Source organism: Methylobacterium symbioticum, from assembly GCF_902141845.1.
Taxonomy (GTDB): Bacteria; Pseudomonadota; Alphaproteobacteria; order Rhizobiales; family Beijerinckiaceae; genus Methylobacterium; species Methylobacterium symbioticum.
In genome coordinates this window covers 1-55729 of record NZ_CABFPH010000013.1, presented here as the reverse complement: position 1 = coordinate 55729, position 55729 = coordinate 1, and the positions used below count along the sequence as shown (strand labels likewise).

Annotated in this window: 52 protein-coding genes, 1 pseudogene and 1 riboswitch (1 of these 54 cut by a window edge); of the genes and pseudogenes, 23 read left to right on the top strand and 30 right to left on the bottom strand. The window is 69.6% G+C overall.

Features of this window, described 5'->3' with window-relative positions:
- A protein-coding gene (locus MET9862_RS07030) for a flagellar protein (protein WP_142582394.1) crosses the window boundary here: on the bottom strand, nt 1–240 show its 5' portion. 12 nt of this gene lie to the left of the window's left edge; 240 of the gene's 252 nt are visible here — the first part of the coding sequence; it begins with the start codon at nt 238–240; its stop codon lies beyond the left edge, outside the window.
- 273 nt (nt 241–513) lie between these two features.
- Between MET9862_RS07030 and MET9862_RS07025 the strand changes: the two genes are divergently transcribed.
- From MET9862_RS07025 to MET9862_RS07015, 3 genes are all read left to right on the top strand, one after another.
- Nucleotides 514–783 carry a hypothetical protein gene (locus MET9862_RS07025; RefSeq protein WP_142582393.1) on the top strand — a complete coding sequence of 90 codons (270 nt, stop codon included), beginning with the start codon at nt 514–516 and terminating at the stop codon, nt 781–783.
- Nucleotides 784–1103: 320 nt separating this feature from the next.
- Nucleotides 1104–1212: riboswitch (TPP riboswitch) on the top strand.
- A gap of 74 nt (nt 1213–1286) precedes the next feature.
- On the top strand, nt 1287–3176 hold the full coding sequence (gene thiC / locus MET9862_RS07020) for a phosphomethylpyrimidine synthase ThiC (RefSeq protein ID WP_142582392.1): 1890 nt from the start codon (nt 1287–1289) through the stop codon (nt 3174–3176).
- Nucleotides 3177–3366: 190 nt separating this feature from the next.
- Nucleotides 3367–3765, top strand: a complete 399-nt coding sequence (locus MET9862_RS07015) for a hypothetical protein (RefSeq protein WP_142582391.1) — start codon at nt 3367–3369, stop codon at nt 3763–3765.
- A gap of 43 nt (nt 3766–3808) precedes the next feature.
- Here MET9862_RS07015 and MET9862_RS07010 read toward each other — a convergent pair whose 3' ends face one another.
- The 3 genes from MET9862_RS07010 to MET9862_RS07000 form a co-directional block, all read right to left on the bottom strand.
- Nucleotides 3809–5953: a tetratricopeptide repeat protein gene (locus MET9862_RS07010; protein WP_142582390.1), complete on the bottom strand. Its 2145-nt coding sequence runs from the start codon at nt 5951–5953 to the stop codon at nt 3809–3811.
- 111 nt (nt 5954–6064) lie between these two features.
- The gene (locus MET9862_RS07005) at nt 6065–7279 is read right to left on the bottom strand and encodes a flagellin N-terminal helical domain-containing protein (RefSeq protein ID WP_142582389.1); all 1215 of its coding nucleotides are present in this window, start codon (nt 7277–7279) and stop codon (nt 6065–6067) included.
- Nucleotides 7280–7498: 219 nt separating this feature from the next.
- Nucleotides 7499–8710 (bottom strand): flagellin N-terminal helical domain-containing protein, encoded by a 1212-nt coding sequence (locus MET9862_RS07000; RefSeq protein ID WP_142582388.1) that lies wholly within the window; start codon nt 8708–8710, stop codon nt 7499–7501.
- A gap of 208 nt (nt 8711–8918) precedes the next feature.
- On the opposite strand from MET9862_RS07000, the gene MET9862_RS06995 reads away from it, so the two are divergent.
- The gene (locus MET9862_RS06995; protein ID WP_142582387.1) at nt 8919–9308 is read left to right on the top strand and encodes a flagellar biosynthesis repressor FlbT; all 390 of its coding nucleotides are present in this window, start codon (nt 8919–8921) and stop codon (nt 9306–9308) included.
- A 320-nt stretch (nt 9309–9628) separates the two neighbouring features.
- On the opposite strand, the gene MET9862_RS06990 is transcribed toward MET9862_RS06995, so the two are convergent.
- The 7 genes from MET9862_RS06990 to rfbF all read right to left on the bottom strand — a co-directional run bounded on the left by MET9862_RS06990 (nt 9629) and on the right by rfbF (nt 18123).
- Nucleotides 9629–10816, bottom strand: a complete 1188-nt coding sequence (locus MET9862_RS06990) for a methyltransferase domain-containing protein (protein WP_185156778.1) — start codon at nt 10814–10816, stop codon at nt 9629–9631.
- A complete protein-coding gene (locus MET9862_RS06985; protein ID WP_142582385.1) occupies nt 10803–11639 on the bottom strand; it encodes a sulfotransferase family protein in 837 nt (278 codons plus the stop codon). The genes MET9862_RS06990 and MET9862_RS06985 overlap by 14 nt, the downstream gene beginning before the upstream one ends.
- 5 nt (nt 11640–11644) lie before the next feature.
- Nucleotides 11645–12529: an NAD-dependent epimerase/dehydratase family protein gene (locus MET9862_RS06980; RefSeq protein WP_185156777.1), complete on the bottom strand. Its 885-nt coding sequence runs from the start codon at nt 12527–12529 to the stop codon at nt 11645–11647.
- A gap of 97 nt (nt 12530–12626) precedes the next feature.
- Nucleotides 12627–14477, bottom strand: a complete 1851-nt coding sequence (locus tag MET9862_RS06975; protein ID WP_142582383.1) for a thiamine pyrophosphate-binding protein — start codon at nt 14475–14477, stop codon at nt 12627–12629.
- A gap of 31 nt (nt 14478–14508) precedes the next feature.
- A complete protein-coding gene (locus MET9862_RS06970) occupies nt 14509–16035 on the bottom strand; it encodes an N-acetylneuraminate synthase family protein (protein WP_185156776.1) in 1527 nt (508 codons plus the stop codon).
- Nucleotides 16036–16168: 133 nt separating this feature from the next.
- Entirely contained in the window at nt 16169–17359 is a 1191-nt protein-coding gene (gene rfbG, locus MET9862_RS06965; RefSeq protein ID WP_244612605.1) for a CDP-glucose 4,6-dehydratase, read from the bottom strand.
- Nucleotides 17356–18123, bottom strand: a complete 768-nt coding sequence (rfbF, locus tag MET9862_RS06960) for a glucose-1-phosphate cytidylyltransferase (protein WP_142582418.1) — start codon at nt 18121–18123, stop codon at nt 17356–17358. The genes rfbG and rfbF overlap by 4 nt, the downstream gene beginning before the upstream one ends.
- Before the next feature lie 196 nt (nt 18124–18319).
- Between rfbF and rfbH the strand changes: the two genes are divergently transcribed.
- Nucleotides 18320–19690 (top strand): lipopolysaccharide biosynthesis protein RfbH, encoded by a 1371-nt coding sequence (gene rfbH / locus MET9862_RS06955; RefSeq protein WP_142582382.1) that lies wholly within the window; start codon nt 18320–18322, stop codon nt 19688–19690.
- On the opposite strand, the gene flaF is transcribed toward rfbH, so the two are convergent.
- Nucleotides 19677–20039, bottom strand: a complete 363-nt coding sequence (flaF, locus tag MET9862_RS06950) for a flagellar biosynthesis regulator FlaF (protein ID WP_142582381.1) — start codon at nt 20037–20039, stop codon at nt 19677–19679. The two genes, rfbH and flaF, sit on opposite strands and share 14 nt — an antisense overlap.
- 168 nt (nt 20040–20207) lie before the next feature.
- Here flaF and MET9862_RS06945 point away from each other — a divergent pair, with 168 nt between their 5' ends.
- The gene (locus MET9862_RS06945; protein WP_142582380.1) at nt 20208–20459 is read left to right on the top strand and encodes a hypothetical protein; all 252 of its coding nucleotides are present in this window, start codon (nt 20208–20210) and stop codon (nt 20457–20459) included.
- A 30-nt stretch (nt 20460–20489) separates the two neighbouring features.
- On the opposite strand, the gene MET9862_RS06940 is transcribed toward MET9862_RS06945, so the two are convergent.
- Nucleotides 20490–20948, bottom strand: coding sequence for an Lrp/AsnC family transcriptional regulator (locus tag MET9862_RS06940; protein ID WP_142582379.1), 459 nt, complete (start codon nt 20946–20948; stop codon nt 20490–20492).
- A 132-nt stretch (nt 20949–21080) separates the two neighbouring features.
- On the opposite strand from MET9862_RS06940, the gene alr reads away from it, so the two are divergent.
- Both alr and MET9862_RS06930 read left to right on the top strand, forming a co-directional pair.
- Nucleotides 21081–22238: an alanine racemase gene (alr, locus tag MET9862_RS06935; RefSeq protein WP_142582378.1), complete on the top strand. Its 1158-nt coding sequence runs from the start codon at nt 21081–21083 to the stop codon at nt 22236–22238.
- Nucleotides 22239–22247: 9 nt separating this feature from the next.
- Complete coding sequence (locus tag MET9862_RS06930; protein WP_142582377.1) at nt 22248–23513, top strand: D-amino acid dehydrogenase; 1266 nt, start codon at nt 22248–22250, stop codon at nt 23511–23513.
- Between the two features lie 18 nt (nt 23514–23531).
- Here the strand turns inward: MET9862_RS06930 and MET9862_RS06925 are convergent, their stop codons facing one another.
- The 4 genes from MET9862_RS06925 to MET9862_RS06910 all read right to left on the bottom strand — a co-directional run bounded on the left by MET9862_RS06925 (nt 23532) and on the right by MET9862_RS06910 (nt 28543).
- Nucleotides 23532–24371 carry an EamA family transporter gene (locus tag MET9862_RS06925; protein WP_142582376.1) on the bottom strand — a complete coding sequence of 280 codons (840 nt, stop codon included), beginning with the start codon at nt 24369–24371 and terminating at the stop codon, nt 23532–23534.
- A complete protein-coding gene (locus MET9862_RS06920) occupies nt 24368–26788 on the bottom strand; it encodes a GcvT family protein (protein WP_142582375.1) in 2421 nt (806 codons plus the stop codon). Before MET9862_RS06920 ends, MET9862_RS06925 begins: the two co-directional genes overlap by 4 nt.
- Nucleotides 26789–26864: 76 nt before the next feature.
- On the bottom strand, nt 26865–27665 hold the full coding sequence (locus MET9862_RS06915) for a DeoR/GlpR family DNA-binding transcription regulator (protein ID WP_142582374.1): 801 nt from the start codon (nt 27663–27665) through the stop codon (nt 26865–26867).
- Complete coding sequence (locus MET9862_RS06910; RefSeq protein ID WP_142582373.1) at nt 27662–28543, bottom strand: LysR substrate-binding domain-containing protein; 882 nt, start codon at nt 28541–28543, stop codon at nt 27662–27664. Before MET9862_RS06910 ends, MET9862_RS06915 begins: the two co-directional genes overlap by 4 nt.
- Nucleotides 28544–28661: 118 nt before the next feature.
- Here MET9862_RS06910 and MET9862_RS06905 point away from each other — a divergent pair, with 118 nt between their 5' ends.
- The 7 genes from MET9862_RS06905 (at nt 28662) to MET9862_RS06875 (ending at nt 37803) form a co-directional block, all read left to right on the top strand.
- Nucleotides 28662–29771, top strand: a complete 1110-nt coding sequence (locus MET9862_RS06905; protein WP_142582372.1) for a 2-aminoethylphosphonate--pyruvate transaminase — start codon at nt 28662–28664, stop codon at nt 29769–29771.
- Between the two features lie 21 nt (nt 29772–29792).
- Entirely contained in the window at nt 29793–30620 is an 828-nt protein-coding gene (gene phnX / locus MET9862_RS06900) for a phosphonoacetaldehyde hydrolase (protein ID WP_142582371.1), read from the top strand.
- A 227-nt stretch (nt 30621–30847) separates the two neighbouring features.
- Entirely contained in the window at nt 30848–31864 is a 1017-nt protein-coding gene (locus MET9862_RS06895) for a putative 2-aminoethylphosphonate ABC transporter substrate-binding protein (protein WP_142582370.1), read from the top strand.
- A gap of 57 nt (nt 31865–31921) precedes the next feature.
- Nucleotides 31922–33019, top strand: a complete 1098-nt coding sequence (locus tag MET9862_RS06890) for a putative 2-aminoethylphosphonate ABC transporter ATP-binding protein (protein WP_142582369.1) — start codon at nt 31922–31924, stop codon at nt 33017–33019.
- Nucleotides 33020–33044: 25 nt separating this feature from the next.
- Nucleotides 33045–34775 (top strand): putative 2-aminoethylphosphonate ABC transporter permease subunit, encoded by a 1731-nt coding sequence (locus tag MET9862_RS06885; protein WP_142582368.1) that lies wholly within the window; start codon nt 33045–33047, stop codon nt 34773–34775.
- Entirely contained in the window at nt 34772–36145 is a 1374-nt protein-coding gene (gene pbfA, locus MET9862_RS06880) for a (R)-1-hydroxy-2-aminoethylphosphonate ammonia-lyase (protein WP_142582367.1), read from the top strand. The genes MET9862_RS06885 and pbfA overlap by 4 nt, the downstream gene beginning before the upstream one ends.
- On the top strand, nt 36142–37803 hold the full coding sequence (locus MET9862_RS06875; protein ID WP_142582366.1) for a Na/Pi cotransporter family protein: 1662 nt from the start codon (nt 36142–36144) through the stop codon (nt 37801–37803). Before pbfA ends, MET9862_RS06875 begins: the two co-directional genes overlap by 4 nt.
- 28 nt (nt 37804–37831) lie before the next feature.
- Here MET9862_RS06875 and ccoS read toward each other — a convergent pair whose 3' ends face one another.
- From ccoS to MET9862_RS06820, 11 genes are all read right to left on the bottom strand, one after another.
- Complete coding sequence (gene ccoS / locus MET9862_RS06870) at nt 37832–37969, bottom strand: cbb3-type cytochrome oxidase assembly protein CcoS (protein ID WP_142582365.1); 138 nt, start codon at nt 37967–37969, stop codon at nt 37832–37834.
- A complete protein-coding gene (locus MET9862_RS06865; protein ID WP_142582364.1) occupies nt 37966–40293 on the bottom strand; it encodes a heavy metal translocating P-type ATPase in 2328 nt (775 codons plus the stop codon). The genes ccoS and MET9862_RS06865 overlap by 4 nt, the downstream gene beginning before the upstream one ends.
- 11 nt (nt 40294–40304) lie before the next feature.
- Nucleotides 40305–40832, bottom strand: coding sequence for a FixH family protein (locus MET9862_RS06860; RefSeq protein ID WP_142582363.1), 528 nt, complete (start codon nt 40830–40832; stop codon nt 40305–40307).
- Between the two features lie 2 nt (nt 40833–40834).
- Nucleotides 40835–42298 (bottom strand): cytochrome c oxidase accessory protein CcoG, encoded by a 1464-nt coding sequence (gene ccoG, locus MET9862_RS06855; protein WP_142582417.1) that lies wholly within the window; start codon nt 42296–42298, stop codon nt 40835–40837.
- Nucleotides 42299–42468: 170 nt separating this feature from the next.
- Nucleotides 42469–43347, bottom strand: coding sequence for a cytochrome-c oxidase, cbb3-type subunit III (gene ccoP / locus MET9862_RS06850; protein WP_142582362.1), 879 nt, complete (start codon nt 43345–43347; stop codon nt 42469–42471).
- Between the two features lie 5 nt (nt 43348–43352).
- Nucleotides 43353–43511: a cbb3-type cytochrome c oxidase subunit 3 gene (locus MET9862_RS06845; RefSeq protein ID WP_438616602.1), complete on the bottom strand. Its 159-nt coding sequence runs from the start codon at nt 43509–43511 to the stop codon at nt 43353–43355.
- Complete coding sequence (gene ccoO / locus MET9862_RS06840) at nt 43508–44254, bottom strand: cytochrome-c oxidase, cbb3-type subunit II (RefSeq protein WP_142582361.1); 747 nt, start codon at nt 44252–44254, stop codon at nt 43508–43510. The genes MET9862_RS06845 and ccoO overlap by 4 nt, the downstream gene beginning before the upstream one ends.
- 69 nt (nt 44255–44323) lie before the next feature.
- The gene (ccoN, locus tag MET9862_RS06835; protein WP_142582360.1) at nt 44324–45997 is read right to left on the bottom strand and encodes a cytochrome-c oxidase, cbb3-type subunit I; all 1674 of its coding nucleotides are present in this window, start codon (nt 45995–45997) and stop codon (nt 44324–44326) included.
- A gap of 142 nt (nt 45998–46139) precedes the next feature.
- On the bottom strand, nt 46140–47369 hold the full coding sequence (locus MET9862_RS06830; RefSeq protein WP_244612604.1) for an HAD-IIIA family hydrolase: 1230 nt from the start codon (nt 47367–47369) through the stop codon (nt 46140–46142).
- A gap of 10 nt (nt 47370–47379) precedes the next feature.
- The gene (locus MET9862_RS06825) at nt 47380–47964 is read right to left on the bottom strand and encodes a D-sedoheptulose 7-phosphate isomerase (RefSeq protein WP_142582359.1); all 585 of its coding nucleotides are present in this window, start codon (nt 47962–47964) and stop codon (nt 47380–47382) included.
- A 75-nt stretch (nt 47965–48039) separates the two neighbouring features.
- A complete protein-coding gene (locus MET9862_RS06820; protein ID WP_244612603.1) occupies nt 48040–48942 on the bottom strand; it encodes a GHMP family kinase ATP-binding protein in 903 nt (300 codons plus the stop codon).
- Between the two features lie 619 nt (nt 48943–49561).
- Between MET9862_RS06820 and MET9862_RS29210 the strand changes: the two genes are divergently transcribed.
- The 6 genes from MET9862_RS29210 to MET9862_RS06795 all read left to right on the top strand — a co-directional run bounded on the left by MET9862_RS29210 (nt 49562) and on the right by MET9862_RS06795 (nt 53228).
- The gene (locus tag MET9862_RS29210; protein WP_185156775.1) at nt 49562–49708 is read left to right on the top strand and encodes a hypothetical protein; all 147 of its coding nucleotides are present in this window, start codon (nt 49562–49564) and stop codon (nt 49706–49708) included.
- A gap of 384 nt (nt 49709–50092) precedes the next feature.
- Complete coding sequence (ccmA, locus tag MET9862_RS06815; protein WP_142582357.1) at nt 50093–50770, top strand: heme ABC exporter ATP-binding protein CcmA; 678 nt, start codon at nt 50093–50095, stop codon at nt 50768–50770.
- Complete coding sequence (ccmB, locus tag MET9862_RS06810) at nt 50767–51435, top strand: heme exporter protein CcmB (RefSeq protein ID WP_142582356.1); 669 nt, start codon at nt 50767–50769, stop codon at nt 51433–51435. The genes ccmA and ccmB overlap by 4 nt, the downstream gene beginning before the upstream one ends.
- 244 nt (nt 51436–51679) lie before the next feature.
- Nucleotides 51680–52480, top strand: a complete 801-nt coding sequence (locus MET9862_RS06805; RefSeq protein ID WP_142582355.1) for a heme ABC transporter permease — start codon at nt 51680–51682, stop codon at nt 52478–52480.
- An 11-nt stretch (nt 52481–52491) separates the two neighbouring features.
- Entirely contained in the window at nt 52492–52635 is a 144-nt protein-coding gene (ccmD, locus tag MET9862_RS06800) for a heme exporter protein CcmD (RefSeq protein ID WP_142582354.1), read from the top strand.
- Nucleotides 52632–53228 (top strand): DsbE family thiol:disulfide interchange protein, encoded by a 597-nt coding sequence (locus MET9862_RS06795; protein ID WP_142582353.1) that lies wholly within the window; start codon nt 52632–52634, stop codon nt 53226–53228. Before ccmD ends, MET9862_RS06795 begins: the two co-directional genes overlap by 4 nt.
- A 10-nt stretch (nt 53229–53238) precedes the next feature.
- On the opposite strand, the gene MET9862_RS06790 is transcribed toward MET9862_RS06795, so the two are convergent.
- Nucleotides 53239–54231, bottom strand: coding sequence for an alpha/beta fold hydrolase (locus tag MET9862_RS06790; protein ID WP_142582352.1), 993 nt, complete (start codon nt 54229–54231; stop codon nt 53239–53241).
- Nucleotides 54232–54448: 217 nt separating this feature from the next.
- Here MET9862_RS06790 and MET9862_RS06785 point away from each other — a divergent pair, with 217 nt between their 5' ends.
- Entirely contained in the window at nt 54449–54844 is a 396-nt protein-coding gene (locus tag MET9862_RS06785) for a VOC family protein (protein ID WP_142582351.1), read from the top strand.
- A 53-nt stretch (nt 54845–54897) separates the two neighbouring features.
- The gene (locus MET9862_RS06780) at nt 54898–55476 is read left to right on the top strand and encodes a histidine phosphatase family protein (protein WP_142582350.1); all 579 of its coding nucleotides are present in this window, start codon (nt 54898–54900) and stop codon (nt 55474–55476) included.
- Nucleotides 55477–55479: 3 nt separating this feature from the next.
- Here the strand turns inward: MET9862_RS06780 and MET9862_RS06775 are convergent.
- Nucleotides 55480–55729, bottom strand: a pseudogene (locus MET9862_RS06775) (hypothetical protein); the annotation flags it as partial.

Below are 55729 nucleotides of genomic sequence, written 5' to 3'. Positions count from 1 at the left end.
GTCGAGGAGGCGGGTTGTCTCGTCGGCGGCACGCGCCACAATCGTATTCACTTCGCGGCCGGACCCGGCCTCGACCAGGCCGATTGCCGTCGGCGATAGGTCGAGGATCGTGGCCTCCGGCAGGCCGCGCTCGTCGGGAAGACCTGTTCCGCTCGGTCCCGCGTCGATCCGGGCGACCTGCTCCGAGGCGGCCGTCAGGCGGAGATTGGCGCCGGCCATGCCGCTGGCTGCGATCTGCATGGCAATGGACCTCATGATACCTCGGCCGCGTACCATCGTGCGTGACGCGCCTGAACGGCTCGTTCGTCCATTCGATTGCATTCGATCGAATGGACAGCTTTTGCGTGCAATTTGCCGGCGGCACGCGCGATCAGTGCGGCGGGCCTGTGCGATCCGTCACCCGACCCACGCCCGCGCCGCGTGATCGCCCCTATGACGCCACCGTTCGGGTCCAAGCGGCCGCCGTTCAGTCGCCCGATCCATCGGGCGTTCCAGGAACCGACAGGAGTTCTCATGACCCCGAGCAAGGCGGCGTTCCTCGCCCTCGGCATCTGCCTCGTCCCGGCTGCCGCCCTCGCGCAGCAATCTCCGGCGCGAGATGCCCTCAAGCGGGCCTGCACCGGCGATTACATGGAATATTGCAGCGAGCACGCTCCCGGCGGCCCGGAGGTCGAGGCCTGCTTCAAGACCAACCTGAAGAAGCTGTCGCCTGGCTGTACGGCCGCCATCATGGCCTACAAGCAAGAGCAACGCGCGACCCGTCGCGTCAGCGAGGCGCGCTGAGCGCGTCCCGGCTCGGGATCGTCGCGGGCCCGGCGATCCTGCCCAGACCCGGCAACATCGGTCGACTATGGTGCCGGGGGCGCCATGGGGAGCACCATGACCGATCAGATCGAACGCCGTTCCGAATGGGTGACTGATCTCGCACTCGGTATCGTCCTGAGTGCAGCCTTTCTGCTGGCGGTGACGCTCCTGCTCCTCGGCTACTGAGCCAGGAAGCCAGATCTCGGCGCTCTGGATCCAGCGCAGCCTCGAAGGCCGAGCGCTGTCAGGCACACGGACCGTGCGGCATTGACAACCCCGTGCAAAGTGTCGAGGCTCGCCGCCGTTCCGAGGGGGGCCCCAAGACAGGGGGCTGAGATTGGGCCTGATGCCCTGACCCTTGAACCTGATCCGGCTCGTACCGGCGGAGGGACGGGAACCTGCGGCCTGCGTGTCAGAGCCGGACTCTCATCACCCTTTCGTCCAGGGGTTCGGGTCGCTCCATGTACCGGGAGAGATCCACGATGAACGCACCCGTCCTGCCCAAAGACGTGAAAGGGGCGCCCGAAAGCGTCACCACCGGCCCGATCCACGGTTCGCGCAAGGTCTACGCGAGTGTTCCCGGCCGCACGGATATCCGGGTGCCGTTCCGCGAGATCGTCCTAACGGATCCGAAGGAAGCGCCTGTCCGCGTCTACGACCCGTCCGGCCCCTATACGGAGACAGATGCGCGCATCGATCTCGTCAATGGCCTCTCGCAGCTCCGCGAGCCCTGGATCGCGTCCCGGGGCTACGAGTCGGCCGTGCCGCGTGCGGTCAAGCCCGAGGACAACGGCTTTGCCTCCGCCGACAAGCTCGTCGCCCCCTGCCCAGCCGAGCGCACCCTGCGCAAGGCGGCCGCAGGGCAGATGGTGACGCAGTACGAGTTCGCCCGCGCTGGGATCGTCACCGAGGAGATGATCTACGTCGCTCACCGCGAGAATCTGTGTCGCGAGCAGGTGCTGGACCGGGCGGAAGCCGCCCTCGGCGACGGTGAGAGCTTCGGCGCCGCGGTCCCCGCCTTCATCACACCGGAATTCGTCCGCGACGAGGTGGCGCGCGGTCGGGCGATCATCCCGGCCAACATCAACCACACCGAACTAGAGCCGATGGCGATCGGCCGGAACTTCCTGGTCAAGATCAACGCCAATATCGGCAACTCTGCGGTGACCTCGTCGGCAGCCGAGGAGGTCGAGAAGCTGGTCTGGTCGATCCGCTGGGGCGCGGACACGGTGATGGACCTGTCGACGGGCCGCAACATCCACAACATCCGCTCGTGGATCCTGCGCAACTCCCCCGTGCCGATTGGCACCGTGCCGATCTACCAAGCCCTCGAGAAGGTCGGCGGCGATCCGCTGAAGCTCGACTGGGAGGTGTTCAAGGACACGCTGATCGAGCAGGCCGAGCAAGGCGTGGATTATTTCACGATCCATGCCGGCGTCCGTCTGGCCCATGTCCCGCTCACGGCGCGGCGTGTCACCGGCATCGTCTCGCGCGGCGGCTCAATCATGGCGCGCTGGTGCCTCGCCGGGCATCGTGAATCGTTCCTCTACGAGCGGTTCGACGAGATCTGCGACATCATGCGGGCCTACGATGTCTCGTTCTCGCTGGGCGACGGCCTGCGGCCCGGCTCGATCGCCGATGCCAACGACGCAGCGCAGTTCGCGGAGTTGGAGACGCTGGGCGAGCTTACCAAGATCGCCTGGGACAAGGGCTGCCAGGTGATGATCGAGGGCCCCGGCCATGTGCCGATGCACAAGATCAAGGTGAACATGGAGAAGCAGCTGCGCGAGTGCGGCGAGGCCCCGTTCTACACCCTCGGTCCGCTGACGACGGACATCGCACCGGGCTACGACCATATCACCTCCGGCATCGGCGCGGCGATGATCGGCTGGTTCGGCACGGCGATGCTCTGCTACGTCACGCCGAAAGAGCATCTCGGTCTGCCGAACCGCGACGACGTGAAGACCGGCGTCATCACCTACAAGATCGCCGCCCACGCTGCCGACCTCGCCAAGGGGCACCCCGCCGCGCAGTTGCGAGACGATGCGCTCTCCCGCGCCCGCTTCGATTTCCGTTGGGAGGATCAGTTCAACCTCTCGCTCGATCCCGACACGGCGCGCAGCTACCACGATGAGACCCTGCCGAAGGATGCTCACAAGGTCGCGCATTTCTGCTCGATGTGCGGGCCGAAGTTCTGCTCGATGAAGATCACGCAGGATCTGCGCGCGGAGGTGTTGGCCATGGAGGCGGCGGGCGAGGTGATCCACACCGCACCGGTGATGTCTGAGGCTCAGCGCGCGGAAGGCATGCGCGCGAAGTCCGAGGAGTTCCTGGCCGAGGGCGGCAAGCTCTACGTCGACGCCGCTGAGTAGCGGCGGAGCCTCCCGCGGCGGCCCGTCAAGCCGTTGCGGGAGGCCGCTCGAAAAGTCTAAAATTAGCGGGTAAATTCACGCCTCTGGTAACCGTATGTTCATGGTCGGCCGGCGTTTCGGTGTCGCTTTAAGGCCTGGGTAAGACTTCCGGCCTTTGATCCCCGCAGACCTCATGCGCGGGAGATCAGCGATGAGTGAGATCGCCGGGATTCGCCCGGTCGACCGTCCGGCGGGGGCGCCCTCCCCCGTCGAGGCCGCGCAGCAAGCGCAGAGCCCGCGCCCGAATGTGAACGCGGGCGACCGGGCGCAGGCTCGTCTTGATCCAGCGGTCACGGTCGATATCGGCCGCAACGATCCGGCAGATTCCGATCGGCAAGCACAGGCGGAGTATCGCGGGCGTTACATCAAGGAGCCCGACTCACATCAGATCGTGTTCCAGGTCATCGATCCCGGAACCGGCACTGTGATGGTGCAACTTCCGAGCCCGCAGGCGATTGAGGCGCGCACCTACGCCGAGGCGGCCGCTGCCCGTGCAGCGACGTCGGCCACGGTCGAAGCCCGCGGCCAACCTGTCGACCGTACGGCCTGATCGCACTTATGGACTGGACGGGTCGGCTTCTTTGAAAGGGCGTCTACCCGGCGAGCCAGCGATGCCACATGGCGCGGAACGCTTGCGCCATGTCCTCCGCCAGCAGGCGGTGGTCCATATGCGGGCTGCGGATCATCCGTCCGCGAAGATCATGCCGTAGCGCGAGCAGCCAGTCGCGATCCTCGGCCATGCGTACGGCGAGCGCGATATACTCCTCAACTGTGCGGACGCTGAGTTCGGGCAGCCCGACATTGTTCAGGATGGAATGCCCCATGCGTGAGGAGAAGCTGTCTCCTTCCAGCGCGATGAATGGGACACCCATGTAGAGTGTGTCGAGGCTCGTCGTACCGCCATTATACGGGAACGGGTCGAGCGCGACGTCCACGCGATTGTTGAGGACGAAGCGATTGCGCGGAAGGCGTGGCTCGATCATCACTCGGTCGAGCGGCAAGCCATTGTCGCTCAGCCGCTTCTCAACCTGCGCCCGGATGACGTCCGAATCGACACTCGCCACTTCGAGAAGGAGTCGGGCGTCGGGAATTTGGCGCAAGATCTCGGCCCAGGCCCGCAGCGTGCGGTCGCTGACCTTGGTGAAGCGGTTGAAACAGCCGAAGGTGATGTGGCCGTTATCAAGACACGGAGCCCGCTCTGCGACATCCGGCGTCCGGGGATTGGCCTGATAGCAGGCGCTGACGCGCGGCAGGCGCCACAAGGTTTCGACATACAGATCGTCGCCAACGCCATCCGGCTCCGAGAAACCCTCCGTGAAGCGGTAGTCGATGGCCTTCATGCCGGTGGACGCCACGTAGCCGATCCAGGTCGCCTGGATCGGAGCGGGCTTGCGGGCGAAGACGAGCAGGCGATTGCCCGCCGTGTGGCCGGATAGGTCGATGAGGATGTCGATCGCATCGGCCTCGATCAGGTCGGCCGCCTGATCGTCATCGAGGCAGCGGATGGAGCGCCAAACATCGAAGTGATCCTTCAGGCGTGCCGTTGCTGCATCCTCGGTCGGCGTGTTCGAGTAAGCGAAGAGTTCGAGCTGTGTCCTGTCGAAGTTTCGCAGTGCCGGCTCGAAGAAGTAATTGACCGCGTGCTCATAGAAGTCGCCTGAGACAATACCGATGCGCAGGCGCCGGTCAGGGTCGCGATCATTCACGAAGGGGCGATTGCGCAACAGCGGGTCGGCGAAAGTGGAGCCGAAGGCGCGCGCGTCTGTGATGTACTCGACAGGGTTGTAGTCGTTCGCGTAGAGCCGGCTGAATAGGCGGTTGCTGTGGCTGCTCACGAGAGTCGGGTCGATCGCGAGTGCATCTCCGTAACAGGCAATGGCTTCATCGATCCGGCCCATGTCATGATAGACGATGCCGAGGTTGTTGTGGCCGAGCGCATTCGCGGGATTGAGCGCGATGGAGGTTTCCAGATGCCGGATCGCCTCTTCGAAGCGCTGGGCCTTGTGCAGGACTAGACCGAGATTGTTATGCGCTAGGAAGTTGTCCTCGCCGAGTTCGATCGCCTTCTGGAGGCACTCGATCGCAGGCACAAATTCCCGCCGGTTGGTGAAGATGTTCGACAGATTGATGAAAAAGCGCCCCGTGTTGCCATCCTTGTAGATCGAAATGCTCATCAAGTCGTAGGCGAGCTCGGGGCGATCTGTTGCCGCTGCAATCAGGCCTGCGAAATGGATTGCCTCTGAATGATTCTCATCGAGCAGCACGATAATGTCGATGAGAGCCTCGGCCTCCGAGAACTTGCGCTCGGCGAACAAACCGTTCGCCTGCTCGAACAGGTTGCCGACCAACGCCGTCTGGGTCGCCAAGGTGAGGGGGTCGGAGAAAGCTTCGCGCTTGAAGCGTTCCAAGATAGCCCGGGCATCCGGAACGCGTCCGAGGCCCAGAAGCGTGGTAGCAAGCGACAGCCAGTAGCGAGGCTCCGCCGGATTGCTCTTTAGGGCTGTCGTGAAGTGGGCGATGGCATCGTTTCCGAATCCACCCTGCGCCCAGATCACGCCGAGCTTGTAATTGGCCTCGGCATGCGCGGCATTGCGCTCCAGCACGCGCTTCAGCTGCTGCACGGCGTCGCGCAGGCGGCCCGCTTCCTGATGCGCTGCCGCCTTGCGCAGGATCCGCTCCTCCAAAGGAAGCTGGACGGGCGTAGCTGACGGAGTCTGATTCCTGCCGCTGCGGACCATGCAAGTGCCTCTCGTCGCCGCGCCCTCGGCCACGGGGCGCCGATATGCCGAAGGCGGCGGTAGCCTGAGCCCCGCCGCCTGGAATGCGTATCCGTCGTGACTCGGCGGGGGTTAGCGGAGGAGCTGGAGGATGCTCTGCTGGGCCTGGTTGGCCAATGAGAGGGCCGAGATTCCAAGGGATTGCCGGGTCGACAGCGCCTGGGAATTGGCCGCTTCCTCGTTCAGATCCGCGTCGGTCAGCTTGGACGCGCCCGTATCGAGCACGTTCTGGAGATGCTTGGTGAAGTCCTGCCGGTTCTGCACCACCGACAGGTTCGAGCCGAAGGTCGAGGCGTTCGAGCGCAGCGTCGAGGCGGCGACGGTGAGCGAGCTGGAGGTGGTCTTGATGTCCTTGTCGAGCAGGAAGTTGCCGACATTGGCGTTGTTGCCCGAGGTGTTGGTGACCGCGCTCAAGCCGAGTCCGAGCGAGGTCGCGTCCACGCCCTGCACGTCGAGGTTGGAGGTGTCCTTCTCGTTGAAGGAGATGTGCAGCTTGTTGGTCGTGGCGCTGCTGGAGAGCAGGTTGACGCCGTTGTAGCTGGCATCGCGCGCGAGCTGGTCGATCTGGGTGAGCAGGTTGTTGTACTGGGCGGCGAGGCTCGCGCGCTCCTTCACGCCCGTCACCGTCAGCTCCTTGGCCTGCGGGACGCCCGTGACCGGGGCGCCCGAGGTGCCGTAGACGGCCGAGCTGCCCGAGCCGGCCGTGAAGCCCAGAGCCGTCTGGCTGGTCGTGTCGCCGAACTCGATGTCGGCATTGGCGCTGATCACGAGTTTCGTGCCGGCGGTGTCCTTCGAGAAGATGTTGCCCACGCCCGCGGAGACGGCGGCCGAGTTGAGCGCGATCAGCGCCTGATCGATGCTGGCGCTCTGGGCGATGGTGGCCGAGAAGGCAGTGCCGTTGGCGAACAGGTTGATCGTGGTGCCGCCGGAGGCGGACGGGGCCGAATAGGAGTTCGAGGCCGTGCCCGAGGTGTTGAGCTGGGTGGCCAGCGCCTGGTTGGCGGTGGACTTGGCCGAGTCGATCAGCTTCTGGATCGAGGTCAGGCCCTGGTTGGCCGCCTGGATGGTCTGGACGCCGTTCGAGATGTTGTCGAGCAGGGTGCCGAGATCCGAGGAGCGGTTCGACAGGGACTGGGCGGTGAAGAAGTTGACCGGGTTGTCGAGGGCCGAGGAGACCTTCTTGCCGGTGGAGAGGCGGTTCTGGGTGGTCGCGGTCAGCGCGGATGTATCCTGCAACGAGAGCAGGTTCTGGCGCGTCGCGGCGGACAGCGTGACTTCGGATGCCATGACGGGACCCTCGGTTGGAAGACGGCGTTAGGGTTAAGAAACCACCGTTTGGTTGCCATTCGGTTAAGCTTTCCAGAACCTTGCCGGCATCGTCCGCGCGAAGCGCCGGGGCGGGCCCCGAACGCGAAAAAACGGCCGGGCGACGAGCCCGGCCGTTTTCGTGAGCAGCGCCCCTGGAAGCGCGTCTGGAAGCGCCCCGGCGAACCGGGGCGGCTGGGCTCAGCGCAGGAGCTGCAGGATGCTCTGCTGGGCCTGGTTGGCCAGCGACAGCGCCGAGATGCTGAGCGACTGGCGGGTCGACAGGGCCTGCGAGTTCGCCGCCTCCTCGTTCAGGTCCGCATCGGTCAGCTTCGAGGCACCGGTATCGAGCACGTTCTGAAGCTGCTTGGTGAAGTCCTGCCGGTTCTGCACCGTCGACAGGTTCGAGCCGAAGGTCGAGGCGTTCGAGCGCAGCGTCGAGGCCGCCGAGGTCAGCGTCGTCGCCGTCGACTTGATGTCGGTGTCGAGCAGGAAGTTGCCGACATTGGCGTTGTTGCCCGAGGTGTTGTTGACCGAGCTCAGACCAAGGCCCTTCGAGGTCGCGTCCACGCCCTGCACGTCGAGGTTGGAGGTGTCCTTCTCGTTGAAGGAGATGTGCAGCTTGTTGGTCGTGGCGCTGTTCGAGATCAGGTTGACGCCGTTGTAGCTCGAGTCCTTGGCGAGCTGGTCGATCTGGGTGAGCAGGCTGTTGTACTGCGCAGCCAGGTTCGCGCGCTCCTTCACGCCCGTCACCGTCAGTTCCTTGGCCTGGGCGACGCCCGTCACGGCCGAGCCTGTGGTGCCGTAGGACACGGCCGAGCCCGAGCCGGCCGTGAAGCCGAGCGCCGTCTGGCTGGTCGTATCCGCGAACTCGATGTCGGCATTGGCGCTGATCACGATCTTCGTGCCGGCGGTGTCCTTCGAGAAGATGTTGCCCACGCCCGCCGAGGTGGCGGCCGAGTTGAGGGCGGTCAGCGCCTGATCGATACTGGCGCTCTGGGCGATGCTGGCCGAGAAGGCGGTGCCGTTGGCGAACAGGTTGATCGTGGTGCCGCCGGAGGCGGACGGAGCCGAATAGGCGCTCGAGGCGGTGCCGGTGGGGGTGATCTGGGTGGCCAGCGCCTGATTGGCGGTGGGCTTGGCCGAATCGACGAGCTTCTGGATCGAGGTCAGGCCCTGGTTGGCCGCCTGGATCGCCTGGATGCCGTTCGAGATGTTGTCGAGCAGGGTGCCGAGATCCGAGGAGCGGTTCGACAGGGACTGGGCGGTGAAGAAGTTGACCGGGCTGTCGAGGGCGGAGGAGACCTTCTTGCCGGTGGAGAGGCGGTTCTGGGTGGTCGCGGTCAGCGAGGCCGTGTCCTGCAGCGAGAGCAGGTTCTGGCGGACGGCAGCGGTCAGAGAGACGGAAGACATGGGGGGTGATCCATATTGATCATCGAACCATCATTTTGACGGCACGAGGACCACACCACGCCGCGCTCTGCCGAGTGGTTAAACGGACCGGCGCGCGGCGGGGCTTTCCCCAGATCCGCGCCTGTTTGCGGGCAATCCCCGCCTGTTCCTTCAATCGTCGTTAACGAGATGTGACCATGCTCCGGGGTGACCCGAGCCGGAGCTGCCCATGCCCCTCAAGATCGAGCTGAAGCCCTCGGAGCGCCTGATCATCAACGGCGCCCTCATCCGGAACCTCGACCGGAAGGCGACGCTCCTCGTCGAGGGACGCTGCAAGTTCCTGCGCGAGAGCGAGATCATCCGGGAGAGCGAGGCGGATACGCCCTGCAAGAAGCTCTGCGTGACGCTGCAGGTGCTCTACCTCGCCGACGATCCGAGCGCGCCGGAGAACCTGTTCGTGCAGCAATCGACGGCGCTGCTGGGGCTCATGCCGAGCGCGGGTCCGTATCTGCTGGCGATCCACGACGCGATCGCGGCGCAGGAATACCACCGGGCGATCAAGCTCGGTAAGCAGCTCGTGGCCCACGAGGCCGCGTCGCGCCTGCCCGGCGCGGCCTGAGGGCCCGCCCGATCCCCCTCGAACGGGCTCTCATCCGACATCCTGTCCCTGAGCCTGGGGGCCGGTCGGTCCCGGCGGGGGCTGCCGTCGGAGCCTGTTCGAGCCGATCGAGCGGGTATTGATCCGGCGTATTCCCTCCCCGACCTCATCCTGAGGCGCCGCAGCGCAGCGGAGGCCTCGAAGGAGACCTCCAGCCGTCTCGCGATCCCTGAAGGCCTGCTTCGAGGTTCGGCTGTCGCCTCGCACCTCAGGATGAGGTGGATGGGCGGGAGGGCCCGCATCTGCGCGTGACCATCCGTCGATCCCTCTCGAACAGGCTCTCAGAGCGACTGGTAGAGCTGCGAGAACGTGACGACATTCGTCAGGCCGTGGGAGCGCGCCTGTCTGATGATGTCGTCCGTCGAGGACTTGGCGAGCACGACGAGGACCTGCGGAAGCTTGGCCTTGAGGGCGTCGGGAAGGCTCAGCTCGATGCCGTGAACCTCTTTCACGTAGCGGCCGATATAGGCATCGACGAGAACGTGGATCCGGTCCGTCCGCAGGCCGCCGAAGGTGACCAGGGCGTCGAAGATTCGCCCTCCCCCCCAGAAGCCGACCCGCTGGCGCTCCATCAGGGCGTTAAGCCGATCGGCGATGCGCTTCAGGGTCTCGCGGTTCAGGCGCAGGGTTTCGGCATAGGCCCGGACCAGCGCGGCGGTCTCGACCGGGCGGGACGGGTGGGCGGGCCGGAAGGGCGCCGGATTCGGCTTTTGGTCCGACCGTGTCGCCACCACGGTGATGTTCGAGATGTCGTCGCCGGGGCTGACGAACAGGATCTCGAAGCCGAGATGGGTCATGAACGCGACGAGCAGATCCCGGTCGAAGTGGAAGCTGTGCTTGTCGATGAAGAATTCCTCGGAAATCTCGGGATCGGACAGGATGGCGAGATTCGGCACCTCGAGGAACAGGTGCCCGCCCGGCTTGAGGGAGCGGTAGATCTGGCCGAGCATGGCGCTCGCCGAGGCGGCATGCTCCAGCGTGTGCGCGCAGTGGACCAGATCGAACGGCGCGCGCGCGTGGGCGATCTCGGGGGCGACGTCCTCGAAGCGGGCGATCGCGAGCCCGACCTGCGGCAGGTCCCGGTAGGTCGCGACGACCGAGGCGTCCGGCTCGATCGCCGTGATGGCGGCGTGCGGCCGGAGGCCGAGGAGCCAGTGGATGAAATCGCCGCGGTTCGAACCGATATCGAGGACGGTCGAGACCCTCTCCAGGGGGATCTGGGCCGTCAGGACCGGGATGGTGGCCTTCAGGCGCAGGCCCTTGCCGTGCCGGATATTGCCCCAGCCCGCGGCGCTGCTGATCGAGACCCTGCGCCCCTCCGGCTTCGGGGCGTGATAGACCGATTGCACGAGGCCGCAGCCGGTGCAGACCGCGATCTCCGCCTTGCGGGCCGAGTCAGGCACGGCATAGACCGCGTCGGCATCCGCGCCGCCGCAGAGATCGCAGCGGAAGCCCTCAATAGGTGACACGATACGGCTCCCTCTCCGCGTAGCCGAGACGTTCCATCATCGGCCACGCGATTGCGGTGAACTGTGCGGCCTGCTTGGGCGTCAGCTTGAAATCCATCGGGAAGAACACCCCTTGCGGGGTCTGCATCGTCTCGAAATACGCGTCGCCATACGGGATCCCGACCATGCCGAGGAAGCGCGCGAGCAGGTCCCGGTCGCTCGTCAGGTCCTCCAGGCGAACGAACAGCTTCTGCGCGTCCGGAATCTGCGCGAAGCTGTCGAGGATGACACGGTTCGACTCGCTCCAGTGATAGGCCATCCTCTGGTACTGATCGAAGCCGGGAAAGGCCTCGAAGAAGGGCTGGCCCCGGCGCGGGATGTTCCACCAGTACTTCTTCTCCGCCGGCGGCCTCGGGACTGAAGCCGGATCGTCGAGCCAGGCCGAGAGCGCGGCCGTGCTGTCGTCGTCGTAGGCTTCGCTCGTCAGCTTATGGAAGAAGGAGCTGGTGACGTTGCGCCCGTCGCGCGCCAGATGGATGAAGCGCGCCGTGGGGAACAGGTCGAGGATGGGCTCGATGAGCCAGGAGAGCTTGTTCGAGCTGTCGACGAAGTATCGGGCCTTGGAATAATGGATGCCGGCGCCGTGGCAGGCCGCGAAGCGCGCCTTCGCCTCCGCCCTGCTGCAGAGCCCCATGTAGTATTCGCACGCCACCGGCTGGATGTGCGTGCAGAGATATTCGTGGTGGGCCTCGATCGTATCGTGCCCCGCCAGGAGCTTCGCGATCATGCGCGTGCCCGAGCGGCCGCTGCCGACGATGAAGACGGGTATCGTATCGCGTGCCATCGGGCCTACCTCGTTGCCGCGAGACCATCACGGTCGATCTGGTGTTGGTGTTCGGCGTACCACCGGTAGAGGCTTTCCATGCTCGCGCGCAGGTCGCGAAACGGAAAATTGCCGATGGCGTCCAAGAGGCGCGCGTTGTCGCCGCTGTATTCGCGACCGAGGCCCCCCTCGAAGATCCGGATCGGAAGATCCTTGCCGGCGATGTCGCACGCGAGACGGGCGATGGCCGAGAGAGGAACGCCCCGGCCGGTGCAGACATTGCAGGTCCGATGAGCGGGCTCGTTCTCCAGAAACCACGCCGTGACGGTCACGAGGTCCGCCACATCGAGATAATCGAACACCGTGTCTTGGCGGATCGTCAGGGGCAGATCGAAGAGCGCCTTGCACAGCACGTTCGAGATGAACCGGATGCGCCAGCTCTCATAACGGCCGAAGACCCCGAACAGCCGAAGATTGTAGATGTTCTCGGCCGTTTCGATGTGCAGCGCCTGCAGATATTTCGACAGGCCGTAATCGGTCTCGGGTACCCGCGTGCCGAAATACCGCTCCCTGACGCGCGGCGGCATCGTCAGCTTGCAATACTCGGCACCCGATCCGTAATGGATCATGCGGCCGAAGCAGTCGTTGCAGCGCGCGACGTTGAAGAACATCCGCAGATTGTTCTGGAGGGTGAGCGACCGGTCCTTGTTCGAGGCCGTCGTCGCATCCCAGGTCGCCGCATGGATGACGGCGTCGAAGCGGCCCGCCTGAAGATAGCGTCGGGTTGCCTCCGCATCGAGCAGGTCGAGCGCGCGGCTGCCGGGGGCCGCGACCGCGCAGGTCGGCGACAGGGCTTCGACGAGGTTGCGGCCGATGAAGCCGGAGCCGCCGGTGATCAGGATCCGCCTCACCGCCGCCCCCGGCCCTCGGGCATGGTGCGCTGCCCGGACGCCCGGGCGCGCGTCCGCCGCGCGGGCCGGTCGCGGCGGGATCGCGGCTGCGCGCGGCTCATCGGGGCCGCATCACCAAGTGCTCGGGCACCGCCTCCGAGGCGGGATCGACCGGCACGAGCATGTTCGCGAAGAACTCGGCGCGCGGCAGGAGCGGCGACATGTCCTCGAGGGGCATCGACAGGATCGAGCCATCGGGCTGCGGCAGCGCCGCCGATTTGGGGAACAGGGCCTCGTCCTGCACGACGCGCACGTCCACGAGGAGCGGGCCGGGCGCCGCGAGCGCCCGCCGGATGCCGGCCGTCAGGTCCGCGGCATCCGCGATGGCGAAGGCGTCCCAGCCGAAGGTGCGGGCGAGCGGCACGAGGTCCGGGATGTCGAGCTTGCCCTGCGGGCCGCTGCCGACGTAGCGCCCCTCGAAATAGTTGCGCTGCGTGTTGCGGATCGAGGCGTAGCCGCCATTGTTGATCACGAACAGCCGCAGCGGCAGGCCGAGCGTGGCGATGGTCTGCATCTCCTGCAGGTTCATCATCAGCGAGCCGTCGCTCTCGATGCCGATGAAGGGCCGGCGATCCGAGGCCATGAAGGCGCCGATCATGGCCGGCAGGCCGTAGCCCATGGCGCCGAGGCCGGAGGTGAGGAAGACCCGCTGGCCCGGCTTGTTGCGGAAGCCCGTGTAGAAGAACTCGACCGCGAGGCCGGAACTGCCGGTCACGATCAGGCTGTCCTCGGGCAACGCGTCCGAGAGGGCGTCGGTGACGTGGAAATGGCCGATCGGGCCGGACTCGGGGAAGGGCGCGCCGTCGTTGATCGGGTAGCGCGCCTTCCAGTCGGCGCAGCGGGCGAGCCAGGCGGAGCGGTCCGGCGCCTGCGCCGCGCGCGCCTCGGGCAGCAGGGCCGTGATGAAGTCCCGCGCATCGGCCTCGATGCGCCGGGCAAAGCCCGCATTGCCGGCGAATTTGGCGAGTTCGGCCGGGTCCACGTCGACCACGACCTTCTGGGCGTGGCGGCCGAACTTGGCCGGGTTGTAGGCGGTGACCACGTTGTCGAGGCGGGCGCCGATGCTGAGGATCAGGTCGGCGTTCTGCACGGCGAAGTTCGGCGGGCGGAGCGCCACCGTGCCCGGCTTGCCGATGCTGAGGGGATGGCTCGCCGGGATCAGGTCGGTGGCGTTCCAGGTCGTGGCGACGGGCACCTGCAGCGCCTCGTAGAGTTCGCGGAACGGCCCGGCCGCCTCGGCGAGGCGGATGCCGTGGCCGGCGAGGATCAGGGGGCGCTCGGCCCGCGCCAGCATCGCCATGACGGCGCGGGCTTCCGCACGCAGCGGCGCCTCCGGCGCGGGCGGCGGGGGGGTGAAGGGCGCGAGCGCCTCGGGGTCGATGGTTGCGTTCTGCACGTCGAGGGGGATGTCGAGCCAGACCGGGCCGCGGCGCCCGGTGGTCGCGGCGTGCACCGCCTCCTCCAGATGGCGCCGGATGGCGAGCGGCTCCATCACGCGGGCGACGTATTTGGTGATCGGGCGCACGATCGAGACGATGTCGACCTCCTGCGGGCCCATCTGGCGCACGCCGCTCTCGCCGATCAGGTCGGCCCGCTTGACCTGGCCGGAGATGATCAGGAGCGGCACCGACTCGATCCAGGCGCCCGCGCAGCCGGTCACCGCGTTGGTCGCGCCCGGCCCCGTGGTGACGACGGCGCAGCCGAGCCGCCCGTTGATCCGGGCATAGGCCTCCGCCGCGATGCTCGAGGCCTGCTCGTGGTGGTTGGCCACGTAGCCGAGGTCGGGATGGTTGCCGAAGGCGTCCACGAGGTACATGGCGCCGCCGCCCGGCACCAGGAAGACGCAGTCGACCCCCTGCCGGGCGACGAAGCCCGCCACGTAGTCGGCAAGGCGCATGGGACCAGTCATCGTCGTGTCTCTCGTCGCGGCCGGCGGGCTCTCAGCCGAGCCAGTACCGCAGGAAGGTCTTGCGCTCGGCCGTGCCGGCGATGGCGGGGTCGGTGTAGAAGGAATCGTCCGCCGCATGGGTGGTCGAGATCTCCTCGAACACCGCCCCCGTCGCGCTCTCGAAGGCGTGCCGGACGCCCGGCGCGATGGTGACGACGGAGCCCGGGCGACAGGTCTGCGCCACCCCGTCGAGGGTCAGGCTGAGGTCGCCGTGGAGGACATGGAAGGTCTCCTCCTTGGTGCGGTGGTACTGCTCCGGATGGGCCTGGCCCGGCAGCACGACGATCAGCTTCTTGCAGTAGCCGCGGTTGACCACCGTCACCATGGTGATGCCGTGGCTCTCGAACCGGTCGAGCCCGTAATGGTGCGAGATCTCGAGCTCCGCCTCGCCGGGCACCACGCCGCGGCTCTCGGCGATCAGGGCCTTCACCCGCTCCACGATCGAGAGGATGCGGGCGCGCACCTCCTCGCGCCGCGTCCGGTCGCCCATCACGGGCGCCCCGGCCGGGATGGCGTCGGTGGCGGTGAAATGGGTGTATTTCGACCAATCGTTGGCGGTCACCTGCCCCGCCTGCGTCGGGATGGCGAAGAACACGTCCCCGTCGCGCAGGCGCTCCCCGGCCCGGATGGGCCGCTTCGCGAAGGCGCCGCGGCGCAGGTCCCGCAGGGCCGCGAGCTCGCCGTCCGAGGGCTCGACGCGCTCACCGGTCACGCCCGCGCAGGCATAGGCCTTGGCCGCCGCGTCGAGCCAGGCCCGGGCCTGGGCCGGCGAGGCCGAATAGGCGTTGAGCGCGTAGGCCTCGGTCGGCACGCCGACATGCTTCTCGAACAGGCTCGCCCCCTTGGCGACCGCCATGGCGACCGGCAGCGTCTCGTCCGGATCCTCGTGCGTCGAGTAGCCGATGCGCAGATGCGGGTAGCGCGCCCGCAGCAGGTCGATCTGGTTGAGCTGGAGGTCGGCCGCGGGCGTCGGGTACTGCGCGACGCAGGCCATCAGCGCGAAGTCCTTCTGCCGGTTGCGCATGAAGGCCACGACGTTGTCGAGATCGTCGAGGGCGATGCCGGCGGTGGATCCGATCACCGGCAGGTCGGTGGCGCCGATCGTCTCCAGGAGCGGCCAGTCGGTGAAGGAGCAGCTCGCGATCTTGAGGAGGTCGAACCCGTCCGCCACGATCCGCTCCACCGAGGGCTCGTCGAAGGGCGTGCACATGGCGGAGAGCCCGTGGCCCTTGATCGCCGCCACCAGGCGCCGGGTCTCCTCGCGGCTGAGTCGCGTCTCGGAGAAGCGCTTGATGTACTTGATGTCCGTCCGGCCCTGGAAATCCGGGTGGATGAAGGTGTCGAGTTCGCGGAACTGCAGCTTGATCGCGAAGCGGAAGAGGTAGTCGCGCGCGATCCCGGCGAAGGTGTCGATGATGCGCAGGCCGTGCTCGACATCCCCCATATGGTTGTTGGCCAGCTCGAAGATCACGAGCGGCTCGGGGATGCGCGAGGGCTGAGGCGTCGGGTGGGCGGACATCGTAGGCTTTCCGGGTTCCGGCCCCGTCACGCGCGGCGGCGGGCGGTGGACGGGCGGGCTTCGGGTTCGGGGGCGCCGACAGGCGAGGCGGTCGGGATCCGTTCGCGTCGGCAGGCGTCGGGGTGCCGCGGCATCATCGCGGCGCTCCGGATGCGGCCGGACGATCCGTGTAGTCCGCGATCTGGCTGAGAGCGAGGCGGCGCAGGTCCGCGCCCGATCGGTCGGTCCGGTAGAGGGCGACGCTCGCGGCCAGTGCCTGCTCCAGGTTCCAGCGTGGCGCCCAGCCGAGGCGCCGGCGCGCCTTGCCGGAATCCAGGTGGAGGAGCCTGGCCTCGTGCGGCGCGTCGGGCTCGGGAGCCGCCCGCCAGCCCTCGGGGCGTCCCCAGAGCCGGCAGACCGTCTTGGCCACGGTGCCGACCGTCGCCTCCGAGCCCGGATCGGGGCCGAAATTCCAGGCCTCGCCAGAGACATCACCAGCCTCGCCAGAGACGTCACGCCCCTCGCGAGAAATGTCACGGGTCTGGCCCGAGATCGGATCGGACGCGTCCGGGCCGGTTGTCCCCGCCGCGCGCTCGGCAAGGAGAAGGTAGCCGCAGAGCGGCTCGAGCACGTGCTGCCAGGGGCGGACCGCGTCGGGATGGCGAATGGGCACCGGTCTGGCCGCCATGAGCCCCCGCACGAGGTCTGGCACCAGCCGGTCCGTCGCCCAATCCCCGCCGCCCACGACGTTGCCGGCGCGCGCCGTCGCCACGCGCAGTCCGTCTCCGCCTCCGAAGGAGCGGGCATAGGACAGGGCCGCGATCTCGGCGCAGGCCTTGCTCGCGCTGTAGGGGTCATGCCCGCCGAGCGGATCCCCCTCCACATGGGCGCGCCCGGTCTCGCGGTTCTCGTAGCACTTGTCGCTGGTGACCACGATGACCGGGCAGGCGCCGCCGAGGCCGCGGACCGCTTCGAGCAGGTGCACCGTGCCCATCACATTCGCCGCGAAGGTCGCGACCGGTTCCGCGTAGGAGGCGCGCACCAGCGATTGCGCGGCGAGATGGATCACCACCTCGGGCTCGCAACGCGCCACGGCTTCGCGCATCGCCGCCCCATCGCGGATGTCGCCGCGCCCGTCATGGGCGAGGTCGAGGGAGCCGACATCCGCGTAGAGGCTGCGACCGGGCAGCGGCCCATCGGAGACGCCGTGGACCCGCGCGCCGAGCGCCTGAAGCCAGAGGGCGGCCCAGGCTCCCTTAAATCCGGTATGGCCGGTGAGCAGCACACGGCGTCCCGTCCAGAAGGCGGGATCGGGCAGGCCGCCCGCGGCGGGCCGGGCGCTCACCAGCGTTTCCACGGCGCCGCGCCCCGGGCCCAGAGCTCCTCCAGGTGCAGCTTGTCCCGCAGCATGTCCATCGGGTGCCAGAAACCCACATGACGGAAGGCGCGCATCTCGCCCTCATGGGCCAGGGACTCCATCGGCTCCTGTTCCCAGACGGTGTCGTCCCCCTCGATCCGATCCAGGGCCCGGGGCGACAGCACGAAGAAGCCGCCATTGATCAAATCGTTGGCCGCGCTCGGCTTCTCCTTGAAGCTCGTCACCTGGTCGCCGTCGAGGCCGAGCGCACCGAAGCGGGCAGCGGGGGCGACCGCGGTGACGGTGGCGAGCCGTCCGTGATCCCGGTGGAAGGCGATCAGGTCCGCGAGATCGATATCCGCCAAGCCGTCGCCGTAGGTCATGCAGAAGGGATCATTGCCGAGATATTTGCGGACGCGGCGCAGGCGGCCGCCGGTCATCGTCGCCTCTCCGGTCTCGACCAGGGTGATCTGCCACGGCTCCGAGGTGTTGCTGTGCACCGTCGTCGTGTTGGTTCGCAGATCGATCGTGACGTCTGAATTGTGAAGGTAGTAATTCGAAAAATATTCTTTGATCATATAGCCCTTGTAGCCGAGGCAGATCACGAATTCGGTCAGTCCAAAGGACGAATAATACTTCATGATATGCCAGATGATCGGCCTGCCGGCGAGCTCGACCATCGGCTTCGGTCGGATCAGGGTCTCCTCGCCGAGCCGCGTCCCGCGTCCGCCGGCCAAGATGACGACTTTCATGGCTCCTCGTCCCCATCGATCCCGACCCCGGCTGTCCGCCCATGCGCGCACGGGCGGACAGCCGGGGCCCGGTGACCGCATCGCGATCAAATGCGATCATGGTTAACCAAATCTTTCGCTCTCCGGCGCCAAGCCTGTGCCGGACCCCAAATGCCGCCGGAACCTCTCCTCCGGCGCCGCGCACGGATTCCTGCCGATGGCCGACATCAGCGACGCGCATCCCCGCGAGCCGCGCGAGGATACCCCCGAAGCCCTGCGCCGCCAGATCCTCGATCTCGTGGCGCGCTACGCCGATCTGGCGCACGCGCCGAAGCCGTTCGATCCGGCGGCCTCCCCGGTCCCCGTCTCCGGCCGGGTCTACGGCGCGGAGGAGATGCAGCTCCTCGTCGATTCGGCCCTCGAATTCTGGCTGACCACGGGCCGGTTCAACGATGCGTTCGAGGCGCGGCTCGGCCGCATCATCGGGGCGCGCTACCTGCTCACCTGCAATTCAGGCTCCTCGGCCAACCTCCTCGCGGTGACGGCGCTCACCTCGCATCTGCTCGGCGAGCGGCGCCTGCGTCCCGGCGACGAGGTCATCACCTGCGCCACCGGCTTTCCGACGACGGTGAACCCGATCCTGCAGAACGGGCTCGTCCCGGTCTTCGTCGATGTCGAGATCCCGACCTACAACATCGACGTGCGCCAGCTCGAAGCCGCGCTCTCGCCGCGCAGCCGGGCCGTGGTGATCGCGCATACCCTGGGCAATCCGTTCGACCTCGCGGCCGTCACGGCCTTCTGCAAGGCGCACGGCCTGTTCCTGGTGGAGGATTGCTGCGACGCGCTCGGCGCCACCTACGCGGGCCGCATGGTCGGCACCTTCGGCGATGTCGGCACCTTGAGCTTCTACCCGGCCCACCACATCACCATGGGCGAGGGCGGCGCCGTCTTCACCGGCTCCAGCCGGCTGAAGCGTGCGCTCGAATCCCTGCGGGACTGGGGCCGCGACTGTTATTGCGCGCCGGGCCGCGACGATACCTGCGGCAAGCGCTTCGGCTGGCAGCTCGGCGAGCTGCCGGAAGGCTACGACCACAAGTACATTTACGCCCATCTGGGCTACAATCTGAAGATCACCGACATGCAGGCGGCGGTGGGGCTCGGCCAGCTCGACCGTCTCGACGGCTTCATCGCGGCGCGGCGGCGCAATTTCGCGCGCCTGCACGAGCGCCTGAGCCCCTTTGCCGACCGCCTCATCCTGCCCGAGGCGACGCCCGGGTCCGATCCGTCCTGGTTCGGCTTTCCGCTGACCTTGCGCGAGACGGGCCGGCGCACCGCGCTCCTGCGGCATCTGACGGAGCAGCGGATCGGCACGCGGCTCCTGTTCGGCGGCAACCTGACCCGGCAGCCCTACATGCTCGGACGGCCGTTCCGAACGATCGGCGACCTCGCGGCGAGCGACCGGGTGATGCACGACACCTTCTGGATCGGCGTCTATCCCGGGCTCGGGGACGCCGCCATCGACTACGCGGCCGAGACGATCGGCGCCTTCCTCGACGAGGCCCGCGCGGTTCGCCTCAGCGCATGCTGAGGCCGGCGGCGAGGTGATGGTTGATGGAGATCAGGGCCGCGAGCTTCTCGGGCTTCGGGTCGACCATGGTGTCGATCACCCGGCGGAACACGAAGACCGCGAGATCGGCGACATTGGTCTTGATCTCGTCCGGCAGCGGGCTCGCCGGATCGGTCGCCGCGCCGGCGATCACGGTCCAGACCTTTTGATTGAAGGTGAGCGCCGCGGCGAGCGCCGATTCCTGATTCGCCCAATCGTCCTGCACGGCCTGGAGCTGGCGGGCCGCCTTCATCAGGACGGCGGCTTCCGCCTCGCGGGGGCTGACGGCGCTCTGCGAGGTACGGGCATAGGCGTTCGCGGCGTGCATCATGGACGAAGAACCCTCGACGCGCCCGCGCCATGCGCGGGGCGGGGATGAGGAGTCGCATGCAGCGTCTTAAGACAGGGTAAGCATACCGCTTGCCGTAATGCCGCCCGCTTGCCGGAGGAACCATCCCGCGGCATCGCATGCTGGCGACCGCCCCAGGACTTCGCGGAGATGATGAACTTTCTGCTCGGCGCGACGGCCGGTGCGCTGATCGCCTGCGTCGGCACGATCACGGCCCTGCGCAATCCCGACCTTCAGGTTCGCCTCGGCCTGAGGCCGAGCGTGGTCGCCGCGGCCCCGGCGCCGCGCCCGCCGGAGCCCGCCTGCCCGCCCCCCGTGGTCGAGCACTCGGTCGGCTCCACCGAGATGCTGCTCTCGCCGCGCCGCTTCTGGTCGATCGCGCCGGACAAGCGGCCGCAATAGGGATTCGCGGGCCGCGCCAGGCGTCGAGATCTAGATTCGCGGCGCGTGCGAGACGACCGTCCGGATCGCGAAGCTCGATTGCAGGCGCGCGACGCCCGGCAAGCGCGAGAGCACCTCCTTGTGCAGGCGCTCGTAGTCGCCCGCATCCTTGACCTCGAGCTTCACGAGGTAATCCGCACTGCCGGTCATCAGGTAGCAGTCGCGCACCTCCGGACAACGGCGCACCGCGGCCTCGAAGCGGTTCAGGTAATCCTCGGTCTGCCGGTCGAGTGTGATCTGCGTGACCACCACGAGGCCGCCCTCGTCGGGCAGGGCATCGATCAGCGCCGCGTAGCCGCGGATGATGCCCGTCTCCTCCATGAGGCGCACGCGCCGGTGGCAGGCGGACGGCGACAGGCCGACCCGCTGCGAGAGATCGGCATTGCTGATCCGCCCCTCCCCCCGGAGGACGCGGATGATGCGGCGGTCGATGGCGTCGATATTCGGCATTCGGAGAAGTTTCGTTCGCGACGCAGATTCTTGCGCAGGCAAGCTTACAGCGGCAGGTCCTGCGCGTCATCGCGAAGAAATTCGAGGATCCTTCGCCTAAGCTCAGGGCATCCGCCTTGGAGGGGTCCTGGCATGGCGTTCCTGGCTGCGCGTTCCGTCGATCCGGTCCCGAGCGATCCTCCCACCGTCCAGGCGGGCCGCCGCGCCGGGGCGATCCTGACCGTCGATCTCGCCGCCATCGCCGAGAACTACAGGCTCCTGCGCCGGCAGGCCGGGCGGGCCGCCTGCGCCGCGGTGGTCAAGGCCGACGCCTACGGGCTCGGGGCGGCGCGCGTCGCCCCGACCCTCGCGCGGGCGGGCTGCCGCGACTTCTTCGTCGCCCATCTCGAGGAGGGGCTGGCGCTTCGCGCGATCCTCGGCCGGGGGCCGCGGATCGCGGTTCTGCACGGCGCGCCGCCCGGTACGGAAGGCGATTGCCGCGCCCAGGATCTCGTTCCCGTCCTCAACGATCTCGAACAGGTGGCGGCGTGGCGCGGCCTCGCCCGGCGCCGGGACGAGGTCCTGCCCGCGATCCTGCAGGTCGATACCGGCATGGCCCGGTTCGGTCTCCCGCGCGCGGATCTCGACCGGCTGCTTGCCGGGCCGGACGGCCTCGCCGGCCTGTCGCTCGATCTCGTCATGAGCCATCTCGCCTGTGCCGACACGCCGGACCACCCGGCCAATGCGGAGCAGCACGCGGCCTTCGCGAGCCTCCGCTCGCGGTTGCCCGGCGTGCCCGCGAGCCTCGCCGCCTCGTCCGGGATCTTCCTCGGTCCGGCGTTCCAGGCCGACCTCGTCCGGCCGGGCGCCGCGCTCTACGGCGTGAACCCGCAGCCCGGACGCCCGAACCCGATGCGGCCGGTGGTGCGCCTCCAGGCCCGCATCCTGCAGCTGCGCGAGGTCGCGGCAGGCGCCGGCATCGGATACGGCCACACCGCGGTCGCGCGCCGGCCGATGCGCCTCGCCGTGGTCGCCGCCGGCTATGCCGACGGCTACCTGCGCAGCGCCTCCGGGCGCGGCATGGCTTTTGCCGGTCCCCATCCGCTGGCGGGGGTCGGGCGGGTCTCCATGGACAGCCTGATCCTCGACGTCACGGACGTGCCGCCGGAGGCGGTTCCGCTCGGTGGGTTCGTCGACCTGATCGGGCCGGGCCACGGCGTGGACGCCCTGGCCGAGGCCGCCGGCACGATCGGCTACGAGGTGCTGACGAGCCTCGGAGCCCGCTACCACCGCGTCTATCGCGAGGCTTGAGAGGATCCGATGCACGTTCTGGTTCTCGGCGGCGGCGTCGTCGGCGTCACCTCGGCCTGGTATCTCGCCCGGGCCGGCCATCAGGTCACCGTGGTCGACCGCCAGCCCGGCGCGGGGCTCGAGACGAGCTTCGCCAATGCCGGCCAGGTCTCGCCGGGCTACTCGGCGCCCTGGGCGGCGCCCGGCATCCCGGTCAAGGCGCTCAAGTGGCTGATGATGCGCCACCGCCCGCTCGTGCTCTGGCCGAGCCTGGAGCCGCGCCTCTACGGCTGGCTCGCCCGGATGCTCGCGAACTGCACCGAGGAGGCCTATACCCGCAACAAGGGCCGCATGGTCCGGCTGGCCGAGTACAGCCGCGACGCCCTGCGCGACCTGCGCGCCGAGACCGGCATCGCCTACGACCACCGCGAGCAGGGCACGCTGCAGCTCTTCCGCACGCAGAAGCAGCTCGACCACGTCCCCGACGACACCCGCGTCCTCGACGCCTACGGCGTGCCCTACGCGGTGCTCGATCCCGCCGGCTGCATCGCGGCCGAGCCGGCGCTCGCCCGGGTGTCCGGCACCTTCGTCGGCGGCCTGCGCCTGCCCGGCGACGAGACCGGCGACGCGCATCTGTTCACGCAGCGCCTCGCCGCCCTCTGCGAGGCGCAGGGCGTCAGCTTCCGCTACGGCACCACGGTGGCCGGCCTGCGCCATGAGGGCGGCGCCGTCACCGGCGTGGTCACGGGCTCGGGCGCGGTCCTGAGCGCGGACGCCTATGTCGCGGCGATGGGCAGCTACACGCCGGCCCTGCTGCGCCCCCTCGGGATCGACCTGCCCGTCTATCCCGTGAAGGGCTACTCGCTGACCCTGCCGGTCACGAACCCGGAGGCCGCCCCGGTCTCGACGGTGATGGACGAGACCTACAAGGTGGCGATCACCCGGCTCGGCGACCGCATCCGGGTCGGCGGCACGGCGGAGCTGGCGGGCTTCAGCCAGGTCCTGCGCCCGCCGCGCCGCGAGACCCTGGCGCGCTCGCTCGGCGACCTGTTCCCGGCGGGCGGCGACCTCGACCAGGCCCGGTTCTGGACCGGCCTGCGCCCGATGACGCCGGACGGCACGCCGATCGTCGGGCCGACAAGCCTCGCCAACCTCTACACCAATACCGGTCACGGCACGCTCGGCTGGACCATGGCCTGCGGCTCGGGCCGCCTCCTGGCCGATCTCGTCTCCCGCCGCGCGCCCGAGATCGCGGCGGACGACCTCGCCCTCGGCCGCTACCGTAGGGCGGCGTGAGCGGCGGCGTGACGCCCGTCAGCCGAGCCGCATGGCGGCGATGCCGACGAGGATGACCACGGCCGCCACCGCGCGGCCCGCGATGAGTGGCTCCTTGAGGAGAGTGACCGAGATCAGCGCCGCCACGAGCACGCTGGTCTCGCGCAGGGCCGCCACCAGGGGGATCGGCGCGACGGTCATCGCCCAGATCGCGATCCAGTAGGAGCCGAGCGAGAACAGGCCGCCGAACAGGCCCGGTACCGCGACGCTCCTGAATTGGCGCAGGACGCCCACGCCCCGGCGCCACAGCACGAAGGCGATGAGCGGGATGCCGTCAACGACGAACAGCGCCGCCGAATAGGCGTGGGCGTCCCCGGCGACCCGTGCGCCGATGCCGTCGACCAGGGTGTAGCCGCAGATCGTCAGCGCAGTCAGACCCGCCCAGCCGAGGGCCCGCGGCCGCAGCCGGCCGTTGCGGCTGCCGAAGGCCATCAGGCCGACGCCGAGGCACAGGATGCCGATACCGGCCGCGGCGAGCGGCGCCACCGGCTCGCCTAGCACAACGAGGGCGGCGAGCGTCGTGAGGAGCGGCGCGCTGCCGCGCGCGATCGGGTAGACCTGCCCCATATCGGCCTGCCGGTAGGCCTCCGTCAGGGCGAGGTAGTAGCCGAGATGCAGGACGATCGAGCCGAACAGCCAAGGCCATGAGGCCAGGGTCGGCAGGCCGACCACCAGGAGCGCCGGCAGGGCGATCACCCCCGCGCTCGCCGTGATCAGCGCCATGGTCAGGATCGGCTCCAGGCGCAGCTTCACCAGGGCGTTCCAGCCGGCATGCATGCAAGCCGCGGCGAGAACCGCGGCGAAGACCGGGGCGCTCATGCGGCCTCCGCGGCGGCGAAGGGGCGGTCGGAGACGTGTGCGGGCAGGTGCTGGCCGGCGAGATCGATCGCGTAGCGGCCGGAGGTCTCGACGCCCGCCTCGTCCGCGATCCGCCCGATCGCCACCAGCCCGCCCAGCCGGTCGCTCCAGGCCGCGGATGTGACCTCGCCGACGGGGGCGCCGTCGCGCAGGATCAGCTCGCCGCCCCAGGCCATGGCCTCGGCCGGCAGAGCGCAGGTCAGGTTGACGAGGCGCTCGGCCGGCGGCGCGGCCCGGGCGGCGAGAGCCGCCTCGCGGCCCACGAAGCGCGGCTTGGCGAAGGCGAGGACGCCGGCGAGCCCGGCTTCGGTGGGCGTCGTGCACGGGCCGATGTCGCGGCCCCAGGCCGGGTGGCCGCGCTCGATCCTCAGCGCGTCGACCGCCTGGAAGCCGACATCGCGCAGGCCGAGCGTCGCGCCCGCCGCGATCAGGCTGTCATAGACCCCGGCCGCGAACTCGGTCGGCACCAGAAGCTCGACACCGTCCGGTGCGATGTAGCTGCGCCGCACGGCCCGCACCGTCGCGTAGCCGATCTCGACCTCGGCCGAGCCCTCCGGCGGGATCTCCGACAGCCGCGACCGGCCGACCCGCGCGAGCAGCTCCGCCGTCCGCGGCCCCGCGAGCGCCAGGACGGCGTAGGCCGAGGTGACGTCGGTAAGGATGGCGTGGCAATCCGCAGGGATAGCCCGGCGGACGAGATCCGCGTCGCGCATGGCCTGACCGGAGCCAGTGGTCAGGAGGACGGCATCCTCCGCGAGGCGCAGCGCCACCAGCTCGCTCTCGATGCCGCCGCGCCGGTTCAGGATCGGCGTGAAGCGGCTCTCGCCGACCGCCATGGCGAGATCCGCGGCACAGAGGGTCTGGAGCACGGCAAGCGCGTCGCGCCCCTGAACCAGGAGCTTGCCGAGACTCGTCATGTCGACGAGGCCGACCGCCGTGTTGACGGCGCGCTGCTCGGCCGCCACCGCCGCGAGCCAGGGGCCGCGGCCGAACCCGTAGGCGGGCGGATCCGCGGTCTCCCCGGGCGCGAACCGGTTCGGCCGCTCCCAGCCCATCTTCGAGCCGAACACCGCGCCCTTCGCGGCGAGGCGGTCGTGCAGGGGCGAGCGGCGCAGCGGCCGTGCCGATTCAAGCTCGCGGTTCGGCCAGGGCATCGCATAGTGCAGGCCGAGCGTCTCCTTCACCCGGTCGTGCAGCCAGGCCGGATTCGCGTTGAAGCGCCCGAAGCGGCGGATGTCGACGGCCCAGAGGTCGTCCGTGGCTTCGCCGGCCACAATCCATTCCGCGAGCGCCCGGCCGGCACCGCCGCCGAGCGCGATGCCCGCGGAGTTGAAGCCGGCCGCCACGAAGACACCCTCGCATTCGGGCGCCGGCCCGAGCAGGCAGTTGTTGTCCGGCGTGAAGCTCTCCGGCCCGTTGAGGAAGAGCTTGACCGGGGCGGTCTCCAGGGCCGGGACGCGCTGGATCGCATTCTCCATCAGGATCTCGAACTGGTCCCAGTCGTCGGGCAGGAGCTGGAACGCGAAATCCTCGGGGATGCCGTCCATGCCCCAGGGCTTGGCCTGCGGCTCGAACCCGCCCATCACGAGGCCGCCGACCTCCTCCTTGAAATAGACGTAGCCGTCCGGGTCGCGCATCACGGGCAGATCCGGATGGACGCCCGGGATCGCCTCGGTGACGACGTCCATGTGCTCGGCCGAATGCAGCGGCACGGCGACTCCGCAGAGGGCGCCGACCTGCCGCGACCATTGCCCGGCGGCGATCACCACCGTCTCGCAGGCGATGCGGCCGCGGTCCGTCACCACGGCGGCGGCGCGGCCCTTCGCCGTCTCGATCGCGCGGACGCGCGTCGTCTCGAACAGGCGGGCGCCGCCCGCCCGGGCCCCCCGCGCCAGGGCGGCCGTCACGTCGGACGGGTTGGCCTTGCCGTCGCCGGGCAGCCAGACGGCGCCGAGCAGGTCGTCGTGGCGCATCGGCGGGAAGAGCCGGCCGGCCTCCGCCGCCGTGACCGGCTCGACGGCGACGCCCTGCGCGCGGGCCATCGCGACGGTCCGCGCGAGCACCGTCATGCGCTCTGGCGTGCGCGCCACCGTGAGCGAGCCGCAGCGCTTCCAGCCGGTGGCCTGCCCGGTCTCCGCCTCGAGACGCTCGTAGAGGCCGGTCGAGTAGCGGATCATCCGCGTGAGGGCGGCCTGCTGGCGAAGCTGCCCGACGAGGCCCGCCGCGTGCCAGGTGGTGCCGCTCGACAGCCGCCCCTGCTCCACCAGGACCACGTCGCGCTGGCCGAGACCGATGAGATGGTAGGCGATCGAGGTGCCGACGATGCCACCGCCGATGATCACGGTTCGGGCCTGGGTCGGGAAGGCGGCATCCGTCATCGCGGCTCTCCTGTGCTCGGCCGAGCCCTAGCCCGGCCAGACCCGAACAAGCAACAGAAAACCACAAAAAACCACATCAAGCGGCAACGATGATCCCAAGTCCCCGCCCCGTCAGGGCCTCGGCCATCGGGGAGGGCGGTGCGGCATCGACGATGAGGGTCGTCTCCGGCGGGATCGGATGCAGGCGGATCGGCGTCAGGCGGCCGAATTTCGTGCGGTCGACTACGACGAAGCCGCGCTCGGCCGCGCCGAGCATCGCGGCGCGCAGCTCGGTCGGCAGCACCGCGAAATCGGTGAGGTCGCCCGATTCGGAGATACCGCCGACCCCGATGAAGGCGAGGTCGGCGCGGAAGCGGGACAGCGCGGCGATGCCCTCGCTGCCGAAGGCGGCTTCGTCCGCGCCGTTCACCTCGCCGCCGAGCAGGTGCAGCCGGATGCCGGGCACCCGGCAGAGCACGAGTCCGATCGACAGGCTGTTGGTGCAGACGGTCAAGCCGCGCCAAGCCGGGCGACCCGGCCCGGACAGCGCCTGCGCGACGGCCAGGGTGGTCGAGCCCGAATCGAGCAGCAGCACCATGCCGTCTTCGACGAGGGCCGCCGCCGCCCGCCCGATCGCCGCCTTGCCCTCCGGATTGTCACCCTGACGCACGGCGAGCGCGGGCTCCTCGGAGCGGCGGGTCGCGCCGCCATGCACGATGGCGAGCTGGCCGCGGCCGGCGAGCGCCTTGAGGTCGCGCCGGATGGTCTCGCGCGAGACCGCGAAGCGGGCGGCCATCTCCTCGACGCTGATATGGCCGTCCGCGGCGAGGCGCTTCAGGATCTCGCCATGCCGGCGCGCGGCGATCGCGCGGGCGGATGAGGCTGTCTCGGCGCTCACGGGCGATCTCCGACGGGTCGCGTCTCGGCGGCGAGGTCGAGCACCGCCCGGATCAGGCGCAGCGAGCGGCGGCGGGCGAGGCAGGCGATGGCATGACGGTTCGACAGGTCCGCCCCGGTGATCGGGATCGCACGGATGCGTCCGTCCTCGCCGCATTCGAGGGACGAGACGATGCCGATGCCGATCCCGGCGGCGGCGGCCTCGATCACCGCCTCGCGACTGTCGAGCTCCATCAGGACCAGGGGCTCCACGCCGCGGCTGCGGCAGGCCCTGTCGAAGGTGCGCCGGGTGACGGAGGTGGGCTCGCGCAGGACCATCGCCTGCCCATCGAGCGCGGCGAGGTCGAGGGCCGCGCGCCCGGCGAGGGGGTGGCTTCGGGCCAGCACGGCGCGGATCTCCGAGACGGCCAGCACCTCCAGGTGAAGCTCCTCGCGCGGCTCGGCCTCGGTCACGACGCCGATGCTCGCCCGCTCGGTCAGCAGGGCCTCGTAGGTCTCGGCCGCGTTGCCGAGGCTCAAGGAGACCGTGATGCCGGGATGCCGCGCGCGCAGGCGCGCCAGCAGCGGCATCACCACGTGGGGCGAATCGGCGGCGATCTCGATGCGTCCGGTGACCAGGGCGCGGTTGGCTAGGAGCAGGTCCTCGGCCTGCTCGACGAGGCCGAACAGGGGCCGCGTCAGCGCCGCCAGCGCCTCACCCTGGGGCGTCAGCTCGGCGCTGCGGGCGGTGCGGCGGAACAGGACGAGGTCGTAGCGCTCCTCCAGTGCCTTCACATGCCCGGTCACCGCCGGCTGGCTGATGCTCAGGCGCTTGGCCGCACGGGTGAAGCTGCCCTCGCGGGACACGGCGTCGAAGGCGCGCAGCTGGAACAGGTTCATCGCGATCCATCGGCCCGACTGATGGGAAACATCACGACAAACGATTTGATCTGATGGGAGCGCGAACGCAAGATCCTCTCGTCCGCAGCGATCCCGGCGCGGATGACCGAGGACGATCATGGCTTCCTCCGCTCCCATCCTCCTGACCCCCGGCCCGCTCACCACGTCCGAGCGCACCCGTGCGGCGATGCTGACCGACTGGGGCTCCTGGGACGGCAGTTTCAACGGGCTCACCGCCAGCGTCTGCGACAAGCTCGTGGCGATCGCGAACGGCTCCGGCAGCCATGTCTGCGTGCTGCTCCAGGGCAGCGGCACCTTCGCGGTGGAGGCGGCCGTCGGCACCTTCGTGCCGCGGACGGGCAAGATGCTCGTCCTCGTCAACGGCGCCTACGGCAAGCGCCTCGCCAAGATCTGCGAGATGCTCGGGCGCGACCACAGCGTCTACGAGACTCCCGAGGACGTGCCGACCACGCCGGAGGCCGTCGACCGGCTGCTCGCCGAGGACCGCGCGATCAGCCATGTCGGGCTGATCCACTGCGAGACCTCCACCGGCATCCTGAACCCGCTGCCCGAGATCGCCGCCGTGGTGGCCCGGCACGGGCGCCGCCTGATCATCGACGCGATGAGCTCCTTCGGCGCCCTGCCGATCGACGCGCGCGCCGTGCCCTTCGAGGCGCTGATCGCGGCCTCGGGCAAATGCCTGGAGGGCGTGCCGGGTATGGGCTTCGTCCTCGCCCGCGAGGCGGCGCTGCTGGCGGCCGAGGGCAACACCGCCTCCCTCGCGCTCGATCTGCGCGACCAGCACCTCTACATGCAGCGCACCGGCCAGTGGCGCTTCACCCCGCCGACCCACGTGGTCGCAGCCCTGCACGAGGCGCTGCTGCAGTACGAGGACGAGGGCGGCCTGCCGGCGCGTCAGGCCCGCTACGCGCGCAATTGCGAGACCCTGATCGCCGGCATGCGGCGGCTCGGCCTGCGCAGCTTCCTGCCGCCCGAGATCCAGGCGCCGATCATCGTGACCTTCCACGCCCCGCGCGATGGACGCTACCGCTTCAGCGACTTCTATCAGGCGGTGCGGGCCAAGGGCTTCATCCTCTATCCGGGCAAGCTCACCCAGGTGGAGACCTTCCGGGTCGGCTGCATCGGGGCCGTCGAGGCCGCCGACATGGAGCGCGCGGTCGAGGCGGTCGCCGAGACCTTCCGCGACCTCCGCATCGAGACCCTCTGAACCCTCCGCCGGGAGCGCGCCATGCCTTACGAGACCCCGAGATCCATCCAGGCAGTGGTCCTGGACTGGGCCGGAACCGTGGTCGATTTCGGTTCCTTCGCCCCCACCCAGATCTTCGTCGAGGCCTTCGGCGAGTTCGGCGTCGCGGTCAGCCTGGAGGAGGCGCGCGGGCCGATGGGCATGGGCAAGTGGGACCATATCCGCACGCTCTGCAACGCGCCGCAGATCGCCGCGCGCTTCGCCGAGCGATTCGGGCGCACGCCGACCGATGCCGACGTGACCGCGATCTACGAGCGCTTCATGCCGCTGCAGATCGAGAAGATCGCCGAGCATTCCGGCATCATCCCGGGGGCTCTCGACGCCATTGCCGCCCTGCGCGCCCGCGGCATCAAGATCGGCTCCTGCTCGGGCTATCCGGCCCGCGTGATGGAGCGCGTCGTGGCGCTCGCCCGGACCAACGGCTACGAGGCCGACCACGTGGTCGCCACCGACGAGGTGCCGAACGGGCGTCCCCACCCGGCCCAGGCCCTCGCCAACGTCATCGCCCTCGGCATCGACGACGTCGCCGCCTGCGTGAAGGTCGACGACACCGTCCCCGGCATCCTGGAAGGCCGCAAGGCCGGCATGTGGACGGTGGCCCTCACCTGTTCCGGCAACGCGATGGGCCTGAGCTACGCGGCGTTCAAGGCGCTGCCGGCCGACCGGCTCGCCGCCGAGCGCACCCGGATCCAGGCCCTGTTCGCCGATTCGCGGCCGCATTTCCTGATCGACACCATCGCCGACCTGCCCGGCGTGATCGCCGATATCGAGGGGCTGCTCGCGGCTGGCCGCATGCCGCAGGCCTGCTGACGCCGGCGCCCGCGCCGGCCACCCTTGGACCCCCGTATCGTCCGACCGCGTCGGGCGATCGGGGTAAGTCATGTCCAATCGAGAGATCTTTTTCGTCTGATAAAGTTGCCCAAATACCAGGCAGGTCTGCAAAAACTAGGATCTTGCCGCGCGGAGTTATTGTCTTTCTACTGTCATCCTGCCGGAGCTATGTGCACCCGGTACAGTTCGATGCTGGAGCCCCGCGCATGAAACTCTTCTCGACCGTCGCCCTCGCACTCGCTCTTGCCGGATCGGCGGCGCAGGCGGCCGAGCGGACGAAGCTCACGATCTACACCGCGCTGGAGAACGACCAGCTCGGCCCCTTCAAGGCGGCCATCGAACGGGCGGTGCCCGAGGCCGAGGTGGTCTGGGTGCGCGATTCGACCGGGGTGATCACGGCCCGGTTCCTGGCGGAGAAGGACAATCCCCGCGCCGACATGGTGATCGGGCTTGCGGCCTCGAGCCTGCTGATGTTCGAGAAGCTCAACCTGCTGGCCGAGTACAAGCCGGCCGGGGCCGACGCCCTGAAGGAGGCGTTCCGCGACCCGAAGGCGCCCTATACCTGGACCGGCATGGACGCCTATCTCGGCGTCGTCTGCTTCAACACCGCCGAGGCCGGCCGCGACGGCGTGAAGACGCCCCAGCGCTGGGAGGACCTGCTCCAGCCCGGCCTCAAGGGCAAGATCGTGATGCCCCACCCCGCCTCCTCGGGCACCGGCTACCTGATGGTGGCCGGCTGGCTGCAGAGCATGGGGGAGGAGAAGGGCTGGGCCTTCATGGACCGGCTGCACGACAACATCGCCGCCTACCTGCATTCCGGCTCGGCGCCCTGCGTCCAGGCCGCCCGCGGCGAGCGCACGGCGGGCCTCTCGCTCGACATGCGCGGCGCCTCCGAGAAATCGAAGGGCGCGCCGATCGAGGTCGTCGTGCCCGCCGACGGCACCGGCTGGGACGAGGAGGCCATGGCCGTGGTGGCCAGCGCGAAGAACCTGGCGCTCGCCAAGAAGGTCGCCGACTGGGGCGCCACCAAGGCCGCGAGCGAGCTCTACGCCAAGAGCTACGCCATCGTCGCCTATCCGGGCGTGTCGAGCGCGCCAGCCAACTATCCGGCGAATGCCGAGGCGGGCATGATCAAGAACGATCTCGGCTGGATGGCCGAGAACCGCGACCGCATCCTGGCCGAGTGGTCGCGCCGCTACGAGGCGAAGGCCGCCAAGAAGTAGGATCCAGAGACGGAACCGGGGCAGGCGAGACGCGACGCGTCGAGGAGCGAGAGTGGCATGACGAGACCCGATCCCGCACCGTTCCTGAAGGTCGAGGGCCTCTCGAAGAGCTACGGCAGCTTTCGGGCCCTCGACGGGATCGACCTCGCGATCCCGCGCGGCGCCTTCGTCTGCTTCCTCGGCCCGTCCGGCTGCGGCAAGACCACGCTCCTGCGCATCATCGCCGGCCTCGACCGCCAGAACGCGGGCCGGATCGCGATGGGCGGGGTCGACGTCTCGAACGCGGCTCCGGCGGAGCGGGATTTCGGCATCGTCTTCCAGTCCTACGCCCTGTTCCCGAACCTCACGGTCGCGGACAACGTCGCCTACGGGCTCGTCAACCGCCGGATGAAGCGCGACCGGATCAGGGCACGGGTCGCCGAGCTCCTCGCCCTGGTCGGCCTGCCCGATCAGGCGGCGAAGTATCCGGTCCAGCTCTCGGGCGGCCAGCAGCAGCGCATCGCCCTCGCCCGCGCGCTCGCCACCTCGCCCTCGCTGCTGCTCCTCGACGAGCCGCTCTCCGCGCTCGACGCCAAGGTCCGCATCCGCCTGCGCGCGGAGATCCGCGCCCTCCAGAAGCGGCTCGGCATCACCACCATCATGGTCACCCACGACCAGGAGGAGGCGCTCGCCATGGCCGACCGCGTCGTGGTGATGAACCACGGCCGGATCGAGCAGGTCGGCACGCCGGAGGAGATCTACCGCAACCCGGCCACCGCCTTCGTCGCCGACTTCATCGGGGCGATGACCTTCCTCGACGGGACGGTCTCTCAGGCGCAGGCCCTGCGCGTCGGCGCCGTCGATCTCGTCTGCGAGGACGGCCGCGGCTTCGTACCGGGCAGCCCCGTGCGCCTCGGCTTCCGGCCCGAGGAGATCCGGGTCGGGGGCGTCGCCGCGGGCGACGTCAACGCGATCGAGGTGCGGGTGAAGAGCCTCGAATTCCTCGGCTCGTTCTACCGGGCGCGGCTGGAGCCGAGCCGCGACCTCGGCGGCAGCCTCGTCGCCGACCTCTCGGCCAACCTGTTCGGCGACCTGCGGCTCGCGGAGGGCCAGTTCCTCTACGTCGCGTTGCCGCCCGAGGCGCTGCGCGCCTTCCCGCAGGTCCCCGCGGCCTGATCGACGTGACGGAGGCCCGGACGCGATGAGCGACGCTGCGATCACCCTGCCCCTGCCCGAGGCCGGCGCGCCCGTGGCATCCCGCCGCCGCCTTCCGGAATCGGCGATCGCCGTCGGCCTCGTCGCCGCGCTCTGCGCGCTCCTCCTGCTGATCATCGCGCTGCCGCTCGGGGCCCTGCTGATCAAGAGCTTCGAGGGGCCGAACGGCGGCTTCGCCGGGATCGCCAATTTCCGCACCTATTTCGCGACGCCGACCCTCGTCGAGGCGCTCGTGAACAGCCTGACCATCGCCGCCCTCTCCGTGGCGCTCGTGGTGCCGCTCGCCTTCGGATACGCCTACGCGCTGACGCGCACGGCCATGCCGTTCAAGGGCCTGTTCCTCGCCGCGGCGCTGCTGCCGATCTTCGCGCCCTCGCTGCTGTCGGGGATCGCGCTCACCTACATCCTGGGCAACCAGGGCTTCCTGCGCGGCCTGCTGTTCGGGCACGCGGTCTACGGGCCGATCGGCATCGTGATCGCCGAGTGCCTCTACGCCTTTCCCCACGCGCTCATCATCCTGACCACCGCGCTGGCGCTCGCCGACGGACGCCTCTACGAGGCCGCCGCCGCCATGGGCACGAGCCGTCTGCGCACCTTCGTCACGGTGACCCTGCCCGGCGCCCGCTATGGCCTCGTCAGTGCGGGTTTCGTGGTCTTCACCCTGGTGGTGACCGATTTCGGCATCCCGAAGGTGATCGGCGGTCAGTATTCCGTCCTCGCCACGGACGCCTACCGGCAGGTGGTCGGCCAGCAGAACTTCCCGATGGGCGCCGTCGTCGGCCTGCTGATGCTGCTGCCCGCCGTGCTCGCCTTCGCCGTGGACCGGATGATCCAGCGCCGGCAATCCGCCCTCCTCTCGGCCCGCTCGGTTCCCTACGAGCCGAAGCCGCGGCGCCTGCGCGATCGCCTCTCCCTCCTCTACGCGGCCGCGATCGCCAGCCTGATCGTCGGCACCTATGGCGTCGCGGTCTGGGCCTCCTTCATCCGCTACTGGCCCTACAATCTCGGCCTGACCCTCGACCATTACGACTTCGCCGCCACCGACGCCGATGGCTGGGCGCCCTACTGGAACTCGCTCGCCATGGCGGGATCGGTCGCCGCGATCGGGACGGTGGTGGTCTTCGCCGGCGCCTACCTGATCGAGAAGCTGAAGGTCTTCCCCACGGGCCGGATGCTGGCGCAGCTCCTCGCCATGCTGCCGCTCGCGGTGCCCGGACTCGTCCTCGGCCTCGGCTACGTGTTCTTCTTCAACGCGCCGTGGAACCCGCTCAACGTGCTCTACGGCTCGCTGGCCCTGCTCGCGATCAACACGCTCGCGCATTACTACACGGTCGCCCAGGTGACCGCGACGACGGCGCTCAAGCAGATCGATCCTGAATTCGAGGCGGTCTCGGCCTCACTGAAGGTGCCGTTCTGGCGGACCTTCACCCGGGTGAGCCTGCCGATCTGCCTGCCGACCGTGCTGGAACTCGCCGTCTACCTCTTCGTCAACGCCATGACGACGGTCTCCGCGGTGATCTTCCTCTACGGCCCCGACACCAAGCTCGCCTCCATCGCCATCGTCCACATGGACGAGGCCGGGACCACCGCCTCCGCGGCGGCGATGGCGAGCGTCATCATGGCGACCGCGCTCACCGCACGGCTTCTGCTCGCGTTGATCGGATGGGGGGTCGTCGCGCACCTGCAGCGCTGGCGCAGCCGCGAGGCCCGATCATGAACCGTCCCCTGGGCATCGCCGAATCGGAGAGCGACACCAACCTCACCAGCCGCCGCGCCGGCTGGCAGGCCCGCAGCCTCGACGGCGCGACGCGCGGACTGCTCGCCCGGGACGCGCGCGCCTTCCTGCACCAGTCGGTCTCGACCCCCTGCCTCAACGCCATCGCGAAGGCCGAGGGCATCTGGATCGAGGACGTGGCGGGGCGCCGCTACATGGATTTCCACGGCAACAACGTCCACCACATCGGCTACGGGCATCCGCGCCTGAAGCGGGCGATCGCCGAGCAGATGGACGCCCTCCCCTTCGCGCCGCGCCGCTACGCCTGTGCCAGCGCGGTGGCGCTTGCCGAGACGCTCGGCGCGATCACGCCGGGCAATCTCGGCAAGGTGCTGTTCACCACCGGCGGCTCGGACGCGATCGAGGTCGCGGTGAAGGTCGCCCGCGCGGCGACCGGCCGCCACAAGACCCTGTCGTTCTGGGACGCCTTCCACGGCGCCGGAACCGGCGCCGCGGCGATGTCCGGCGAGATGCTGTTCCGCTCCGGGCCGTCCGGGCCGCTCGTCGCGGGCGCGCTGCACGTGGCGCCGTTCGGCGGCTACCGCTGCCCCTACGGCACGGAGAGCGCCGAGGCGAGCGGACGGGCCTGCGCCCGGATGATCGACTACGTGCTCGCCCGCGACAGCGACGTCGCCGCCCTCGTCGCCGAGCCGACGCGCGCCGTGCCGTATCTGGCCCCGCCGGGCTTCTGGGCGGAGGTGCGCCGGATCTGCGACCGGCACGGCGTCCTGTTGATCTTCGACGAAATCCCGACCGGCCTCGGCAAGACCGGCCGCATGTTCTCCTGCGAGCATGACGGCGTGGTCCCGGACATCCTCGTCCTCGGCAAGGGGCTGGGGGGCGGCATCCTGCCCATCGCCGCGGTGGTCGCCGACCGGCGCCTCGACGTCGGCAGCGACTGGGCCTTCGGGCACTATACCCACGAGAAGAACCCGGTCACCGCCCGCGCGGCGCTCGAGACCCTGGCGATCATCGCGGACGAGGATCTCGTCGCCAACGCCGCCCGGGTCGGCGCGCTGGCCCTCGACCGGCTCGAGGCGATGAAGGCGCGCCTCCCGGCCATCGGCGACGTGCGCGGGCGCGGCTGCCTGATCGGGATCGAGCTGGTGCGCGACCGCGAGACCCGGGAGCCCAATTCCGACCTCGCCGAGGCGGTGCTCTACCGCGCCCTCGATGCCGGCCTGTCCTTCAAGACCACCATGGGCAACGTGCTGACCCTGACGCCGCCGCTCGTCGTGAGCGAGGCGCAGATGCTGGACGCCCTCGCCATCCTGGAGGCGGCCATCGCCGACGCTTCGGGAGGCCGGACATGACCGGCACCCTCCTCCTTCTCGACCTCGCCGGCTGGGTGGCCCTGCTCCTCTGGGGCATCCACATGATCCGCACCGGGGTGCAGCGCGCCTACGGCGCCGACCTGCAGCGCGTGCTCGCCACGAGCCTCGGCCACCCGCTGAAGGCGCTGCTCGCCGGGCTCGGCGTGACGATGCTCCTTCAGAGCAGCACCGCGACCGGCCTGATGGCGACGAGCTTCGCGGCCGGCGGCCTCGTCGAACTGGTGCCGGCGCTCGCCGTGATGCTCGGAGCCAATGTCGGCACGGCGCTCATCGTGAAGGCGCTGTCCTTCGATGTGGCGAAGGCCGCTCCCATCCTCGTGCTGGTCGGCGCCGTGGCCTTCCGCCGTGCGAGCGGGCCCAAGGGCCGCGCCCTGGGGCGGATCGCCATCGGCCTCGGCCTCGTGCTCCTCGCGCTCATCCAGCTCGTCGCGACGCTCGAGCCCTATTCCGCGACGCCGGGCCTGCACGCCCTGCTCGGCGCCGTCGCGTCCGACCCGGTGATCGCAACCCTCCTCGCCGCCATCCTCGCCTGGGCCGCCCATTCGAGCGTCGCCGTGGTGCTGCTCGTTGCGGCCTTCGCGCAGCAGGGCATCGTCTCGGCCGAGACGGCCCTCGCCCTGGTGCTCGGCGCCAATCTCGGCAGCTCGCTCAACCCGCTCCTGGCGAGTCGCGAGGTCGCGGGCCGGCGTGTCGCTCTCGGCAATCTCGTCGTCCGCCTCGGCGGCTGCGCGGTCGCCCTGCCCCTCCTGCCCTGGCTGACGCACGGCCTCGCGGCGGTCGCGGGCGGCGGCCGGGCGCTGGTCGCGGATTTCCACGTCCTGTTCAATCTCACCCTGGCCGCATTCGGTCTGCCCCTGCTGCTTCCCCTGGCCCAGCTCGTCCGGCGGCTCCTGCCGGACCCGGCGGCCTCGCCGACGGAACCGCCGCTCCATCTCGACGAGGGCCTTGCCGAGACGCCCTCGATCGCCCTCGGCCTCGCCGCCCGCCATGCCCTGCGCATGGCCGACCGCCTCGAGGTCATGCTGGCCGACGCCGTGCGTCTGCTCTCCGCCGATGCCGGCCAGCAGGAGCGCATCCGGCTCGCCGAGCACGACATCGACGCCCGTGGGACCGAGGTGCAGCGGTTCCTCGCGCGGCTCGATCCGGAGGCGCTCAGCGAGGCCGAGCAGCGCCGCCTCGCCGCCCTGCTCAGCTTCACCGTGCAGATCGGCCATGCCGCCGATGTGCTCTCCCGCAACGTCGTCGCGCAGATCGGCCGGCGGCGGAAGCAGGGCGTCCGATCGGTCCAGCGCCAGGACGGGGACCTGTCGGCGATGATCGAGAGGCTTTCCGCCAACCTGCGGACCGCGGCCTCGCTCCTCGTCACCGAGGACGAGGTGCTGGCCCGCCGCCTCGCGGACGAGAAGCACGGCTTCCGGAGCCTGGAGGAGAAGCGCATCGCCTCCCATGTGGCGCATCTGCGCGACGAGCCCGGCCTCGACGCGTCGGCCCAGGCCGTCGATCTGGATCTCGTGCGCGACATCAAGCGCATCAACGATCATCTGGTCGCCTCGGCGGCCTACCCGATCCTGCGGACGCGGGGCGAGTTGCTGGACAGCCGCCTGCGTGCCGCCGAGGACTACGCCTCGTCCGGCTGACGCCGCGCAAGGCCGGCTGCCGCCCGGTTCAGTCGTCGCGGAGCACGCGGTACTCCGCGCCCTCAATGTCGTCGAACTGGCCGTTCCGGAGCGCCCACAGGAAGGCGGACAGGCCGAGCGTGCCGAGGGACAGCGCGATCGGGATCACGAGCAGGAGCACGGTCACGGACGGCCTCTGGCGAGCTGCGGCGCGCGCGTCGGATCGGGCGCGGTGTTCGCGGCGGGGGAGCCCTGCCGCGCCGTCCCGGTGCGGGCGCGCAGGGCGTTCAGGGTGACGACGAGGGACGAGCCGGACATCGCCAGGGCGGCGATCAGAGGCGTCAGCAGACCCGCCGCCGCGAGCGGGACGGCGACCAGGTTGTAGGCGGCCGAGAACCACAGGTTCTGGAGCATGAGCCGCCGCGCCCGCCGGCCCGCCGCAAGCACGGCCAGGACCGGTGCGAGGTCGCGGCCGAGGAACAGGGCGTCGGCGGCGGCCTGGCTGACATGGGCGGCGGTCACCGGCGAGAGCGAGGCGTGCGCGGCCGCGAGCGCCGGCGCGTCGTTGAGCCCGTCGCCCACCATCAGCACCCGCCGGCCCGACCTCTGCAGGGCCTCGATCCGGGCAATCTTGTCCGGCGGCGTCAGCCCCGCCTCCCATTCCGTCACGCCGAGCCGTCGGGCAACGACCTCGACCGCGCTGGGCCGGTCGCCGGAGAGGATCAGGACGCGCCGCCCGGCCTGCTGCAGGGTCTCGACGACCGCGGCTGCGTCGGGGCGCAGGCTCTGGCGCACCGCGAAGGCGACCGGGGCGGCGTCGCCCGCCCGGAAGCAGATCACCGAGGCGTCCGGATGGACCGCCAGCGCGGCCTCCGCCTGCGCCTCGGCCTCGCAGAAGCGGGCCGAGCCGAGACGCAGCGCGACGCCGTCCACCACGGCGCGCACGCCGAGCCCCGCGGCTTCCTCCGCGCCGGGGAAGGGCTCCGCGCCTGGTGCCGTTGCGGCGAGCGCCGCCGCCATCGGGTGCCGGCTCGACAGTGCGAGTCGCGCAGCCAGCCGGAGCGCACCGCCCTCGGGCTGCCCGTCCGCCAAGGTCGGAAGCGGGAGGGTGAGGGTCCCCGTCTTGTCGAACACCACGGTGTCGATCTCGGCGAAGCGCTCCAGCGCCGTGCCATCGTTGAGGAGCACGCCTTCGCGGAACAGGGCGCCCGAGGCCACCACCTGCACGGCGGGGATGGCGAGACCGAGCGCGCAGGGGCAGGTCACGATCAGAACGGCGACGGCATCGAGCAGCGCGGCGTGCCAGCCGGCGCCGGCCGCGAGCCATCCGGCAAGGGTCAGGGCGGCGGCCGCATGGACCAGGGGCACGTAGAGGCGCGTCGCCCGGTCGGCGAGGACGAGCGCGCGCGAGCGTGCCGCGAGGGCGCGCTGCATCAGCTCCTCGACCGCGTCGAGGAGGCTCGTGCCCGCGGCGGCGGTCACCCGCACCGTCAAGGCGCCGTCGCCGTTGAGGGCGCCCGCGAAGACGGGATCGCCGCCGCGCACGCCGATGGCGGCGGTCTCGCCGGTGACGAGGCTCTGGTCGAGATCGGAGGCGCCGTGCTCGACCACGCCGTCGGCCGGGACCCGCTCGCCCGGCCGCACCAGGATTCGCGTGCCCGGCCGGAGCTCGGCCAAGGGAACGTCGCGCAGGCTGCCCCCCGCCTCGACCTGTGTGGCGCTCTCGCTGCGGAGCGCGGCGAGGTTCTCCGCGAAGGCGCGCGTGCGCCGCCGCATGGTCTGGTCGAGGACGCGGCCGATCAGCAGGAAGAACAGCAGCATCGTGGCGCCGTCGAAATAGGCGTGGGCGGCGCCCGCGAGCGATTCCACCACCGACATCACCAGCGTCAGCACGACGCCGAGGGTGATGGGGAGGTCCATCGTCACGCGGCCCGCCCGCAATCCGCGGAATGCCCCCTCGTAGAACGGGCGCCCGGCATAGGCCGCAGCCGGCAGCGCGATCATCGCCTGGATCCAGTGGAAGAGATCCCGGTTCTCCGGCGTCATGTCAGAGACGTTGCCGGCCCAGACGGAGATCGCGAGCAGCATCACGTTCATCGAGGCGAAGCCCGCCACGGCGAGCGCCCGGATCAGCCGCCGTGTCTCGGTCGCCTCCGCGTCCGAGAGCCGGCCCGGAGCGAAGGGCTGGGCCTTGAAGCCGAGCGCGTCGAGGGCGGCGAGGACGGCGCCGATATCGGCTTCGGCCTCGCCCGTCCAAGTCACCGTCAGGCGCCGGTCGGAGAAGCTGAGCCGCGCGCTGCTGACGCCCGGCAGGCCGGCGAGTCCGTCCTCGATCGCGGCCATGCAGCCGGCGCAGCGGACGCCCTCGACGGCGAAGGCGGCGCGCGCCGAGCCGTCCGCCGCGCGGGCGACGAAGGCCGCGTAGTCCCGGCTGAGCGAGGGCTTGGTGTTCGCCTCGCTCCAGGCGGCGTGGGCCTCCACATAGGCGAGCGCCATGTCGGTGCAGCACATCGCACGCCGCCTCAGTCCAGCACGACCCGGTGGCGGCGCCGGAAGGCGGGGCGCTCGGCCTCGACGACCTCGACGACGAGATCCCACTGGCCGCTCGCCACCTCGGCAAGGCGGCCCGTATAGGTTCCGGGGGCGGACGGGGTCAGGGCGAGCGTGCGGTCGGCCCGCTTGTCGGTCGGCCGTTCGAGCCGCGCCCGCAGGCTGCGGCCGTCGAGCGGTGCCCCGCCCCCGTCCCGAAGGGTGACGGTCAGCGCTGCGTCGGTCCGGCCCGCGCGCAGGGCCATGCTCGCCAGCGACCATCCGCGCGCGCCCTGCGCCCGTGCGGAGCGCAGCTCCGCGTTGTAGCGCTGGCTTGCCTGATAGGGCGACGGCTCCTCGAGCCCGGACCATGTCCGCAAGGCCGAGGCGACGAGGATGGCGTCGGCGCTCGCCACCGTGCCGAAGAAGGCCGCGACGATCGCGAAGATCCGGCCGCCAGTGAGGCGCGGCGTCGGCGCGCCAGGAGGCCGCTCGGCGCGGATGGAATCGGCTGCGCTCATGGTCAGGGGGCCTTGAAGTAGTCCTGGGCACCGGCGGCCTCGCCGGTCTCGGGATCGGTGATCCGGAAGGTGAGCGGCGCGTTCGCCGCGCGCGCGTCGGGCGGCATGAAAACGAGGACGCGGAACTCCTGCGTCGCATCGGCGGGCACCGGCAGCGCATCCGGCACGCCGCCCACTACGTCGACGCGCGCCTCTGGCAGCCCCGCGAGCGCGAGCGCGAAGCGGCGCTCGGCGGGCCGCTTGTTGACGATGCGGAGGGTGAAGCCGTTTCGGACCGAACCGTCGGACAGGGTCACGAATTGCGGGTTGCGGTCGTGCAGCACGCTCAGGGCGGTGAAGCTGCGCGTCAGGAGGCTGTAGAGCATGAAGCCGCCGACCCCTGCGACGAGCACCGCGTAGAGCACGGTCCGCGGCCGCACGATCCGGCTCACTGGACCGCCGCCGACCGCCCGGCTCCGGCGGTTCGCCTCGGTGTCGTAGCCGATCAGGCCGGTCGGCCGGTCGAGCCGCGTCATCACCGCGTCGCAGGCATCGACGCAGAGGCCGCACTGGATGCAGTCCATCTGCAGGCCGTCGCGGATGTCGATGCCGGCCGGGCAGGCGGTGACGCAGGCGAAGCAATCCACGCAATCGCCCGCCGGCTCGCCGGCCGCGCGCCGGGCCGCGGCCTTCTTGGCGGGGGTGCGCGGCTCACCGCGGTCGTCGCGGTAGAGGATGTTGAGGGCGTGCTCGTCGGTGAGCGCAGCCTGGATGCGCGGCCAGGGGCACATGAAGGTGCAGACCTGCTCGCGCATGTGGCCCGCGAGGCCGTAGGTCGTCGCCGTCAGGATCAGGATCGCCGTGTAGGCGGCCGGAGGCGCCTGGAAGGTGGCGAGCTCGCCCACCAGCGTCGGCGCGTCGGCGAAGTAGAGAACCCAGGCACCCCCGGTCCACCACGCGATCATCAGCCAGATCGCGTGTTTCATGCCCCGCAGCGCGATCGTCTCGACCGACCAGGGTGCCGCGTCGAGTCGCAAGCGCGCGCGCCGGTCGCCCTCGATCAGGCGCTCGACGGCCAGGAACAGGTCCGTCCACACCGTCTGGGGGCAGAGATAGCCGCACCAGATCCGGCCGGCGACCGCGTTCATCAGGAACAGGATCAGGGCTGCCAGGATCAGGAGCCCCATCACGTAGGTGACGTCCTGCGGCCAGAGCTCGATGGAGAAGGCGTAGAAGCGGCCCCGGTCGAGGTCGAGCAGGACGGCCTGGAAGGGCCCGCCGGGCCCGCGATCCCAGCGCAGGAAGGGAACGAGGTAGTAGACGCCGAGCGCGACGGCGAGCAGCGCCCACTTGATCCGCCGGAAGGTGCCGCGGACCGCCTGCGGCTGGATCTTCCGGCGGCCGGCGAAGAGGGAGCCGGTAACCGCGGGGATCGCCGCCCGGGTCGCCGCCGTGCCGAACTTCTTGGTGCGCCCGGGGGCGGGCATCGGCTCGGCGGCGCGTCTTGTCTCGGTGGGTTCGGCGAGCGGCATCGGTGCGGGTTCCGTCCGGCTGCGAGGCCGGTGCCGATGGCGATAGGGACGGGACGCGCCTGCCGCCTTGATCTCCCTCAAACGGAGCTGGGGGGCGCGCCCCGTATCGGCGGCGCGCGCGGGTGCTATCGGCCGCCGCCGAGGCTGTGGACGTAGACGGCGAGCGCCTTGATGGTCGCCGCGTCGAGACGGCCTTCCCAGGCCGGCATCACCCCCTTGCGCCCGTTCGTGACCGTGGCAACGACCTGTTCGGGTGCGGACCCGTAGAGCCAGACCGCGTCGCTCAGGTTCGGCGCGCCCATCTCGGGATTCCCCTTCGCGGACGCGCCATGGCACGCGGCGCAGTTGCCGGCGAAGATCTCGGCGCCCGTGTCGAGCTTGGCTCCCGCAACGCCCGGCTTGCCGGAGAGCGAGAGCACGTAGCTCGCCACGGCCTCGATCTCCCCGCGCGTCAGGACGCCGTCGCGCCCGAAGGCCGGCATGTCGCCCACATGCGCCTCTCCGTGGCCGGAGCGCGCGCCGTAGCGGATGGTCCGCTCGATCGCCTCGGGGCTGCCGCCCCAGAGCCACTCGTCGTCCTGCAGGTTCGGGTAGCCCGTACGGCCGGTGGCCGACGTGCCGTGGCAGGCGGCGCAATTGTCGCCGAAGGCCGCCTTGCCGGTGGCGAGCGCCAAGCGCAGCAGAGCGGGATCGGCCCGGATCTCGCCGACCGAGGCGCTGGCGAGCTGCGCCTGGCCGCGCGCGTCGCGCTCCCGGCGCACGGCCGCGACCTCGTGGAGCACGGTGGCCCGCTGCGAGTAGCCGAGCAGGCCGCCCGTATAGCCGGAGACGAGCGGCCAGGCCGGATAGGCGATCCAGTAGCCGAACGCCCAGACGATCGTGGCGTAGAGCCCGTAGAGCCACCAGCGCGGCAGGGGATTGTTGTACTCGGCGATGCCATCCCATTCATGCCCGGTGGTCTCCGGGCCGGCGGTCGGCGTTCCGGGATTCGCAGCGTCGGACACGGCGGTCAGTCCTCGATCAGGGGGAGATGGGCGGCGGCGTCGAACCGGGCCCGGTTGCGCGGCCAGAAGGCGTACAGGCACGCGGCCGCGAAGATGCCGACGAAGTAGAGGAGGCCGCTGGTCTGCGCGAAGGCGGCTGCGCTCTCGTAGGTCACGTCGCTCACCTCAGGTTCTGCTTGTCTTCGTAGATCTTGAAGTCGACCATGGTGCCGAGCACCTGCAGATAGGCGATCAGCGCGTCGATCTCGGCGGCCCGGGTGCTGTCGCCGCCGAAATCGCGGATGGTCGCCCCCGGGTAGCGGCGCTGGAGCTCGGCGGCGCCTGCGCCGTCCGGATCGAGCTGCGCCTTCAGGTCAGTGCGCGCCAAGGCGATCATCTCGTCGGTGTAGGGCACGCCGAGCGCCCGGTTCGCCTTGAGGTCCTCGGCGACGGCGTCGGCGTCGAGCGGCCGGTCGAGGAAGGCGTAGGCCGGCATGATCGAGGCGGGCACCACGGCGCGCGGATCGATCAGGTGCTCCCGGTGCCACTGATCCGAATACTTGCCGCCGACGCGGGCGAGATCCGGCCCGGTCCGCTTGGAGCCCCATTGGAAGGGATGATCGTACAGGCTCTCGGCCGCGAGCGAGAAATGGCCGTAGCGCTCGATCTCGTCGCGCATCGGCCGGACCATCTGACTGTGGCAGAGGTAGCAGCCCTCGCGGATGTAGATGTTGCGGCCGGCAAGCTCGAGGGGCGTGTAGGGTCGGACGCCCTCCACCGCCTCGACGGTGCTCTTCAGGTAGAAGAGCGGCGTGATCTCCACGAGGCCGCCGATGGCGACGACGATGAGCGCGCCGAGGAGCAGGATGATGGAGTTCTTCTCGAAGATCTCGTGCCTCTTCCAGAGGCCGGGCTGGGCGGTGGCCATCGGGCTTCTTCCGTGATGCGATGGGCATGAAGGGGGCGGGGCCGCGCGGTGGCGGCCCCGCGGCGCGGATCACTCGGCCGGGGCGAGGCCGGCGGGTCCGGAGAGCGTGTCGCCGAGCGGCGCGTTCGCGGCCGAGGTCCTGCCCGCGATCGTCATGGCGAGGTTGTAGGCCATGATCAGCGCGCCGATCAGGAACAGCACGCCGCCGAGCGCGCGGACCAGATAGTAGGGCTGCATCGCCTCGACCGTCTCGACGAAGGAGTATTCGAGGAAGCCGAGCGCGTTATAGGCGCGCCACATCAGGCCCTGCATGATGCCGGCGACCCACATCGAGCTGATGTACAGCACGATCCCGAGCGTCGAGATCCAGAAATGCCACTCGACGAGCTTGAGGGAGTAGAGGTCCCGGCGGTTCCACAGCCAGGGCACGAGGCAGTACAGGGCGCCGAAGGAGATATAGGCGACCCAGCCGAGCGCGCCCGAATGCACGTGGCCGATGGTCCAGTCGGTGTAGTGGGAGAGCGCGTTGACGGCCTTGATCGACATCATCGGCCCCTCGAAGGTCGCCATGCCGTAGAAGGCCAGCGACACGACCATGAAGCGCAGGACGGGATCGGTGCGCAGCTTGTCCCAGGCGCCCGACAGGGTCATCAGCCCGTTGATCATGCCGCCCCAGGACGGCATCCAGAGCATGATCGAGAAGGTCATGCCGAGCGTCTGCGCCCAGTCGGGCAGCGCGGTGTAGTGCAGATGGTGCGGGCCCGCCCAGATATACATGAAGATCAGGGTCCAGAAGTGGATGATCGACAGGCGGTACGAGTAGATCGGCCGCTCGGCCCGTTTCGGCACGAAGTAGTACATGATCGCCAGGAAGCCGGCGGTGAGGAAGAAGCCGACCGCGTTATGGCCGTACCACCACTGGACCAGGGCATCCTGCACGCCGGAGAAGATCGGGTAGGATTTGGAGCCGAACACAGTCACCGGCAGGGCGAGGTTGTTGACCACGTGCAGCATCGCGATGGTCACGATGAAGGCGAGGTAGAACCAGTTCGCGACGAAGATGTGCGGTTCCTTGCGCTTCCAGAGCGTGGCGAGGAACACGACGAGGTAGGTGCCCCAGACGATGGTCAGCCACAGATCGGCGTACCATTCGGGCTCGGCATATTCCTTCGATTGGGTCACGCCCATCAGGTAGCCGGTGCCGGCGATGACGATGAACAGGTTGTAGCCGAGCACCACGAACCAGGGCGCGAGGTCTCCGGCGAGCCGGGCGCGGCAGGTGCGCTGCACGACGTAGAGCGAGGTCCCGATCAGGACGTTGCCGCCGAAGGCGAAGATCACCGCCGAGGTGTGCAACGGCCGCAGCCGGCCGAAGCTCGTGTATTCGAGCCCGAGATTGAGCGCGGGCGCCCAGAGCTGGAAGGCGATGATGCAGCCGACGAGGAAGCCGGCGATGCCCCAGATCATCGCGGCGACGCACGCGACCTTGATGGGCCCGAGGTTGTAGTTCGGCTTTCCGTCGATCTCCTGCGCCGGCGCCAGGGCCGGCCGGCCCTCGTAGCGCTTCAGGATGACCGCGAGCCCGGCGAGGCCGGCCAGGGCGAACAGGCTCATATGGATGGCGAAGGGACGGTCGACCACGCGGGCCGAGGCGAGCCCGCAGAGGAGCGCGCCGACGAGCAGGGCGAGGCCGAGGCCCGCCTCCCCCTCCGTCAGGTGTTTGGGAACGGGTGCCGGGACCATGATTGCTCGGTTCGCCTCACGCAGCAGGGAGTGATCCTGCTGCGCTTAGCCGAGCGAGCCGGCCCGGAGCCTTGATCTGGGTCAAACGGGGTCCCGGGCGCCGTCCGTGATGCCGCCCCGGCACCATCCGCAGCGGGACGGTCTATCGCCTCTCCGCCGAGGCGTCCGGCAGGATCTGTGCGGTCTTCATGAACGCGAGCAGGTTTCCGCCCGTGAACAGATGCGTTCTCAGATTGATGCTGTCGCCCGCTCGAATGTCGGTTTCCTGATCGCCGATGAAACAACTGCGATCTAGGTCGATGTTCCAGTGCTCGATCAGGTCGAGCAGCATGCCCGGTTCCGGTTTGCGCCAGGGATGCGTCCGCTTATACCGCTCAACGACCCCGTCCGGATGGTAGGGACAGTAGCGCAAGTCGTCGATATGCGCGCCGACGGCCCGAATCTCCGATTGGATATGGGCGTAGAGGTGGTGGACGTCGTCCTCGGTATAATAGCCCCGTGCGACGCCAGCTTGGTTCGTCACGACGAAGACGAACCAGCCCGCATCGTTGCAGGCCTTGATCGCCTCGCGGGCGCCTTCGATCCAGACGAAGCGATCGACCTGTCCGACATAGCCGTCGTCGCGGTTCAGGACGCCGTCCCGGTCGAAGAAGCAGGCCGGCCGGCGAAGCTGCCGGGGGACCTCGCTCTGGGCCTGGGCGAAGCTCTGCGGCACGCCGATATCGAGGAAGTATCCGTCGAACCGGCACGCGGCGACCCGTCCCTGCTCGATCAGCGCGGGAAGGACATCGCGCTCGAGCGAGCAGACCGCCGGCACGGATGCGAGCGCCGATTTCCGCATCAGATAGATGCCGGCATTCACGAGGCCGGGGCCGGGCTCGGCCTGGCGCTCCAGGAAGCTCAGGACCTTCTCGCCCTCCGTCACGACGACCCCGTAGCGGTCGGCATTCGGGATCTCGCGCAAGGTCAGCACGACATCGGCATAGGCGAGCCGGCCCGACAGGGCCTCGAGCGCCAGCACGTTGATGTCGAACCAGGAATCGCCGTTCAGGACAAGAAATTCATCCTGGGCGAGCGGCAGGGCGTGCGCGAGCGCGCCGCCCGTGCCCGCCTGCTCGGGTTCGACCGAGACCCGAAGCTGCATCCCGAACCGCTTCGCGACCGGGTTGTCGCGTGCATAGTCGGCGATCTTGTCGTGATGGAACGAGGCCAGGAAGACCACGTCGCGGATCCCGTGCCGGCCCAGCTCATGCAGCAGCACGTCGAGGAACGGCCGGTCGCCCACATGGAGCAGGGGCTTCGGCGTGTCGGCCGTGAGGCTGCCCAGCCGCGTGCCGAGCCCGCCGCACAGGACCATGGCTTGCGTGATCATCGGGCGCTCTTCAGGCTTCGGGACGCGGAAACAGCGCAGCCTCGACGATCCCGCACACGATGTGGGCGGCGGTGATGTGGATCTGCTGGATCAGGGGCGTGGCGTTCGACGGCGCGTGCAGCACGAGATCCGAGCGCGCCGGCATGTCCCCGCCGGACAGCCCCGTGAAGGCAACGACCGTGAGGCCGTTCTCACGCGCGGCGTCCATCGCCTGGAGGACGCTCGGCGAGCGGCCCGAGGTCGAGATCGCCATCAGCACGTCGCCGGGCCGGCCCAGGGCGAGCACCTGCCGCTTGAAGACGCTCTCGTAGCCGTAGTCGTTTCCGATCGCGGTGATCACCGAGGTGTCGGTGGTCAGCGCGATGGCAGGGAGCGGCGCCCGGTCGAAATTCAGCCGGGACACGAACTCGCCGGCGATGTGCTGCGCGTCCCCCGCGCTTCCGCCATTGCCGATCGTCAGGAGCTTGCCGCCGTCGCGGAGCGAGGCGGTGATCGCGTCCGCGATGGCGCCGACCGACGCGATGAAGGTCTGATCATCGAGCGCGGCCTGCACGACGTCACGGGAATCTGTGAGGTAGTTGACGATGACGCTCATGGGTTTTCCCCTCTTCGATCCGTTCGCGTGCCGCACGATGGGGCGCAGCCCGTCGCTCGGCCGGGCTTATAAGGGCTAGCGGCTCTGATTGTAGACGATGGAGGAGCCATCGACGTCGATCGTGATCGGCATCACGGCGAGCGGGGCGACGCGCGCCTCCAGCTCCTTCACGCGATCCGGGTCGATCAGGGTCAGGAAGAAGCCGCCGCCGCCCGCGCCGCACAGCTTCGCGCCGTAGGCGGACGAGCCGATGATCGCGTTGAAGATGTCGTCGAGGTCGCTGTTGGACACGGCCTTCGACAGGCTTCTCTTGATGTGCCAGGAGGCGGAGAGCATCTCGCCGAGCCGCGGCAACCAATCCGACGCGCCGTCTTCGAGCAGGGATACGCACTCGCCGACCAGCTGATACAGCTCGGACAGTTCCGTATCGATCGAGCGGGAGCGCGTGGCTTCGATCTGCGAGGCGACGGCCGTGGTCGCGCGCCGGGAAACACCGGTATGGACGAGCACCATCGACCTGCTGAGCTGGTCCATGACGTCCGATTTCATCTGGAGCGGCGTGATCCGGATCGAGGTGTCCTTGAAATCGAACCGGTTGATGCCGCCGAATGTTGCGTGCAACTGGTCCTGCACGCCGACATTCTCCTTCAGCATCTCGCGCTCGACTTCGATGGCCTTTTTCGCCAGCTCGATCTTCGTCGGCTTGAGCCCCTTCAGAGCGTAGACCATGCGCAGGAAGCCGACTGTGAAGGCCGAAGACGATCCCAGGCCGCTGCCAGTGGCTGGCACATCCGAAATGATGCTTATGTCGAGACGATCGTCGAGGCCAAAGCTTTTTAGAACCTCCCTGATCACAGGATGTTCTATCTCATCCAGCTCCTTGCAATACTCCAGCTTGGCGTAACTCAGCCGATAATTGAACGCCTGATGGGAAATGACCTTTGAAGCGGCGATATGAATATATTTGTCGATCGCCATACCAATTACGGCGCCGGGGAAGTGATTGAAGTATTCCGGATAATCTGTCCCGCCGCCAAATAAGCTTACTCGAAGAGGTGTTCTTGTAACGACGATCATAATCCTGCCTTCGGGGGTGATTTATTTGTGGCCTTTTAGGCGAATTTTTCCGAACATGTCAATCCCGGGGTGAATTTGAAGTTCACCATCGGCTATCTACTGGTCCAAGTTTCGGCGTCAGTATGGCCTTATCGTGCAGTTCGCGTCGCTACAATCCGAAAGTCGAGGTTCCGAGGGCGGCGGATGTCGTCCAATATTTTGATCGGCGTTCATCTTGCGCTGCCTCGGTTGCATGCGGTGGGGTGCGAACGCGGAGCGGCAACCGCTGCCGGGGCATTTGGGCCGGATCTGGAGAAAGCCTTGCAGGCCGCCGATGAAGCACCGGTCGTGCCAGGTTCCGTCTCACGGGTGACGCTGGCGTCCAGGCCCAAACCCGGTCAGATCGCTTGGCAGTGCTTGGATGCCGCGACCCGACGCGCTTTCAATTCCTGTGACTTGCAAACAGGCAACGTGTTTGACGCGTATGGAACCGAACCGCTTGTGTTACGTTCCCGTAGCGAGCTTAGCTTGGATATCGGATATGAGCGAGTACCGGATCACTGTCAGCAAGGCCAGCGATCGCCGTACGGCGGAGGTGGCCGAGAAGGTCAAGCTGCGTAAGGTCGATCTCGCCCGGTCCATGAAGGAGGCGGAGATTGCCGCGAAGCTGGTATCGAAGGACGACTGATCGTCCTCGATATTGACGTTCTTCGTTATGCATCGTGATGCGAGGTGGGCGACCGCCTCGCCATTTTTTTAGTCTCGGTGTCGGTCAATGCCCGAGACCCTGTCATGATGTGACCCGAGCACGCCGTCCACATCCTCCTGGCGTTCCGCCGAGCGCCTGTCACATCCGGTCACAGCCGGAAGAGGGACGATGACGGGTCCAACCCGCGCCGGATCGCCGCCGAAGGGCTGCGCCGGGCCCTCACTGGCCGGGGCCGCACATCCATCCCCGGCCCGGAAGGATCGACCGGGCGGATCCGCCGAGCCCGAGCCGTTCCGTTCCGGCGCGCAATCGGGCAAGGAAGCCGGAGCCGCGCCAGGAGCGCGGGGCGGAGGAATCCGGATTTTGCGTCTCAGCGTCGAGGAACTGGCCTGCCGCCGCTCGGGACGGCGCGTCTTCACGGGCCTGTCCTTCGCCCTTCGGCCGGGAGAGGCGCTTGCCGTCACCGGCCGCAATGGGGCCGGCAAGTCGAGCCTGCTCGCCATCCTGGCCGGGCGCCTGCGGCCCGATGCCGGGCAGATCCGGGTGGCGGATGTCGGCGAGGCGAGCCTGCCCGAATGCCTGCACGCCGTGGGGCACCGCGACGGCCTGAAGGCCGCGCTGACCGCGGGTGAGAATCTCGCCTTCGCCCGCGCCCTCCTCGGCGACGCCCGCATGGAGCCGCGGGCGGCCCTGGCCAGGCTCGGCCTCGGCCATGCCCACGACCTGCCGGTGGCCTATCTCTCGGCCGGTCAGCGGCGGCGGGTCGCGCTCGCGCGGCTCCTCGTTTGCCACCGGCCGCTCTGGCTGCTCGACGAGCCGACCGCGGCGCTCGATGTCGCTTCGCAGGCTCTCCTCGCCGAGCTGATGGCGGAGCATCGCGCGGCGGGCGGCCTCATCGTCGCCGCGACCCATCAGGCGCTCGGTCTCGAGGATGCGGCAACCCTCGCCATCGCCGCGCCGGAGCCCGGGCTGGACCGGCCCTCGCCGACGCCCGACCGCGACGCGGATTGGCGCGATGCGGACGTGGAGGATTGGGCATGAGTCGCGCCCTCCTCGCGCTGATCGCCCGAGACCTCGCGCTCGCCACGCGCGTCGGCGGGTCGGGCGCACTGTCGCTGGTCTTCTTCCTGATGATCGTGGCGCTCGTGCCCTTCGCGCTGGGACCCGACCTCAACCTCCTGTCCCGGATCGGTCCGGCGATCCTCTGGCTCGCGGCCGTGCTCGCGACGCTGATCGGCCTCGACCGGCTGTTCCAGGCGGATGACGAGGACGGCTCCCTCGATCTGATGAGTGCCGCGCCGGTGCCGCTGGAACTCGTCGTGCTGGCCAAGGTCGTGGCACATTGGCTCACCACCGGCCTGCCTCTCGCGCTCGCATCGCCGCTCTTCGGTCTGCTCGTCGCCCTCGACGGCACCGGCATGGGGGCGACCGCGCTCACCCTGCTCGCCGGCACGCCGGCCCTGACCTTCATCGGAGCGGTCGGCGCCGCGCTCACGGCCTCGATCCGGCGTGGGGGCCTGATCCTCGCGGTGCTGGTGCTGCCCCTGATGGTCCCGACCCTGATCTTCGGCGTCTCGGCGGCGGAATCGGCTTCGGGCGGCACGGTGCCCTTCACGACACCGCTCGCCATCCTCGCCGGCCTGAGCCTGATCGCGGCCGTGGTCGGCACGCTCGCGGCGGCGGCGGCCCTCCGCTGGTCCGAGTGATCGCCTGCGGAACACGGACGCTGGAGCGATCGATCCGGATGCTCCAGTAGGGCTCGACCCTCCACCCGGCTTCGCCCTTTCCCAGAGGTCGGGTGCCTGCGCGGTCATGAGTGTCGCCGCGCGTCTTGCGCGGCGGATATCCCGGGCGGTCAGTTCGACGCGGGTCCGCCTGCATTGCTGCTGCACCGCACCCCAGGCTAAAGCTCCGCTCATGTCCGGGGCCCCGCCTGCCACGAAGCCTGTCATGTCCTCCTCGCCGTCGCTCTGGACGCGTCTGTCCAACCCGAGCCACTTCATGCGCTGGTCGGGCACCCTGGTGCCGTGGCTCACCCTGCTCTCGGCGCTGCTCCTCGCCGTGGGCCTCTATCTCGCGTGGTTCGTCGCGCCGCCCGACTATCAGCAGGGCGAGACGGTACGGATCATGTTCATCCATGTGCCGGCGGCTTGGCTCGGCGTGTTCTTCTACGGAGCCATGAGCCTGTCCGCGATCGGGACCCTCGTCTGGCGGCATCCGCTCGCCGACGTGGCCCAGCGCGCGGCCGCGCCGATCGGTGCGGCCTTCACCCTCGTCTGCCTCGTCACCGGATCGCTCTGGGGCAAGCCGATGTGGGGCACCTACTGGGTCTGGGACGCGCGCCTGACCTCGATGCTGCTCCTGTTCCTGATCTATTGCGGGCTCATCGCCCTGTGGCGGACGATCGAGGATCCCAATCGGGCCGCGCGCGCCGTGGCGATCCTGACCCTCGTCGGGGCCGTCAACCTGCCGATCATCAAGTTCTCGGTGAACTGGTGGTCGACCCTGCATCAGCCGGCCTCGATCCTGCGCATGGGCGGCCCCACCATCGATCCCTCGATGCTCTATCCGCTCCTCGTGATGATCGCCGCGGCCACCCTCGGCGGCTCGACCCTCCACCTCTACGCCATGCGCACCGAGGTGATGCGCCGCCGCGTGCGCACGCTGACGATCCGCGAGGCCGAGCGCCTCGATGCCGGCCGGCCGCGGGTCGCGCCGGCCGCGTCCCTGCCGCTCGGACAGCCGCTGTGAGGGGTGCGATCATGGATCTCGGACCGCATGCCGGCTTCATCTGGGCCTCCTATGCCTTCACTGCGCTGGTGATGGCGGTCCTTGTGCTCAACGCCGTGCGCGATCGGCGCGCCCAGCGCCGGGCGCTGCGCGCCCTCGGGGATGACCGCCGGTGAGCGCGCCGGCCCCGCATTCAGGCCGCCGCTCGCTGCTGCTGATCCTGCCGCTCGTCACCTTCGCGGTGCTGGCCGGCGCGTTCTTCCTGCGCCTGCGCTCGGGCGTCGACCCGGCCGCCCTGCCCTCGGCGCTCGTCGGCAGGCCGGTGCCCGACTTCGCGCTGCCCCCTGTCGAGGGTCTCGCTTCGGCCGACGGCAAGCCGGTGCCCGGCCTCTCCTCCGCCGACCTCAAGGGCGTGGTGACCGTGCTCAACGTCTGGGCCTCCTGGTGCGCGCCCTGTCAGGTCGAGCACCCGATGCTGATGCGCCTCGCGCGCGAGCCCGGCATCCGGCTGGTCGGCATCGACTACAAGGATGCGCCGGAGAAGGGCCGCGCCTTCCTCGCCAAGCACGGCCTGCCCTTCCAGGCGGTCGGCTCGGACGTGAGCGGCCGCGTCGGCATCGATCTCGGCGTCTATGGGGTTCCCGAGACCTTCATCATCGGTCCGGACGGGGTGATCCGCGACAAGCTCGTCGGCATCGTGACGCCGGAGAACCTGAAGGACGTCCTGGAGAAGATCCGCCGCGCCGGTCAGGTCGCGTCGGCGCGCTGAGGCACGCTCGTCATTCGGCGGCGCGCGCGGCGAGCCCGGTGACGGCGTCGGCCAGAGCCTCGGGGGCGACCCACGGCACCATGTGGCCGATCCCCGGCAGCAGGACGAGCGTGGCACCCGGAATCGCGCGCGCCAGCGGTTGCGCCTGGGCCTCGGGCCGCACCAGCGGATCCGCATCGCCCGAGACGATCACCGTCGGGACCGACAGGCTCGCATAGCGCGGGCTCATCCGGGCGAGCGCGGCTGGCAGGCCGATCAGATCCTGCAGATTGGCGAGCAACGCGCCGGGCCGGATCACCAGCGGCGCCCGTGCCCGTTCCAGATAGCCCTCCGTCTCGGCCTGGGGCCGGAACGCCTGGCCGGCGGCGCCGCGCAGATAGTAGAGAGCGAGCGGCGGGCCGATCGTGCGGCTGAGGAGCCAGGCTACCGGCGGCTTCGCCGCGAGGCGCCAGTACCAGGGCAGGCTGATCCGCTGCGGGAACGGCAGCGCGACGGGCGAGACGAGGGCCAGGCCCGCGACCTGGTCCGGATGGTCGAGGGCGAGCGCGAGGGCGAGGGCCGATCCCCAGGAATGACCCAGCACGAGCGCCGGCGGCGCCCCCAGCGCGCGCAGCCCCTCGGCGATGCTGCGCGCCTGCACGGCGGGATCCGCGGCCGCGTCTCCGCCGATCCGGTCGCTCCAGCCGAGGCCCGGACGGTCGAAGGCGATCACCCGGAAGCCGCGGGCGGCGAGCGATGCGCCGATCCCCGCCATCGGGTCGGCGGCGTTGGCCGAGGCGCCGTGGATCAGCACGACGGTCGCCCGGGCCCCCTCGGCCGGCCCCTCCTGCAGCGTGGCGAGGCGGCCTCCCGGTACCGCCACGAAGGGGCCGCCCGGCGGATAGGCCGCGCCGACGCGCAGGGTGATGAGGAGCGTCGCGGCAGCGCCGAGCGCGAGGATGGCAAGGGCGATCACGGCCGGTATCCCGGCCAGGATCGCGAGGGCGACGAGGGCAGGCCTCACGGGCGCGCTGCCCGACCGGAGCGGCCCGCGTTCGGCCGGGCGACAGGTGCCGTCACGTCAGGACCTCCGCGGGTTGGCGAGATTGGCCGCGCATGCGGCAGGGCTGGCATGCGCGAGGTAGCGTCCGCGGCGGCGAAGTCAGTGCGACACCCTTTCGCTTGGCCGCCTTCCGCGCCACATGGGGCGCACCACGCAGCGTGAGGGAGAACACGATCCGATGGCGAAGCTCGTCCACAGCATGGTCCGCGTCGGCGATGAGGCGCGATCACTGGACTTTTACCGCCGCGCCTTCGGCCTCACGGTCGCCGACCGGATCGACTTCCCGGACTTCACCCTGATCTATCTGCGCGGCGAGGGCTCGGATTTCGAGCTGGAGCTGACGGTCAACAAGGGCCGCGACAAGCCCTATGAGCTTGGCGACGGCTACGGCCATATCGCCGTCACGGTGGACGACGTCGCCGCAGAGCATGCCCGCTTCAAGGCCGAAGGCCTGACCGCGACCGATCTGAAGGAGCTGAAGCACGGCGACACCCCTCTCGCCCGCTTCTTCTTCGCCACCGACCCCGATGGCTACAAGATCGAGGTCATCCAGCGCGGCGGCCGCTTCCTCTGATCCCAGGTGGCCCTGCCGGGCCGCCAACCCCTTTCCTCACCTGTCAGGACCCGATGACGCGCATCGTCTGCATCCGCCATGGCGAATCGACCTTCAACGCGGCCCATCGCGCCACGGGGCGTGACCCGGGCCATCTCGATGCCCGTCTCACCGAGCGCGGCCAGGGCCAGGCCAGGGCGGCGCGCGAGCGGCTCGCGGCGATCCCCTTCGATTTGGTAGTGACCTCGCCGCTCACGCGGGCGATCGAGACCAGCGCGATCCTGTTCGGCGAGCACCCGTCGGCGCCGCGGGTACTGGTCGAGGTCCTGCACCGGGAATGCCAGGAGAGCAGCTGCGATGTCGGCCGCGCCGCATCCGAGATCGCGCGCGATTTCCCCCATCTCGATGTCGGCCACTTGCCGGAGGTGTGGTGGCACGTCGAGGAGGGCAGCGAGATCGGCGGCTATCCGGTCGAACCGCGCCATCTGTTCGACCGGCGCGTCGCCGGGTTCCGCGAATGGTTGCGGCAGCGGCCCGAGCGCACCATCGCGGTGGTGGGGCACGGCACCTTCTTCTTCCATCTCACCGGAATCTGGCTCGACAACTGCGAGAGCACGGAGCTCGACCTCGCGGCGGGCTCGGCTGCGGCCTGACGCTCAGGCCGGCTGCAGGCCGCGGGCCGCATCGAGGCGGCGGCCCGCGAGCAGGAGATCGATATCCATCGCCTGCCGGCCGATCGCGAGCGCCTCCTCCAGGATGGTGCAGGCTGTCGCCCACGTGCCCGGCAGGAAGGGCGCCGCCCCCTCGGCGATCTCGGCGGCGCAACGCGGATCCGCGCTCGCGCGGATGGCGGCCGTCGCGGTCCGTGCGAGCGCAGCGGCCCGCGCGCCCGCCAGCCAGTGGCGG

Excerpts from the sequence above, each read along its gene's own strand:
- MET9862_RS07000 (WP_142582388.1), bottom strand. The coding sequence starts at position 8,710 with ATGTCTTCCGTCTCTCTGACCGCTGCCGTCCGCCAGAACCTGCTCTCG.
- flaF (WP_142582381.1), bottom strand. The coding sequence starts at position 20,039 with ATGATGCACGCCGCGAACGCCTATGCCCGTACCTCGCAGAGCGCCGTC.
- MET9862_RS06945 (WP_142582380.1), top strand. The coding sequence starts at position 20,208 with ATGATGAACTTTCTGCTCGGCGCGACGGCCGGTGCGCTGATCGCCTGC.
- MET9862_RS06970 (WP_185156776.1), bottom strand. The coding sequence starts at position 16,035 with ATGTCCGCCCACCCGACGCCTCAGCCCTCGCGCATCCCCGAGCCGCTC.
- MET9862_RS29210 (WP_185156775.1), top strand. The coding sequence starts at position 49,562 with ATGAGCGAGTACCGGATCACTGTCAGCAAGGCCAGCGATCGCCGTACG.
- ccoN (WP_142582360.1), bottom strand. The coding sequence starts at position 45,997 with ATGGTCCCGGCACCCGTTCCCAAACACCTGACGGAGGGGGAGGCGGGC.
- MET9862_RS06780 (WP_142582350.1), top strand. The coding sequence starts at position 54,898 with ATGACGCGCATCGTCTGCATCCGCCATGGCGAATCGACCTTCAACGCG.
- MET9862_RS06985 (WP_142582385.1), bottom strand. The coding sequence starts at position 11,639 with ATGGCACGCGATACGATACCCGTCTTCATCGTCGGCAGCGGCCGCTCG.
- MET9862_RS07015 (WP_142582391.1), top strand. The coding sequence starts at position 3,367 with ATGAGTGAGATCGCCGGGATTCGCCCGGTCGACCGTCCGGCGGGGGCG.
- MET9862_RS07010 (WP_142582390.1), bottom strand. The coding sequence starts at position 5,953 with ATGGTCCGCAGCGGCAGGAATCAGACTCCGTCAGCTACGCCCGTCCAG.
- MET9862_RS06895 (WP_142582370.1), top strand. The coding sequence starts at position 30,848 with ATGAAACTCTTCTCGACCGTCGCCCTCGCACTCGCTCTTGCCGGATCG.
- MET9862_RS06885 (WP_142582368.1), top strand. The coding sequence starts at position 33,045 with ATGAGCGACGCTGCGATCACCCTGCCCCTGCCCGAGGCCGGCGCGCCC.
- phnX (WP_142582371.1), top strand. The coding sequence starts at position 29,793 with ATGCCTTACGAGACCCCGAGATCCATCCAGGCAGTGGTCCTGGACTGG.
- rfbH (WP_142582382.1), top strand. The coding sequence starts at position 18,320 with ATGGCCGACATCAGCGACGCGCATCCCCGCGAGCCGCGCGAGGATACC.
- pbfA (WP_142582367.1), top strand. The coding sequence starts at position 34,772 with ATGAACCGTCCCCTGGGCATCGCCGAATCGGAGAGCGACACCAACCTC.
- ccoG (WP_142582417.1), bottom strand. The coding sequence starts at position 42,298 with ATGCCCGCCCCCGGGCGCACCAAGAAGTTCGGCACGGCGGCGACCCGG.
- MET9862_RS06860 (WP_142582363.1), bottom strand. The coding sequence starts at position 40,832 with ATGAGCGCAGCCGATTCCATCCGCGCCGAGCGGCCTCCTGGCGCGCCG.
- MET9862_RS06890 (WP_142582369.1), top strand. The coding sequence starts at position 31,922 with ATGACGAGACCCGATCCCGCACCGTTCCTGAAGGTCGAGGGCCTCTCG.
- MET9862_RS06940 (WP_142582379.1), bottom strand. The coding sequence starts at position 20,948 with ATGCCGAATATCGACGCCATCGACCGCCGCATCATCCGCGTCCTCCGG.
- MET9862_RS07005 (WP_142582389.1), bottom strand. The coding sequence starts at position 7,279 with ATGGCATCCGAAGTCACGCTGTCCGCCGCGACGCGCCAGAACCTGCTC.
- MET9862_RS06830 (WP_244612604.1), bottom strand. The coding sequence starts at position 47,369 with ATGATCACGCAAGCCATGGTCCTGTGCGGCGGGCTCGGCACGCGGCTG.
- MET9862_RS06820 (WP_244612603.1), bottom strand. The coding sequence starts at position 48,942 with ATGGCGATCGACAAATATATTCATATCGCCGCTTCAAAGGTCATTTCC.
- MET9862_RS06905 (WP_142582372.1), top strand. The coding sequence starts at position 28,662 with ATGGCTTCCTCCGCTCCCATCCTCCTGACCCCCGGCCCGCTCACCACG.
- MET9862_RS06875 (WP_142582366.1), top strand. The coding sequence starts at position 36,142 with ATGACCGGCACCCTCCTCCTTCTCGACCTCGCCGGCTGGGTGGCCCTG.
- MET9862_RS06805 (WP_142582355.1), top strand. The coding sequence starts at position 51,680 with ATGTCCTCCTCGCCGTCGCTCTGGACGCGTCTGTCCAACCCGAGCCAC.
- MET9862_RS06930 (WP_142582377.1), top strand. The coding sequence starts at position 22,248 with ATGCACGTTCTGGTTCTCGGCGGCGGCGTCGTCGGCGTCACCTCGGCC.
- MET9862_RS07025 (WP_142582393.1), top strand. The coding sequence starts at position 514 with ATGACCCCGAGCAAGGCGGCGTTCCTCGCCCTCGGCATCTGCCTCGTC.
- MET9862_RS06925 (WP_142582376.1), bottom strand. The coding sequence starts at position 24,371 with ATGAGCGCCCCGGTCTTCGCCGCGGTTCTCGCCGCGGCTTGCATGCAT.
- MET9862_RS06865 (WP_142582364.1), bottom strand. The coding sequence starts at position 40,293 with ATGTGCTGCACCGACATGGCGCTCGCCTATGTGGAGGCCCACGCCGCC.
- MET9862_RS06975 (WP_142582383.1), bottom strand. The coding sequence starts at position 14,477 with ATGACTGGTCCCATGCGCCTTGCCGACTACGTGGCGGGCTTCGTCGCC.
- ccmB (WP_142582356.1), top strand. The coding sequence starts at position 50,767 with ATGAGTCGCGCCCTCCTCGCGCTGATCGCCCGAGACCTCGCGCTCGCC.
- MET9862_RS06825 (WP_142582359.1), bottom strand. The coding sequence starts at position 47,964 with ATGAGCGTCATCGTCAACTACCTCACAGATTCCCGTGACGTCGTGCAG.
- ccoO (WP_142582361.1), bottom strand. The coding sequence starts at position 44,254 with ATGGCCACCGCCCAGCCCGGCCTCTGGAAGAGGCACGAGATCTTCGAG.
- thiC (WP_142582392.1), top strand. The coding sequence starts at position 1,287 with ATGAACGCACCCGTCCTGCCCAAAGACGTGAAAGGGGCGCCCGAAAGC.
- ccmD (WP_142582354.1), top strand. The coding sequence starts at position 52,492 with ATGGATCTCGGACCGCATGCCGGCTTCATCTGGGCCTCCTATGCCTTC.
- alr (WP_142582378.1), top strand. The coding sequence starts at position 21,081 with ATGGCGTTCCTGGCTGCGCGTTCCGTCGATCCGGTCCCGAGCGATCCT.
- rfbF (WP_142582418.1), bottom strand. The coding sequence starts at position 18,123 with ATGAAAGTCGTCATCTTGGCCGGCGGACGCGGGACGCGGCTCGGCGAG.
- MET9862_RS06910 (WP_142582373.1), bottom strand. The coding sequence starts at position 28,543 with ATGAACCTGTTCCAGCTGCGCGCCTTCGACGCCGTGTCCCGCGAGGGC.
- MET9862_RS06785 (WP_142582351.1), top strand. The coding sequence starts at position 54,449 with ATGGCGAAGCTCGTCCACAGCATGGTCCGCGTCGGCGATGAGGCGCGA.
- MET9862_RS06995 (WP_142582387.1), top strand. The coding sequence starts at position 8,919 with ATGCCCCTCAAGATCGAGCTGAAGCCCTCGGAGCGCCTGATCATCAAC.
- MET9862_RS06920 (WP_142582375.1), bottom strand. The coding sequence starts at position 26,788 with ATGACGGATGCCGCCTTCCCGACCCAGGCCCGAACCGTGATCATCGGC.